At 57.9% G+C, this 55,532-nt stretch carries 55 protein-coding genes and 1 other RNA gene (1 of these 56 running past the window's edge); 34 read left to right on the forward strand and 22 right to left on the reverse strand.

Features of this window, described 5'->3' with window-relative positions; genetic code table 11:
• Positions 1–298: 298 nt before the first annotated feature.
• The 14 genes from HMPREF1144_RS29845 (at position 299) to HMPREF1144_RS29910 (ending at position 13,006) form a co-directional block, all read left to right on the forward strand.
• Positions 299–622 carry a Rieske (2Fe-2S) protein gene (locus HMPREF1144_RS29845; protein ID WP_004854142.1) on the forward strand — a complete coding sequence of 108 codons (324 nt, stop codon included), beginning with the start codon at positions 299–301 and terminating at the stop codon, positions 620–622.
• Positions 619–927, forward strand: a complete 309-nt coding sequence (locus HMPREF1144_RS29850) for a recombinase-like helix-turn-helix domain-containing protein (RefSeq protein WP_004854141.1) — start codon at positions 619–621, stop codon at positions 925–927. The genes HMPREF1144_RS29845 and HMPREF1144_RS29850 overlap by 4 nt, the downstream gene beginning before the upstream one ends.
• Positions 928–937: 10 nt before the next feature.
• Positions 938–1,960, forward strand: coding sequence for an aromatic ring-hydroxylating oxygenase subunit alpha (locus HMPREF1144_RS29855; RefSeq protein WP_009654962.1), 1,023 nt, complete (start codon positions 938–940; stop codon positions 1,958–1,960).
• Complete coding sequence (locus tag HMPREF1144_RS29860; protein WP_009654943.1) at positions 1,960–2,709, forward strand: SDR family oxidoreductase; 750 nt, start codon at positions 1,960–1,962, stop codon at positions 2,707–2,709. Before HMPREF1144_RS29855 ends, HMPREF1144_RS29860 begins: the two co-directional genes overlap by 1 nt.
• A gap of 13 nt (positions 2,710–2,722) precedes the next feature.
• Positions 2,723–3,511 (forward strand): IclR family transcriptional regulator, encoded by a 789-nt coding sequence (locus tag HMPREF1144_RS29865; RefSeq protein ID WP_004854138.1) that lies wholly within the window; start codon positions 2,723–2,725, stop codon positions 3,509–3,511.
• Positions 3,512–3,599: 88 nt separating this feature from the next.
• Positions 3,600–4,526: a VOC family protein gene (locus HMPREF1144_RS29870; protein WP_004854137.1), complete on the forward strand. Its 927-nt coding sequence runs from the start codon at positions 3,600–3,602 to the stop codon at positions 4,524–4,526.
• Positions 4,523–5,710, forward strand: a complete 1,188-nt coding sequence (locus HMPREF1144_RS29875; protein WP_009654967.1) for an NAD(P)/FAD-dependent oxidoreductase — start codon at positions 4,523–4,525, stop codon at positions 5,708–5,710. The genes HMPREF1144_RS29870 and HMPREF1144_RS29875 overlap by 4 nt, the downstream gene beginning before the upstream one ends.
• A 26-nt stretch (positions 5,711–5,736) precedes the next feature.
• On the forward strand, positions 5,737–6,993 hold the full coding sequence (locus tag HMPREF1144_RS29880; protein ID WP_009654964.1) for an MFS transporter: 1,257 nt from the start codon (positions 5,737–5,739) through the stop codon (positions 6,991–6,993).
• 10 nt (positions 6,994–7,003) lie between these two features.
• Entirely contained in the window at positions 7,004–7,534 is a 531-nt protein-coding gene (locus HMPREF1144_RS29885; protein WP_004125089.1) for a cupin domain-containing protein, read from the forward strand.
• Positions 7,535–7,543: 9 nt separating this feature from the next.
• Positions 7,544–8,314 (forward strand): alpha/beta fold hydrolase, encoded by a 771-nt coding sequence (locus HMPREF1144_RS29890; RefSeq protein WP_009654957.1) that lies wholly within the window; start codon positions 7,544–7,546, stop codon positions 8,312–8,314.
• A complete protein-coding gene (locus tag HMPREF1144_RS29895; RefSeq protein WP_004125082.1) occupies positions 8,298–9,092 on the forward strand; it encodes an SDR family oxidoreductase in 795 nt (264 codons plus the stop codon). Before HMPREF1144_RS29890 ends, HMPREF1144_RS29895 begins: the two co-directional genes overlap by 17 nt.
• 9 nt (positions 9,093–9,101) lie before the next feature.
• The gene (locus HMPREF1144_RS29900) at positions 9,102–9,866 is read left to right on the forward strand and encodes an aspartate dehydrogenase (protein ID WP_009654972.1); all 765 of its coding nucleotides are present in this window, start codon (positions 9,102–9,104) and stop codon (positions 9,864–9,866) included.
• Between the two features lie 15 nt (positions 9,867–9,881).
• A complete protein-coding gene (locus tag HMPREF1144_RS29905) occupies positions 9,882–11,351 on the forward strand; it encodes an aldehyde dehydrogenase (protein ID WP_004854132.1) in 1,470 nt (489 codons plus the stop codon).
• 14 nt (positions 11,352–11,365) lie between these two features.
• Positions 11,366–13,006 (forward strand): thiamine pyrophosphate-binding protein, encoded by a 1,641-nt coding sequence (locus tag HMPREF1144_RS29910; protein WP_009654960.1) that lies wholly within the window; start codon positions 11,366–11,368, stop codon positions 13,004–13,006.
• 131 nt (positions 13,007–13,137) lie between these two features.
• Here HMPREF1144_RS29910 and HMPREF1144_RS29915 read toward each other — a convergent pair whose 3' ends face one another.
• Positions 13,138–13,896 (reverse strand): M48 family metallopeptidase, encoded by a 759-nt coding sequence (locus tag HMPREF1144_RS29915; RefSeq protein ID WP_004854130.1) that lies wholly within the window; start codon positions 13,894–13,896, stop codon positions 13,138–13,140.
• 279 nt (positions 13,897–14,175) lie between these two features.
• Between HMPREF1144_RS29915 and tkt the strand changes: the two genes are divergently transcribed.
• Positions 14,176–16,167 (forward strand): transketolase, encoded by a 1,992-nt coding sequence (gene tkt / locus HMPREF1144_RS29920; protein WP_004854129.1) that lies wholly within the window; start codon positions 14,176–14,178, stop codon positions 16,165–16,167.
• Between the two features lie 129 nt (positions 16,168–16,296).
• Here tkt and HMPREF1144_RS29925 read toward each other — a convergent pair whose 3' ends face one another.
• From HMPREF1144_RS29925 to HMPREF1144_RS29945, 5 genes are read right to left on the reverse strand one after another with little or no spacing between them, the layout of a single operon-like run.
• On the reverse strand, positions 16,297–16,953 hold the full coding sequence (locus HMPREF1144_RS29925) for an ABC transporter ATP-binding protein (protein ID WP_009654983.1): 657 nt from the start codon (positions 16,951–16,953) through the stop codon (positions 16,297–16,299).
• The gene (locus HMPREF1144_RS29930) at positions 16,947–17,624 is read right to left on the reverse strand and encodes an ABC transporter ATP-binding protein (protein WP_004854126.1); all 678 of its coding nucleotides are present in this window, start codon (positions 17,622–17,624) and stop codon (positions 16,947–16,949) included. The genes HMPREF1144_RS29925 and HMPREF1144_RS29930 overlap by 7 nt, the downstream gene beginning before the upstream one ends.
• Complete coding sequence (locus HMPREF1144_RS29935; RefSeq protein ID WP_004854124.1) at positions 17,612–18,319, reverse strand: energy-coupling factor transporter transmembrane component T; 708 nt, start codon at positions 18,317–18,319, stop codon at positions 17,612–17,614. Before HMPREF1144_RS29935 ends, HMPREF1144_RS29930 begins: the two co-directional genes overlap by 13 nt.
• A complete protein-coding gene (locus tag HMPREF1144_RS29940; protein ID WP_004854121.1) occupies positions 18,320–18,898 on the reverse strand; it encodes an ECF transporter S component in 579 nt (192 codons plus the stop codon).
• A 23-nt stretch (positions 18,899–18,921) separates the two neighbouring features.
• Positions 18,922–19,347: a PPC domain-containing DNA-binding protein gene (locus HMPREF1144_RS29945; RefSeq protein WP_042928788.1), complete on the reverse strand. Its 426-nt coding sequence runs from the start codon at positions 19,345–19,347 to the stop codon at positions 18,922–18,924.
• A gap of 376 nt (positions 19,348–19,723) precedes the next feature.
• Between HMPREF1144_RS29945 and epd the strand changes: the two genes are divergently transcribed.
• From epd to srsR, 7 genes are all read left to right on the forward strand, one after another.
• On the forward strand, positions 19,724–20,743 hold the full coding sequence (epd, locus tag HMPREF1144_RS29950) for an erythrose-4-phosphate dehydrogenase (RefSeq protein ID WP_009654995.1): 1,020 nt from the start codon (positions 19,724–19,726) through the stop codon (positions 20,741–20,743).
• A gap of 51 nt (positions 20,744–20,794) precedes the next feature.
• Complete coding sequence (pgk, locus tag HMPREF1144_RS29955) at positions 20,795–21,958, forward strand: phosphoglycerate kinase (RefSeq protein ID WP_004854115.1); 1,164 nt, start codon at positions 20,795–20,797, stop codon at positions 21,956–21,958.
• Positions 21,959–22,055: 97 nt separating this feature from the next.
• Positions 22,056–23,135 (forward strand): class II fructose-bisphosphate aldolase, encoded by a 1,080-nt coding sequence (gene fbaA, locus HMPREF1144_RS29960; protein ID WP_009654956.1) that lies wholly within the window; start codon positions 22,056–22,058, stop codon positions 23,133–23,135.
• A gap of 188 nt (positions 23,136–23,323) precedes the next feature.
• The gene (locus HMPREF1144_RS29965; protein WP_004125028.1) at positions 23,324–24,181 is read left to right on the forward strand and encodes a small-conductance mechanosensitive channel MscS; all 858 of its coding nucleotides are present in this window, start codon (positions 23,324–23,326) and stop codon (positions 24,179–24,181) included.
• Positions 24,182–24,331: 150 nt separating this feature from the next.
• Entirely contained in the window at positions 24,332–24,967 is a 636-nt protein-coding gene (gene argO, locus HMPREF1144_RS29970) for an arginine exporter ArgO (RefSeq protein ID WP_042928791.1), read from the forward strand.
• 90 nt (positions 24,968–25,057) lie between these two features.
• Positions 25,058–25,825, forward strand: a complete 768-nt coding sequence (locus HMPREF1144_RS29975) for an oxidative stress defense protein (RefSeq protein WP_004854111.1) — start codon at positions 25,058–25,060, stop codon at positions 25,823–25,825.
• A 120-nt stretch (positions 25,826–25,945) separates the two neighbouring features.
• Positions 25,946–26,842, forward strand: a complete 897-nt coding sequence (srsR, locus tag HMPREF1144_RS29980) for a LysR family transcriptional regulator SrsR (protein WP_009654986.1) — start codon at positions 25,946–25,948, stop codon at positions 26,840–26,842.
• Here srsR and HMPREF1144_RS29985 read toward each other — a convergent pair.
• The 5 genes from HMPREF1144_RS29985 to argP all read right to left on the reverse strand — a co-directional run bounded on the left by HMPREF1144_RS29985 (position 26,839) and on the right by argP (position 33,350).
• Positions 26,839–28,305, reverse strand: coding sequence for an acetyl-CoA hydrolase/transferase family protein (locus tag HMPREF1144_RS29985; RefSeq protein WP_009654992.1), 1,467 nt, complete (start codon positions 28,303–28,305; stop codon positions 26,839–26,841). The genes srsR and HMPREF1144_RS29985 overlap by 4 nt on opposite strands.
• Before the next feature lie 24 nt (positions 28,306–28,329).
• Entirely contained in the window at positions 28,330–29,115 is a 786-nt protein-coding gene (gene scpB / locus HMPREF1144_RS29990; protein WP_009654951.1) for a methylmalonyl-CoA decarboxylase, read from the reverse strand.
• A gap of 10 nt (positions 29,116–29,125) precedes the next feature.
• A complete protein-coding gene (gene meaB, locus HMPREF1144_RS29995) occupies positions 29,126–30,121 on the reverse strand; it encodes a methylmalonyl Co-A mutase-associated GTPase MeaB (RefSeq protein ID WP_009654931.1) in 996 nt (331 codons plus the stop codon).
• Positions 30,114–32,258: a methylmalonyl-CoA mutase gene (scpA, locus tag HMPREF1144_RS30000; RefSeq protein ID WP_042928807.1), complete on the reverse strand. Its 2,145-nt coding sequence runs from the start codon at positions 32,256–32,258 to the stop codon at positions 30,114–30,116. The genes meaB and scpA overlap by 8 nt, the downstream gene beginning before the upstream one ends.
• A 198-nt stretch (positions 32,259–32,456) precedes the next feature.
• Positions 32,457–33,350 (reverse strand): DNA-binding transcriptional regulator ArgP, encoded by an 894-nt coding sequence (gene argP / locus HMPREF1144_RS30005; protein WP_004105608.1) that lies wholly within the window; start codon positions 33,348–33,350, stop codon positions 32,457–32,459.
• A gap of 169 nt (positions 33,351–33,519) precedes the next feature.
• Between argP and rpiA the strand changes: the two genes are divergently transcribed.
• Positions 33,520–34,179 (forward strand): ribose-5-phosphate isomerase RpiA, encoded by a 660-nt coding sequence (gene rpiA / locus HMPREF1144_RS30010; RefSeq protein WP_004854100.1) that lies wholly within the window; start codon positions 33,520–33,522, stop codon positions 34,177–34,179.
• A gap of 269 nt (positions 34,180–34,448) precedes the next feature.
• Positions 34,449–35,681 carry a phosphoglycerate dehydrogenase gene (gene serA, locus HMPREF1144_RS30015; RefSeq protein WP_004115297.1) on the forward strand — a complete coding sequence of 411 codons (1,233 nt, stop codon included), beginning with the start codon at positions 34,449–34,451 and terminating at the stop codon, positions 35,679–35,681.
• Positions 35,682–36,057: 376 nt separating this feature from the next.
• Here the strand turns inward: serA and HMPREF1144_RS30020 are convergent, their stop codons facing one another.
• The 3 genes from HMPREF1144_RS30020 to zapA all read right to left on the reverse strand — a co-directional run bounded on the left by HMPREF1144_RS30020 (position 36,058) and on the right by zapA (position 37,311).
• Positions 36,058–36,654 carry a 5-formyltetrahydrofolate cyclo-ligase gene (locus tag HMPREF1144_RS30020; RefSeq protein ID WP_009654989.1) on the reverse strand — a complete coding sequence of 199 codons (597 nt, stop codon included), beginning with the start codon at positions 36,652–36,654 and terminating at the stop codon, positions 36,058–36,060.
• Positions 36,655–36,756: 102 nt separating this feature from the next.
• Positions 36,757–36,940: non-coding RNA, 6S RNA (gene ssrS, locus HMPREF1144_RS32285), on the reverse strand.
• Between the two features lie 41 nt (positions 36,941–36,981).
• Positions 36,982–37,311: a cell division protein ZapA gene (gene zapA / locus HMPREF1144_RS30025; protein ID WP_004105598.1), complete on the reverse strand. Its 330-nt coding sequence runs from the start codon at positions 37,309–37,311 to the stop codon at positions 36,982–36,984.
• 165 nt (positions 37,312–37,476) lie between these two features.
• Here zapA and HMPREF1144_RS30030 point away from each other — a divergent pair, with 165 nt between their 5' ends.
• From HMPREF1144_RS30030 to HMPREF1144_RS30065, 8 genes are all read left to right on the forward strand, one after another.
• Positions 37,477–38,055, forward strand: a complete 579-nt coding sequence (locus HMPREF1144_RS30030; protein WP_004133578.1) for a YecA family protein — start codon at positions 37,477–37,479, stop codon at positions 38,053–38,055.
• 28 nt (positions 38,056–38,083) lie between these two features.
• The gene (pepP, locus tag HMPREF1144_RS30035; protein ID WP_009654942.1) at positions 38,084–39,400 is read left to right on the forward strand and encodes a Xaa-Pro aminopeptidase; all 1,317 of its coding nucleotides are present in this window, start codon (positions 38,084–38,086) and stop codon (positions 39,398–39,400) included.
• Entirely contained in the window at positions 39,397–40,575 is a 1,179-nt protein-coding gene (ubiH, locus tag HMPREF1144_RS30040) for a 2-octaprenyl-6-methoxyphenyl hydroxylase (RefSeq protein WP_009654930.1), read from the forward strand. Before pepP ends, ubiH begins: the two co-directional genes overlap by 4 nt.
• 10 nt (positions 40,576–40,585) lie before the next feature.
• Positions 40,586–41,788, forward strand: coding sequence for an FAD-dependent 2-octaprenylphenol hydroxylase (gene ubiI, locus HMPREF1144_RS30045; protein ID WP_004854091.1), 1,203 nt, complete (start codon positions 40,586–40,588; stop codon positions 41,786–41,788).
• A 421-nt stretch (positions 41,789–42,209) separates the two neighbouring features.
• Positions 42,210–43,304, forward strand: coding sequence for a glycine cleavage system aminomethyltransferase GcvT (gene gcvT, locus HMPREF1144_RS30050; RefSeq protein ID WP_009654955.1), 1,095 nt, complete (start codon positions 42,210–42,212; stop codon positions 43,302–43,304).
• A 22-nt stretch (positions 43,305–43,326) separates the two neighbouring features.
• Entirely contained in the window at positions 43,327–43,716 is a 390-nt protein-coding gene (gene gcvH, locus HMPREF1144_RS30055) for a glycine cleavage system protein GcvH (protein WP_004854088.1), read from the forward strand.
• Positions 43,717–43,859: 143 nt separating this feature from the next.
• Entirely contained in the window at positions 43,860–46,733 is a 2,874-nt protein-coding gene (gene gcvP / locus HMPREF1144_RS30060) for an aminomethyl-transferring glycine dehydrogenase (RefSeq protein ID WP_009654945.1), read from the forward strand.
• 60 nt (positions 46,734–46,793) lie between these two features.
• Positions 46,794–47,537 carry an SDR family oxidoreductase gene (locus HMPREF1144_RS30065; protein WP_009654959.1) on the forward strand — a complete coding sequence of 248 codons (744 nt, stop codon included), beginning with the start codon at positions 46,794–46,796 and terminating at the stop codon, positions 47,535–47,537.
• Between the two features lie 109 nt (positions 47,538–47,646).
• Here the strand turns inward: HMPREF1144_RS30065 and HMPREF1144_RS30070 are convergent, their stop codons facing one another.
• The 3 genes from HMPREF1144_RS30070 to HMPREF1144_RS30080 all read right to left on the reverse strand — a co-directional run bounded on the left by HMPREF1144_RS30070 (position 47,647) and on the right by HMPREF1144_RS30080 (position 50,611).
• Positions 47,647–48,138, reverse strand: coding sequence for a protein disulfide oxidoreductase (locus tag HMPREF1144_RS30070; RefSeq protein WP_004854083.1), 492 nt, complete (start codon positions 48,136–48,138; stop codon positions 47,647–47,649).
• A 189-nt stretch (positions 48,139–48,327) separates the two neighbouring features.
• A complete protein-coding gene (locus HMPREF1144_RS30075; RefSeq protein WP_004854081.1) occupies positions 48,328–49,761 on the reverse strand; it encodes a 6-phospho-beta-glucosidase in 1,434 nt (477 codons plus the stop codon).
• Positions 49,762–49,882: 121 nt separating this feature from the next.
• Positions 49,883–50,611, reverse strand: coding sequence for a MurR/RpiR family transcriptional regulator (locus tag HMPREF1144_RS30080; RefSeq protein WP_025105967.1), 729 nt, complete (start codon positions 50,609–50,611; stop codon positions 49,883–49,885).
• A gap of 50 nt (positions 50,612–50,661) precedes the next feature.
• Between HMPREF1144_RS30080 and yqfB the strand changes: the two genes are divergently transcribed.
• Together yqfB and trhA are read left to right on the forward strand one after the other, a co-directional pair.
• Positions 50,662–50,973 (forward strand): N(4)-acetylcytidine aminohydrolase, encoded by a 312-nt coding sequence (yqfB, locus tag HMPREF1144_RS30085; RefSeq protein ID WP_004854078.1) that lies wholly within the window; start codon positions 50,662–50,664, stop codon positions 50,971–50,973.
• Between the two features lie 161 nt (positions 50,974–51,134).
• A complete protein-coding gene (trhA, locus tag HMPREF1144_RS30090) occupies positions 51,135–51,794 on the forward strand; it encodes a PAQR family membrane homeostasis protein TrhA (RefSeq protein ID WP_004854076.1) in 660 nt (219 codons plus the stop codon).
• A gap of 159 nt (positions 51,795–51,953) precedes the next feature.
• On the opposite strand, the gene dagF is transcribed toward trhA, so the two are convergent.
• The 5 genes in view from dagF to HMPREF1144_RS30115 are tightly spaced (at most 25 nt apart) and all read right to left on the reverse strand, a layout consistent with a single transcriptional unit that may run on beyond the window.
• Positions 51,954–52,697 carry a 2-dehydro-3-deoxy-phosphogluconate aldolase gene (dagF, locus tag HMPREF1144_RS30095; RefSeq protein WP_004854075.1) on the reverse strand — a complete coding sequence of 248 codons (744 nt, stop codon included), beginning with the start codon at positions 52,695–52,697 and terminating at the stop codon, positions 51,954–51,956.
• Positions 52,684–53,793, reverse strand: a complete 1,110-nt coding sequence (gene dgaE / locus HMPREF1144_RS30100) for a D-glucosaminate-6-phosphate ammonia lyase (protein WP_004854072.1) — start codon at positions 53,791–53,793, stop codon at positions 52,684–52,686. Before dgaE ends, dagF begins: the two co-directional genes overlap by 14 nt.
• A 3-nt stretch (positions 53,794–53,796) precedes the next feature.
• A complete protein-coding gene (locus HMPREF1144_RS30105; RefSeq protein ID WP_009654970.1) occupies positions 53,797–54,657 on the reverse strand; it encodes a PTS system mannose/fructose/sorbose family transporter subunit IID in 861 nt (286 codons plus the stop codon).
• Complete coding sequence (locus tag HMPREF1144_RS30110; RefSeq protein WP_004124968.1) at positions 54,654–55,403, reverse strand: PTS mannose/fructose/sorbose/N-acetylgalactosamine transporter subunit IIC; 750 nt, start codon at positions 55,401–55,403, stop codon at positions 54,654–54,656. The genes HMPREF1144_RS30105 and HMPREF1144_RS30110 overlap by 4 nt, the downstream gene beginning before the upstream one ends.
• Positions 55,404–55,428: 25 nt before the next feature.
• A protein-coding gene (locus tag HMPREF1144_RS30115) for a PTS system mannose/fructose/N-acetylgalactosamine-transporter subunit IIB (RefSeq protein WP_004854068.1) crosses the window boundary here: on the reverse strand, positions 55,429–55,532 show its 3' end. The gene runs 382 nt beyond the window's last position; the window shows 104 of its 486 coding nt (coding positions 383–486); its start codon lies off the right edge, out of view — the gene reads right to left on this strand; the stop codon is at positions 55,429–55,431.

A 55,532-nucleotide genomic window follows, 5' to 3' on the forward strand; every position in this document is an offset into this window, starting at 1 on the left:
TATGTGAAACAGCATGTTTTACCTTTTCGCTCATTTCTAACGATCATTATGAAAAGACATCAACAGGTGCATTTCATTTTTGAAGAGATAGCGTTATTTATAATGAAAGGGCACTTTAAATATCATCATTTCATCTGGCTGCTTTTTTTCGTGATCAATTCCACAGTTAGCTAATTAAAAGGCTGTTCATTAACAATTTAATCACATTGGCGCTTGACGAAAGATTCATCGCTTTTATATTGACCGTATTAAATAAGAAACAGAGTTTCATATATGAAACAGAGCCCGGAGGAATGCGATGAGCTGGATTGGCGTGTGTGACGCGGAGCAAGTACAGGAAGATTTCCCCTACAGCGGCAGTATCGACGGTAAAGAAATCGGTATCTATCTGATTGATGGCGAATATTACGCGCTGGAAGACGTTTGTCCCCACGCTTATGCGCTGCTGAGCCAGGGCTTTGTTGAAGATGGCAAGGTGGAGTGCCCGCTGCATGAAGCGGTATTCGACGTCAAAACCGGCCAGTGTCTGCACGGCCCCGGCGGCCGCAGCCTGCATCGTTACCCGGTGCGGGTATACGACAAGCAGATCCAGATTTCTTTTATCGAGGAGAACGTGGCATGAGCGAGTCCCTGGACTTTAACCCGGCGTTGCCGGAAAGCCGTCAGTTCACGCCGCCGGCGGAAGGCGGAAACGGTAACATTCACAAGCCCGGCGACTACCCCAATCTGATCTGGCAAACCCGCAGCCGGGTGCCGGAAAGCTGGGAACTACAGCTTATCGCCACCCTGGAAACGCTCTTTGAGCAGGGCGCGGAAACCCTCGGCGAGCTGGTGAGCGGCCTGAACGGCGTCAGAATGTACGACCAGCAGGGCGAACCGTGGAGCGAAAGCAGCTTCCAGGCATTTCTGCAGGTAAACGGATACTGAGGACACAGCGATGACGACAACGGTACAAAACTATCTTGATAAAGGGTTACGCGGCCTGTGGTATCCGGTGCTGGCGAGCTGGGAAGTACAGTCGGCTCCAGTGGGCATTACCCGCCTCGGCGAACAGATCGTGGTCTGGCGCAATAAAGACGGCCAGGTGCAGGCGCTGGAAGACCGCTGCCCGCACCGCGGCGCGCGCCTGTCGATGGGCTGGAACCTGGGCGATCGCATCGCCTGCTGGTATCACGGCGTGGAAGTGGCCGGCAACGGCGAAGTGAAAGACGTCCCGGCGGTTGACCGCTGTCCGCTGGTGGGTCAACAGTGCGTCCGCAGCTACAGCGTTCAGGAAGCGCACGGCGCTATTTTTCTGTGGTTTGGCGTCACCGCCGACCAGCAGCCTGATGAGCTGAACTTTCCGCAAGAGCTGGCCGATAGAGACAAATATAGCAACTTCCTGTGTACCGCGGCGTGGAAATGCAACTACCAGTACGCCCTGGAAAACGTGATGGACCCGATGCACGGCACCTATCTCCACTCCTCCTCGCACTCGATGGCGGAAGGCGATCGCAAAGCCGACATGGTGCTGCAGCCCACGAAAACCGGGTTTATTTTTGAGAAGAAAGGGCAGGTTGGCGTTAACTTCGACTGGGTTGAACTGGGCAACAGCGGGGCCTACTGGATGCGCCTCTCTATTCCGTACAAAAAGCGCTTTGGACCGGGCGGTCACTTCTGGATTGTCGGCATGGTAGTGCCGGAAGATAACGACAACTGCCGCGTCTTCTTCTGGCGCATCCGCGGCGTACAGGGCTGGCAGCGCGATCTGTGGCGTTTTATGTATCGCAACCGCCTGGAAAAATTGCACTGGGAAGTGCTCGAACAGGATCGCGTGGTGCTGGAAAGCCTGGCGCCGAATGCCCGCGATCGTGAATATCTTTATCAGCACGACGTCGGCCTTTCCCGTCTGCGCCGCATGATGCAGAAAGCGGCAAAAGAGCAGCTGGCGGCCCTGGAAGAGCAGCAGGGAGCCGCCTGATGAACGGCCTGCTTAACGGGAAACGTATCGTCGTCACCGGCGCGGCGCGCGGCCTGGGCTACCACTTCGCCGAAGCCTGCGCCGGACAGGGCGCGGCGGTGGTGATGTGCGACATTCTGCGAGGTGAGCTGGCGGAAAGCGCCTATCGTCTGCAGGAAAAGGGCTACCGCATCGAATCCCACGCGATCGATCTCGCCGATAGCGAATCGATCGGCCGGGTATTCAGTGCTATCGGCGAGCGGGGAGCGATCGACGGGTTAGTGAATAATGCGGCAATGGCCACCGGCGTCGGCGGTAAAAACATGCTCGATTACGATCCGGATCTGTGGGATCGGGTGATGACGGTTAACGTTAAAGGTACCTGGCTGGTGACCCGCGCGGCGGTACCGCTGCTGCGCGAAGGGGCGGGGATCGTCAATGTCGCCTCGGATACTGCCCTGTGGGGGGCGCCGCGGCTGATGGCCTACGTTGCCAGTAAAGGCGCGGTGATCGCGATGACCCGCTCAATGGCCCGCGAGCTGGGGGAAAAGCGCATCCGCATAAACGCCATCGCGCCGGGGCTGACCCGCGTTGAGGCGACGGAATACGTGCCTGCGGAGCGCCATCAACTGTATGAAAACGGTCGCGCGCTCAGCGGCGCGCAGCAGCCGGAAGACGTCACCGGCAGCGTGGTCTGGCTGCTCAGCGATCTATCGCGGTTTATCACCGGCCAGCTGATCCCGGTCAACGGCGGTTTTGTTTTTAACTAATAAGTGAGGCGGTATGGCGAACGATCAGGAAGTGAAGTACCTGGTGCCGGGGCTTGAGCGCGGGCTGCAGCTGCTGCTGGCTTTTGGCGAACAGCATCGCGATCTGACCTTCGCCGAGCTGCACCGGCTGGTGGATATGCCGAAAGCGACCGCCTATCGCGTAGTGCAAACGCTGGAGTATATGGGCTTTCTCGAGCGCAACGCGCGCACCAACACCTTTTCGCTGGGGATGAACGTGCTGCGGCTGGGCTTTGAATATATCGCCTCGCTGGATATCGCCCAGGTGGGTCAGCCGGTTATCGAGCAGCTGCGCGATGTCAGCCAGTGCAGCAGTCATCTGGCGATCCGCGATGGCCGGGACATTATCTACATCGCTCGCGTCAGCGCGGCCGGTTCGCGGATCAACCAGGTCAGCGTCGGCACCCGGCTGCCGGTGCACTGCACCTCGCTGGGCCGCATGCTGCTGACCGATGTTTCACGCAGCGAGTTTGAACAGCTGTTCCCGAACGAGCGGCTGCCGGGCAACACGCCGGGCCAACTGCACGATCGCGAAGCGCTGTGGCAGATGGTGCAGCAGGATAAAGCCCGCGGCTATGTGATTGGCGAGTCGTTCTTCCGCCACGGCATCTCGTCGATTGTCTACCCGGTGTATGACCGCAGCGGCCGGGTGGCGGGGGTGGTCAGCATCCTGGTGCCCTCCGATGAGATCCCGCAAAGCGATCGCGAGCGGCTGCAGAACGACGTCAGCCTGGCGGCGGACAAAATTTCCGGTTTCCTGGGGTATTTGTCTCAGGCAAGTTAAATCAAACACTTAACGGCAGGCGCTTGAGTGCGTCGGGCATGTTTTACGCCCAAATTCGGGCGACTGAACGGTAAAGAGGCGACGAAAAATGAGTATTACCGGAATTGAAAAGCTGGAATTTGGCGTAGATGACCTGAACCATAGCGCCAAATTTATGCACGATTTTGGCCTGGCTGGCGACGCCAGCGGCCGCGTGTTTACCACCCTCAGCGGCGCGCGCGTCGAGCTTAACCCGATCGGCAGCCCCGACCTGCCCCCAGCGTTTGAAGCCGGCAATACGCTGCGCCGTATGACCTGGGGCGTAGCGGACCAGGCAGCGCTGGAGGCGCTACGTCCAAAGCTGGAACGTCAGCCCGGCTTCCGCAGGGTTGACGGCGCGCTGGAGTGCCTCGACCCGAACGGCATGACGCTGCGGGTGCAGGTCAGTCAGCAAACGGCGGTAGAGCTTAACGTCGAGCCGATCAACCAGTGGGGCGATGTTCGCCGTATCGACACGCCGAGCCCGGTTTACGACCGCGCGCAGCCGATCAACGTTGGCCACGTGGTGTTCTTTGTTGAAGAACTGGCGGCAGTCGAAAGCTTCTATCGCGAGGTGCTCGGCTTCCAGGTGTCAGACCGCTACATCAACCGCGCGGTATTCCTGCGCTGCGGCGCGCGCGGCGGCCATCACAATCTCTTCCTGCTGCAGTTGCCGAACCGCAAACGTGGTCTGAACCACGTGGCCTTCACCGTACGTGACATCCACGAGGTGATCGGCGGCGGCATTGCGATGAACAAAAACGCCTGGAGTACCTTTATCGGCCCCGGCCGCCACCCGGTCTCTTCGGCCTACTTCTGGTACGTCAACAGCCCCACTGGCGGCGCCTTCGAGTACTACACCAACGATGATTATCTGACGGAAAACTGGCAACCGCGCGAGCTTGAGCACTCGTTGGTCTCCTTTACCGAATGGGCGGTGGAGGGCGGTATCGACCACGATACTCGCCGCCAGCAGAAAAAAGCGGAGGCGGTATGACGGCGCGGATTGTGATTGTCGGCGGCGGCCAGGCGGGCGGCTGGGCGGCGAAAACGCTGCGCGACGAGGGATTCGACGGTGAGATCTGCGTGGTGGCGGAAGAGGAATGGGATTTCTACGAGCGGCCTCCGCTTTCCAAAGCCGCATTGCTGGATACCGATGCGCAGCTACCGCGCTTGTTTTCGCACGAAACGCAGCAGGCGCTGAATCTGACCTGGTATCGTCCGCTGCGTGCAGAGCAGATTGACCGGGTCGCTAAAACGGTGATTTTAAGCAACGGCGAACAAATTAGTTACAACATTCTATTGGTCGCCACCGGCGGGCGAGCGCGTCTGCCGGGCGAGGCTTGGGCGGCGCACCCTCAGGTTTATACTCTGCGTCACTGGCAGGATGCGCAGCGTCTGAAAAGTCGTCTGGCGGAAAGTCAAAAACTGGCCATTGTCGGTGGCGGCTGGATTGGCCTTGAGATTGCCGCCTCGGCGCGGAAAAACGGCGTGGCGGTTACGCTGTTCGAGCAGCAGCCTGCGCTGTGCATGCGTTCGGTGAGCGGCGAGGTGTCGCAACGCTTAGCGGCAATTCATCGCGCGCAGGGTGTGGATATCCGTACCGGCTGCGGCGCGCTGGAGCTGGAAGATAATAACGGCCTGCCGGTCATTCACTGTGACGGTAAGCGCGAAATTTATGATGCGGTGGTGGTGGGGATTGGGGTCGATCTTAATCTCGAACTGGCGCGCGACGCGGGGCTGAGAACCGAGCGCGGGATCGTTGTGGATACCCAGGGGCGAACGTCGGATCCGTTCATCTTTGCTGCCGGGGATGTGGCGCAGCATCATCACTACGGCCTGTGCATCCAGTCCTGGGCCTTCGCCCAGAATCAGGCGGTGGCGACGGCAAAAGCGATGCTCAATCCCGATGCGCCAGGCTACGACGACGCGCCGTGGCTGTGGTCGGATCAATATCAGCACAATATCCAGATCCTCGGTATTCCGCAGCCGGGCAGCAGAACGATAGCGCGTGAACATTCGCTGTACTTCTCGCTGGACGAAAACGGGCGGCTGACGCAGCTGGTGGCGTTCAACGATGCGCGTACCGTCAAGCTGGCGAAGCGCTGGATGGCGGCGGGGCGAGATTTATCCGCTGTACCGCTCGCCGACCCGGCTTTTTCACTGATGTCATTGCGATAGCTAACCCGCACCCTTAAGGGGGAGAAATGACCACATTAGAGACTAACGCCGCGCCTGCTGAGGCGAGCGGCGAGGGCACCCGCACGCCTGAAAAAGCGGTTCGCTGGGCCATTCCGCTGTCGCTGCTGGCCTGCGTACTGCTGGCGTTCTTCGACAAGATCAGCATCGCCGCGCTGTTTTCCGATAGCCACTTCCAGCAGGCGATGGGCATCGATTTCGACACCACGCGTCTGGGCATCCTGATGAGCGCTTTCCTGCTGAGCTACGGATTTTCCTCGGTGCTGTTAAGCGGTCTGGGCGACCGTATCGCGCCGCTGCGTCTGCTTACCGGGATGATGGCGGTGTGGTGCATTTTAATGCTGGTGATGGGCTTCACCCACAACTACACGCTGATGGTGACGCTGCGAATTTTGCTGGGAATCGCCGAGGGGCCGCTGTTCCCGCTGGCGTTCGCTATCGTCCGCCATACCTTTCCGCAGCACCTGCAGGCGCGGGCCACCATGCTCTGGCTGCTTGGGACGCCGGTGGGCGCGGCGATTGGCTTTCCGCTATCGATTTGGCTGCTCAACACCTTCGGCTGGCAGAGCACCTTCTTTGTGATGGCGATGCTGACGGTGCCGGTACTGATTTTTGTGCGCATCGGGCTGCGCGGCGTCAGGCTGGAGGCGAAAGCCAGCGGCGGGCAAACGTCGCAGGAGGCGCGCCGCAGCGCCCGCCGCGAACTGTTTGTCAGCCCGCACTTCTGGATGATTTGCATCTTCAATATCGCCTTTCTCGCCTATTTGTGGGGCATCAACGGCTGGCTGCCTGGCTACCTGATTAAGGGCAAAGGTATCCATCTTGAACACGCCGGCTGGCTGTCGTCGATGCCGTTTATCGCCATGCTGCTCGGCGAAATCATCGGCGCCTGGCTGTCTGACCGCGTCGATAAGCGCGCCGCCGCCTGCTTTATTTCCCTGGCAGGTGCAGGTATTGGCCTGGCGGCGGTGATGCATTTCACCACGCCGCTGCCGGTGATCGCGGCGATGAGCTTTAGCACCTTTATGTGGGGGACCGGCGCGCCGAATATCTTCGCGCTGCTGGCCAAGGCGACCCATCCGCGAGTCAGCGCCACCGCGGGCGGAATTTTCAACGGGCTGGGAAACTTTGCCGGGGCGCTATCGCCGGCGGTGATGGGCGCGCTTATCGCCTTCACCCACAGCATGGATTCCGGGCTGATTTTTCTGGCGGTGATGGCGGCGGTGGGCTGCGTCCTGTTACTGCCGCTGCTAAGACGTTACTGAGGATAAAACGATGACTGATTCAACCGTAACCGCAAAACCGAGTCTGAAACCTGAACATCTGACGATGGAAGAGTGGGTCGAGTCGCGTATCGCGCGCTTTGAAGGCCGTAAATACGACTGGAATGCGCTGAAGTTCCAGGCGGATTTCGACCCGAAGTATCGCCGCGCGCAGATGCGCTATATCGGCACCGGCGCGACCGGCGTCGCCAGCGATAGTAATACCGTTCAGGCGGAACACTTCACCTTCTCCACCATGGTACTGCCGTCCAAATGCGAAGGCCCGCTGCACCTGCACGATGATGTGGAAGAGGTGTTCTTCATGCTCAAAGGGCAGATCACCCTGATGATCCAGGATGGCGACAGCTATACCGAGACCGTCCTGCGCGAACGCGATCTGATTTCCGTTCCGGCCGGAATCTATCGCGGGCTGTTCAACCACGGCGAGGAAGAGGCGCTGATGTGCGTGATGCTCGGTACGCCAAAACCGCATATTCCGACCTACCCGGAAGATCATCCGCTGTCGAAAGTGAAGCGTAGCTAAGGAGCGATGATGACGGGTTTTCGTGAACAAGGAAGCGGTACGCCGCTGACGCTGCTGCACGGCATCAGTTCCGGCGCGGCCTCCTGGCATAAACAGATGGCGCTTCCCGGCTACCGCGTGCTGGCCTGGGATATGCCCGGTTATGGCGAAAGCCCGATGCTTGCGACGGCGCGGGCGGATGCCGGCGACTACGCCGATGCGCTGGCGCGGATGCTCGACCGGGCCGGGGTGCAGAAAACCGTACTGGTCGGCCATTCGCTGGGCGCGTTGGTCGCCGCCGCTTTTGCCGCCAGGTATCCGCAGCGCGTGCGGTATCTGGTGCTGGCCGACGTTGCTCAGGGCTACGGCCAGGCGACAGACGCGCAGCGGGAAAAAGTCTGGCAAGGGCGTCAGCAGCAGATGGCGCTGGGCGGTGAGGCGATGGCCCTGGGACGGGCGGCGAAGCTGCTGCGCGCTGGCGCGCGCGAAGCCGATGTGGCGACGGTTGCGGCAGGCATGCGCAGGCTGCGCAGTGAAGGCTATCTCGCCGCCGCCTGGATGCTGGCGCACGACGACATCCACCGCTGGCTTGCCGATTATCGCGGCCGCTTCGCCGTCTGGTGCGGCGAGCAGGATGCCATCACCCAGCCCGAGCTGGTGCAGGGGGTGGCTCTACGCTACGGCATGCCATACACCGCTATCCCGCAGGCCGGGCACGCCAGCTATCTCGATAACGCGACGTTTTTTAATCAACAGCTTTTACGCATAGGGGAAGAGGTGCGCGATGAATGCACAAATTGAAGGACGCGTCGCGGTGGTCACCGGCGGCTCGTCAGGGATTGGTTTCGAAACGCTGCGCCTGCTGCTGGGCGAAGGGGCGAAAGTCGCCTTTTGCGGCCGCAACCCGGACCGGCTGGCCAGCGCCCACGCGGCGCTGCTAAACGAATATCCCGCTGGGGACGTGTTTTCCTGGCGCTGCGACGTCCTGAATGAACAAGAGGTTCAGGCCTTTGCAAATGCAGTAGAAGCCCATTTTGGCGGCGCCGACATGTTGATAAACAACGCCGGCCAGGGCTATGTCGCCCATTTCGCCGATACGCCGCGCGAGGCCTGGCTGCACGAAGCCGAACTGAAGCTGTTCGGGGTGATTAATCCGGTCAGGGCGTTCCAGCCGCAGCTTGAGCGGTCGGATATCGCCTCAATTACCTGCGTGAACTCGCTGCTGGCGCTGCAGCCGGAAGAGCACATGATCGCCACCTCAGCCGCCCGCGCCGCGCTGCTGAATATGACGCTGACCCTGTCGAAGGATCTGATCGGCAAAGGGATTCGCGTCAATTCCATTCTGCTGGGCATGGTCGAATCCGGACAGTGGCAGCGCCGTTTTGCAAACCGCAGCGATAAGAGCCAGAGCTGGCCAGAGTGGACCGCCGACATCGCTCGCAAGCGCGGGATCCCGATGGCGCGGCTCGGAAAACCGCAGGAGCCGGCGCAGGCGCTGCTGTTTCTCGCTTCTCCGCTGGCTTCGTTTACCACCGGCGCGGCGCTGGATGTGTCCGGCGGCTTTTGCCGTCACCTGTAAGGAAAGATGATGAAAAAGGTGATGTTAATCGGCTACGGCGCGATGGCGCAGGCGGTCATTGAACGGCTGCCGCCGCAGGTGGCGTTAGGCTGGATCGTGGCCCGCGAGCCGCACCATGCGGCGATCCGCCAGCAGTTTGCCGGGGCGGTTGCGCCGTTGAGCGATCCGCTGCAGTGCGACCAGACGCCGGATCTGGTGCTTGAATGCGCCAGCCAGCAGGCGGTGGCGCAGTACGGCGAGGCAGTGCTGGCCCGCGGCTGGCATCTGGCGGTGATCTCCACAGGCGCGCTGGCGGATAGCCAACTGGAACAGCGCCTACGCCAGGCGGGCGGCAGGCTAACGCTGCTGGCGGGCGCGATAGCCGGTATTGATGGCCTGGCGGCGGCGAAAGAGGGCGGACTTGAGCGCGTGACCTATCAGTCGCGTAAAAGCCCGGCCAGCTGGCGCGGCAGCTATGCCGAGCAGCTGATCGATCTTAACGCGGTACATGAAACGCGGATTTTCTTTGAGGGTAGCGCCCGCGAAGCGGCGCGGCTGTTTCCGGCGAACGCCAACGTGGCGGCAACCGTGGCGCTGGGCGGCATTGGTCTTGATGCCACCCGGGTGCAGCTGATGGTGGATCCGACGACGCAACGCAATACCCATACGCTGCACGCCGAAGGGCTATTCGGCGAGTTTCACCTTGAACTGAGCGGCCTGCCGCTCGCCAGCAATCCCAAAACGTCGACCCTGGCGGCACTGAGCGCGGTACGCGCCTGCTGCGAACTGACATAACGCAGAGAGGCTGAGATGGACGAGTTAGACATTTTTATCGGCGGCCAGTGGCGGCGCGGCGGCGGCAACCTGATGCACAGCCGCTTTCCGGCGGATGGATCGCTTAACGCTTCGCTATATGCGGCCGGCCTGGACGATCTGCAGGAGGCGATCGACTGCGCCGATCGCGCATGGCGGGAGCCGACGTGGCGGGCCACGCTGCCGCATCAGCGGGCAAAGATCCTGCATAAGGTCGCCGATCTGATTGAAGCGCAGAGCGACGAGTTAACCCGCAAGCAGAGCCGCGACAACGGTAAACCGCTGGCGGAAGCGCGGGGTCTGGTGATGAGCGCGGCGGGCACCGCGCGCTATTTTGCCGCCGCCTGCGAACTGCTGGAGGGCGAGCTGCCGACACCGCGCCAGGCGGATCTGCTGACCCTGAGCCGCTATGAACCGTTGGGCGTGGTGGCGGCGATTACGCCGTGGAACTCGCCTATCGCCAGCGAAATGCAAAAAGTTGCGCCGGCCATCGCCGCGGGGAACGCAGTGATCCTCAAGCCGGCGGAAGCGACGCCGCTGATGGCGCTGGAGCTGGCGCGCATCTTTGAGCAGGCCGGGCTGCCCGCCGGGCTGCTGAGCGTGCTGCCGGGCAAAGGTTCGGTGATTGGCGATGCGCTGGCTCGTCATCCTAAGGTGCGCAAAATTTCCTTTACCGGCGGCACCGCTACCGGACGGCATCTGGCGCACGTGGCGGCGGAAAAACTGATCCCGGCGTCGCTGGAGCTGGGCGGCAAATCGCCGACCATCGTGCTGGAGGATGCCGATATTGAACAGGCGGCGCGGGGTATCTGCTACGGCATATTCAGCTCAGGCGGCCAGGCCTGCATCGCCGGATCGCGTCTGTTCATTCATGAAAAAGTCTATCCGCAATTAATGGCCCGGCTGCTGGAATTAACCCGCGGGCTCCGGGTGGGCCATCCGTTTAGCGCCGACACCCACGTCGGACCGCTGATTAACGATAAGCATCGCCAGAGCGTGCTGGCGTATGTCGAACTGGCGAAGCGCGAAGGCGGTAGCGTGCTGTGCGGGGGCGAGATCCCGGCGGATCCGGCGCTGGCGGCGGGCAGCTACTTCCAGCCGACGATCGTCGAGGGACTAAACAACCAGGCTCGCGTCTGTCAGGAAGAGATCTTCGGGCCGGTGCTGGTGGCGCTGCGCTTTAGCGATGAAGCGGCGCTGATCCGCGAGGCCAATGACTCCGTCTTCGGGCTGGCGGCGGGGATCTGGACGCGCGATGCCGGCCGCGCTCTGCGTCTGAGCGAACAGCTGGAGGCCGGTACGGTATGGATCAACACCTATAAGGTTTTCTCTATTTCCACCCCGTTTGGGGGCTTTAAAGAGAGCGGCCTGGGCCGCGAAAAAGGCATCCAGGGTCTGAAAGCCTGGATGCAGCAGAAGAGTATTTATCTGGCGACGGGTAATAGCGTCAACCACTGGTGCGATTGAGAGAAGGGTGAGCAATGAGCGAAATGATAACCGTCGGCGACGCCATCGCCAGAACGCTGGAGCAGTATCATGTTGAAGCCATGTATGGCGTCATCTCTATTCACAATCTGCCGATCGCCGATGCCGTCGGCCAGCGGGAAAAAATCCGCTTCGTCCCGGCGCGCGGGGAGGCGGGATCGGTGACCATGGCTGACGCCCACGGGCGTTTTTCCGGGCTCGGCGTGGCGTTGACCAGCACCGGGGCCGGGGCGGGCAACGCCGTCGGCGCGCTGGTTGAAGCGATGAACGCCGGCACGCCGCTGCTGCATCTCACCGGCCAGGTTGAAAAAGCCTGGCTGGATGCCGATACCGGGTTTATTCACGAAACTCGCGATCAGCTGACCTTCCTGAAGGCCAGCTCAAAGCGCGCTTATCGCATCAGTAGCGCCAATCAGGCGGTTGCTCTCCTGCATAAAGCGATTCAGGAGGCGCAGACGCCGCCGTGTGGCCCGGTCTCGGTTGAAATTCCGATTGATATTCAGAGCGCCAAAATCCCGCTTTCGCTGCTGACCGCGCCGTTGAAACGCGCTCCGGCTGTGGCGCCGGAGTCGTCGCTGGTTGATACGCTGTGGGCGCAGCTTAAGCAGGCGAAGCGGCCGCTGCTGTGGCTCGGCGGCGGCGCCTTAGAGAGCAGCGAGGCGGTGAAGGCGCTGGCGGATGCCGGGATGACGGTGATTTCCAGTACCCACGGCCGCGGTATTCTGCCGGATGGCCACCGCGCCAGCCTGCGCGCATTTCACAATTCGCCGTCGGTTGAAGCGTTGATTTCACACTGTGATTTCACACTTGTCGCCGGTTCACGGTTACGCAGCAACGAGACGCGTTCGTGGACGCTGGAGCTGCCCACGCCGCGGGTACAGATTGATATCGACCCGGCGGCGGCCAGCCGTAACTACCTGATGGACAATACGCTGGTGGCGGACTGCCGCGCGTTATTAGGCGCGCTGGCGGAACGAGCTCAGGGGCGCATATGGGGCGACGCGCGCTGGGATAGCCAGATAAAAGAAGCGGTGGCGATCGCGGAGCAGGGGCTGCGCGAGCAGTGCGGCGATTACGCCAGATTAAGCGACGCTATCGCGCAGGCGCTGCCGGAGAGCGGCATCCTGGTCCGCGATATTACCGTATCCGGTAGCCTGTGGGGTAGCCGCCTGTTTCGCGCCAACGGTCCGCTGATGAATATTCACTCGCTGGCCGGGGCTATCGGTATGGGGCTGCCGATGGCTATTGGTACCGCTATTGCCAATCCGCGGCGTAAGGTGGTGGGGCTGGTCGGCGACGGCGGCCTGAGCCTGAACCTCGGTGAACTGGCGACGCTGGCTCAGGAAAAGGCTAACGTGACGCTGCTGATTATGAACGATGGCGGCTACGGCGTGATGCGCGGTATCCAGGATAAGTATTTTGGCGGCCGCCAGTATTATAACGAGCTGCATACGCCAGACTTTACGCTGCTGGCACAGGCCATCGGTCTGCAGGCGTGGAGCGTCGATCGGGCGGAGGATTTTCAGGCGGTGATGACCGAAGCGCTGGCAATGCCGGGGCCGTCGGTGGTGGAAGTGAAAATGGGCGAGATAGGCGCGCTTCGCTTTGCCGGCCCGCCGCAGAAGACGCTGTACTAATCGGACGGCGAGCCCGCAGGACGCCTCCGGGGAAAACGCCCGGCTTGAGGGCCCAACCCCTCTCCTTACCGGGAGAGGGGGACTCCGCAAGGCGTTCCTCTTTACTATAAATAGTGAGAGTCCGCCGGGGGTTACTTAATCCCGTCGGCCTTCATGCGATCGCGGATATGCTGAGCGCGTTCTTCCGATGCCGGGTGGTCATCAAACATGGAGCTTTGGCGTCCGGCTTCCAGCTTCGCCAGTTTCTCGAAGCTGGTGGCAAGTCCTGCCGGATTAATGCCGCGCTTGCGCAGCAGATCGTACGAGTAGTCGTCCGCTTCCGATTCCTGACGCTGGGAGAACTGCGAGTTCACCAGCTTCTCGCCCAGATCGCCCAGCTGCGACTGCGACAGGCTGCCGACGATGCCGCCCGCGGAGGCCGCCGCCGCGCGTACCGCGTTGGTGCCCAGCGCTACCTGCATCCCTTTCTTCACGTGGCCCAGCGCGACGTGACCCATTTCGTGGCCGATAACCGCTTCGACTTCATTATCATTCATCAAATCCATCAGTCCGCTGTAAACGCGGATGCAGCCGTTAGCCATGGCGAAGGCGTTAACGTCTTTAGTTTGATACACCTTGTAGTTCACCGGCTGGCCGTTGATGTTGTCCCCCAGCGCGGCGGCGATTTTACTCAGGCGTTTGCTGTATTCACTGCTGGCAGGCGCGATAGTCGCTTTCGCATCCATCTCCTGACAGGCTTTGTCGCTTAAAGTTTTCACCTGCTCGTCGCTGAGCGAATAAGCCTGGAAAGCCTCCGCGCCGGAGCTAAGCAGGCCGTTGGAATCCATGTTCTGGCATCCGGTAAGCGTGGCTGCGATCCCAAGGGCAAGAAGAGCTGAGCGAATTTTCATTTTTTTATCTTCCACAATCTTATGGTTATTTATCCGAAAAAACGGCAATGGCTGCCTGCCGTATCCTGTGCAAATTATAAATACTATATGAGAATGCGGGCGAGAGGATTACGCCGTAGCACAACGTGTTCCAGAGATTTCTTAAACGGCAAAAGGATGCTCCATGTACATGCTTTGCCGCTTAGGTTACATTGTTCACACTTTTTTCCGGCGTAGCCCAAAACGCGCTGTCGTCAAGTCGTTGCGGGCATGGCCTTCATTATCCGATCTGGAGTCAAAATGTCCTCACGTAAAGAGCTTGCTAACGCTATTCGTGCGCTGAGCATGGACGCAGTACAGAAAGCCAAATCCGGTCACCCGGGTGCCCCGATGGGTATGGCTGACATTGCCGAAGTCCTGTGGCGTGATTTCCTGAATCATAACCCGCAGAACCCCTCCTGGGCCGACCGCGACCGTTTTGTCCTGTCCAACGGCCACGGTTCCATGCTGATTTACAGCCTGCTGCACCTCACCGGTTATGATCTGCCGATTGAAGAGCTGAAGAACTTCCGTCAGCTGCACTCTAAAACGCCGGGTCACCCGGAAGTCGGCTACACCGCGGGCGTGGAAACCACCACCGGTCCGCTGGGGCAGGGTATTGCGAATGCGGTTGGTATGGCCATCGCGGAGAAAACTCTGGCGGCGCAGTTCAACCGCCCGGGCCACGACATTGTTGACCACTTCACCTACGCGTTCATGGGCGACGGCTGCATGATGGAAGGTATCTCTCACGAGGTATGCTCCCTGGCTGGTACCCTGAAACTGGGCAAGCTGGTGGCGTTCTATGACGACAACGGCATCTCTATCGACGGTCACGTGGAAGGCTGGTTCACCGATGACACCGCGAAGCGTTTTGAAGCCTACGGCTGGCACGTGGTGCGCGGCGTTGACGGTCACGATGCTGACTCGATTAAACGCGCGGTAGAAGAAGCGCGTGCGGTCACCGACAAACCGTCCCTGCTGATGTGCAAAACCATCATCGGTTTCGGTTCGCCGAACAAAGCCGGTACCCACGACTCCCACGGCGCGCCGCTGGGCGACGCGGAAATCGCGCTGACCCGCGAAGCGCTCGGCTGGAAACACCCGGCGTTTGAAATCCCGTCTGAAATCTATGCCCAGTGGGATGCCAAAGAAGCTGGCCAGGCGAAGGAGTCCGCGTGGAACGAGAAATTCGCCGCCTACGCCAAAGCCTTCCCGCAGGAAGCTGCCGAGTTTACCCGCCGTATGAAAGGCGAAATGCCGGCTGATTTCGACGCGAAAGCGAACGAATTCATCGCGAAGCTGCAGGCTAACCCGGCGAAAATCGCCAGCCGTAAAGCGTCCCAGAACGCCATCGAAGCCTTCGGCCCGCTGCTGCCTGAGTTCCTCGGCGGCTCCGCTGACCTGGCGCCAAGTAACCTGACCCTGTGGTCCGGCTCTAAAGCGATCAACGAAGACACTGCCGGTAACTACATCCACTACGGCGTGCGCGAATTCGGTATGACCGCGATTGCCAACGGTATCGCCCTGCACGGCGGTTTCCTGCCGTACACCTCCACCTTCCTGATGTTCGTCGAGTACGCACGTAACGCAGTACGTATGGCCGCGCTGATGAAACAGCGTCAGGTGATGGTCTACACCCACGACTCCATCGGTCTGGGCGAAGACGGCCCGACGCACCAGCCGGTTGAGCAGGTGGCTTCCCTGCGCGTCACGCCGAACATGTCCACATGGCGTCCGTGCGACCAGGTGGAATCCGCCATTGCGTGGAAATACGGCGTAGAGCGTCAGGACGGCCCGACCGCGCTGATCCTCTCCCGTCAGAACCTGGCGCAGCAGGAGCGTACCGAAGAGCAGCTGGCGAACGTCGCCCGCGGCGGCTACGTGCTGAAAGACTGCGCGGGACAGCCGGAGCTGATCTTCATTGCCACCGGTTCTGAAGTGGAGCTGGCGGTTGCCGCTTACGAAAAACTGACTGCCGAAGGCGTGAAGGCGCGCGTGGTTTCCATGCCGTCCACCGACGCGTTCGACAAGCAGGATGCCGCTTACCGTGAAGCCGTGCTGCCGAAAGCCGTCTCTGCGCGCGTTGCCATCGAAGCGGGTATCGCCGACTACTGGTTCAAATACGTGGGCCTGAACGGCGCGATCGTTGGCATGACCACCTTCGGTGAGTCTGCGCCGGCAGAGCAGCTGTTTGAAGAGTTTGGCTTCACCGTGGATAACGTGGTCGCGAAAGCGAAAGCGCTGCTGTAGTTCTTTCACCGCCTCCGGGCTACGGGCCAGCGCGGTCGGGTAGCCCGGACAGGTGCGCAGTACCGCCTCCGGGTAAAAACTCTGACTGCCGCCGTAAAAAACGGGTCGCTCTGGCGGCCCGTTTCTTTTTCAGACCATCCTCAGCACCCTGCCTTTTTCCAGAAGCACCCGGTGGGAAAAGTGCCGCCGTATAAACGCCTCATCGTGGCTGATGGCCACTACGCTGGTCCCTCTTTTGCGACAAACCGCCAGCCACGCTTCAAATATTGCCAGCCAGTGCTGGTCAAAATCGCGGCTGGGTTCGTCAAGCAGCAGTATTTCTGGCGCCATGGCTTCCAGACAGGCGACGGCGACCATCCTGCGTTGGGCGGTATGTAAATCCAGCGGATGCGCGTCGGCTACGCTCTCCAGCCGGCATAATTTCAGCGCCGCCGCGGTGCGTTGCGCAACCTCCGCAGGAGGCAATTTCTGGAGCCGCAGCCCAAAGGCGACCTCTTCCGCGACTTTGCTGTGGAAGAGCTGGTTTTCGGCCTCCTGAAACAGCACGCCGATGATATTGGCGCGTTGACGGTTTTTGTATTGCGCAATCGGCTTATCCAGCAAATTGACGGTACCGGACGTGGCGGGTAGCAGTCCGGCCATCACCCGCAGCAGGGTGGATTTCCCCGCGCCGTTATCGCCGGTGAGCGCCAGCCATTCGCCCTTGCCGAGCGCCAGCGAGATATTTTGCAAACAGTCAGCCGTCGCGCCCGGCCAGCGCCAGGTCACCTGATTCAACGTTAGCATAGTGGGGAAAGCGCTCCATCGTGCAGTCGCCATCCCTGCTGACACCAGGCAAGAAAAGGCGAAGGGGGGCGTTCAAAAAGGATAATCAACGAACGCTGCGCCAGCGCCCAGTGCCCCAGGCGCTCCAGAAGCATAGCGCTTGCCTGCGCCGTCAGGCGGCTAAAGGCTTCGTCAAGGATCAGTAGCGTTGGCCGCATAGCCAGCGCGCAGGCGATCGCCACGCGCTGGGTTTCTCCCCCGGATAGCGTGGAGGGGTGGCGATGTCGTAACGCCTGGCACGCCGTCAGCGTCAGCGCTTCGTCAATACGGCGCATAATCTCCTCTTCGCTGAGGCAGAGATTTTCAGGGCCAAAAGCGACCTCTTCTTCGACGCTGAAAGTACAGCCGGAAAGCTGGAGATAGGGTGATTGCTGGACCAGCTGGATGGTCTGCGCCCGTTCGACCAGCGATTGCTGGCCGATGGGGATACCAAGCAGGCTGCCTTTTCCTTCGATATCGCCGGGCAGAAAATCAGGATACCAGCCCGCCATAATCTGCGCCAGAGTGCTTTTCCCGCTGCCGCTATCGCCAAAAATCGCCACAATGCCGGGCTGCGAATAATGAAAATCAAAGCATGCCGCAGATCGCGCCGCCTGGGTCGGGTGGTAGCGGAATTGTTCTAACGTAACCATAGCCAGGCTCCGGCTTCAACGACCATCGCCAGCAGCATGCCGTAACGTGCCAGACGTTGTAAGGCGCTGTCTTTCGGCGCCCAAAGCGTGGTGCGCCGACGATGTAAACGAAATGCCCGCATATCCAGTGCCGCTCCGCGTATCGCCAGATCGTTAAGCGCGTTGTGGGTCAGAGGGATAATGAGCGCAGGCATAGCGCGCAGCCGCTGATAGCCGTTCTCGTCCAGCGGTACGCCGCGGGCGCGTTGGGCCTCATGGATGATCGTCAGCTGGCGCTTTAGCTGTTCGACAACCAGCAGCGGGCCAGCGAACAGATAAGCGACGCCCGGCGGCAGGCGTGAAGCAAGCAGGGCGCGAATAAAGCGCTGTACCGGTACGTATTCCATCCACAGCTGTGACGTTGAAACAATCGCCAGAATTCTCAGCCAGAGCGTGATGGCGCTGGCCCAGCGCTGCGGGTCGCGGGGGTGGCCGCTCAGCCACTGGGTAAACCAGCCGCCGTGGACCAGCCACAGGCCAATGCCCAGCGAGAAGAGGAGCCAGGCGACGTATTTTGCACGCCGCCGCGTCGCCCTGAACAGCAGCAAGCTGAGAAACGCCGCTGCGCTATAAGCCGGCAGCGCCGTCTCTGCGGGCAGCAGCAGCGTAGTCGCCGCCGCCAGCGCCCAGAGGGTTAACGACGTAAAAGGGTGCATTTAGCGTACGGCAGACATTGCAGGAAACTGACGCAGCGTGCGCAGCGGCAGCTGGCGCAGCAGGATCCAGACGATAATCGCGGTAAGGATTTTATCCACCAGATTAGCGCCTAAGACGGTAATCGCCACCGATTCCAGCAGATTCTGACCTGCCGAATGGATCCAGGCGACAAACAGATCCGCGCCGCTGCCCGTCACGCCGCCGAACAGCGCCGTACGCAGCGGTACGGCGACCGCGGTCACGGCGAGGGTGATAACAACGCCGCTAATTATCACCTTCGGTAAGGTGCGGAACCATCCCGCGCGCGCCAGCCATCCGGCGACAAGACCAATCACCATCGCCACCGGCGCAAAGGCGGCGGCAATCGGATCGGTCAGCAGCCCCCACAGGAGGTTGGTCAGTAACCCGGTCAACATGCCAATGACCGGGCCGAGTAAAACCGCGCTGATTAAGGTGCCGATCGAATCGAGAAAGATGGGAAGCTTTAACAGACTGATGAGCTGTCCGCCGATCATATTGATGGCGACGGCGATCGCAATCAGCACCAGGGACTGGCTGGTAAATTGGCGACGAGCCATAGAAACCTCTTTAAGGGAAAAAGTTATCGGGATGAAATGACCAGTTCGTCATAGCCGGAAACCGCGCACGGCTGACGGCTAAACGCCAGGGAGGTCAGTTCGCCTATCACCAGCTCAAGGGTGGTGCGGACGGTACAGCCGGGCATCATATGGCCGCCGAGCATGGCGCCTTGCGGATCGGATATCGCTAAATGGAGATGTTCACCTTGCCATTCCAGCGTGCCGTTCAGGGAGATAACCTCGTAGGTTCCGGTCAATAAAGTGGTCTCATCCTGGCCGGCAAAACGTAATGCCGCATGGCTTAAGCTGCCGGTACAGCCGGCTATCCAGGCAGCCTGAATCTGTTGCTCTTGTATGAAGGCGCGCAGGCGTGAAAAAACCTCATCACCCGGAAGTAAGCGAAGCGCAAAGTAACGAGCCGCAGAGGGCTGCAAGTGTGGGATTGTCATTTTTTCGAGGGACTCCGAGACTCGGACGTAACGGTAATAATATCGCCGCTCTTCAGTATAGTTTCTGATATAAATCAGTATTAGCGGCCCGGCAACGAAAAGATATCGCTACGCTTATTCGTCATTCTGGAATAGGGAATAAATTCCCCAGCAGATAGCGCGAAAGTGTGATGTAAGTCAGATAAATGGTTTCTCCAGCTGGACAATCATTCCTTTTATTCCTTGTTTGGCTTATTCTAGCTGAAGCGTTTCAGTCGTCTAAATGTTCGACAATTAATCAATCAGTCGCAGTTTGCGACAGGTAAGGTTTCCCTTAGAGCGTTGCTGCATTACTCTGTCAGCCACCTCATATCATGGATAGCCTTGCAGGAGACCTATGACCATACGCATTGCGATTAATGGCTTCGGTCGCATAGGGCGTAACGTGGTTCGTGCTTTGTACGAATCAGGGCGTCGTGCGGAAATTACCGTGGTGGCAATCAATGAACTGGCGGATGCTGCCGGCATCGCGCATTTATTGAAATATGACACTAGCCATGGGCGCTTTGCCTGGGATGTACGCCAGGAGAGAGAGCAGCTGTTTGTCGGCGATGATGCCATTCGTCTTCTGCATCAATCTTCCCTTGAGGTGTTGCCCTGGCGTGAGCTGGCGGTGGATGTGGTGCTTGATTGTACCGGCGTTTACGGCAGCCGTGAACATGGCGAAGCCCATCTTCAGGCTGGCGCGAAGAAGGTGCTCTTTTCACACCCTGGCGGCAACGATCTCGACGCAACGGTTGTTTTTGGCGTCAATCATGATGAACTGCGAGCCGAGCACCGTATCGTCTCCAACGCCTCCTGCACCACCAACTGCATTATTCCGGTCATTAAGCTGTTAGATGATGCCTACGGCATAGAGTCAGGAACGGTAACCACGATCCACTCATCAATGAACGATCAGCAGGTCATTGATTCCTGGCATCCGGATTTACGCAGGACGCGAGCGGCCAGCCAATCAATCATCCCGGTTGATACTAAGCTTGCTGCGGGGATCACGCGAATTTTCCCTCAGTTTAACGATCGCTTTGAAGCGATTGCGGTGCGTGTGCCGACGATTAATGTGACGGCGATCGACCTTAGCGTATCGGTGAAAAAACCGGTAAAAGCAAGTGAAGTCAACCAGTTGCTGCAAAAAGCAGCACTAGGTGCATTTCATGGTATAGTTGACTATACGGAATTGCCGTTAGTCTCGATAGATTTCAACCACGATCCCCATAGCGCCATCGTCGATGGCACACAAACGCGGGTAAGTGGCGCGCATTTGATCAAAACGCTGGTCTGGTGCGATAACGAATGGGGCTTTGCTAACCGGATGCTCGACACCACGTTAGCGATGGCCGCACAAGGTTTCAGGTAAGGCGCTCAGGCGCCTGCAAAACTTTATCAAGAATCAACGAGAGGATTCACCATGTCTGTAATTAAGATGACCGATCTGGATCTGGCTGGTAAACGCGTTTTTATCCGTGCGGATCTGAACGTACCGGTTAAAGAAGGGAAAGTAACCAGCGACGCGCGTATCCGTGCTTCTCTGCCGACCATCGAACTGGCCCTGAAACAGGGTGCGAAAGTGATGGTCACTTCCCACCTGGGTCGTCCTACCGAAGGCGAGTACAACGAAGAATTCTCTCTGCTGCCGGTTGTTAACTATCTGAAAGACAAACTGTCTAACCCGGTACGTCTGGTTAAAGATTACCTGGAAGGCGTTGAAGTCGCTGCCGGTGAGCTGGTGGTTCTGGAAAACGTTCGCTTTAACAAAGGCGAGAAGAAAGACGACGAAGCGCTGTCGAAAAAATACGCTGCGCTGTGCGATGTATTCGTCATGGACGCGTTCGGTACCGCTCACCGCGCGCAGGCTTCTACTCACGGTATCGGTAAATTCGCTGACGTCGCTTGCGCAGGCCCGCTGCTGGCCGCTGAGCTGGACGCCCTGGGTAAAGCGCTGAAAGAACCGGCTCGTCCGATGGTTGCGATCGTGGGTGGTTCTAAAGTTTCTACCAAACTGACCGTTCTGGACTCCCTGTCTAAAATTGCTGACCAGCTGATCGTCGGCGGCGGCATCGCCAACACCTTCGTTGCCGCTCAGGGCCACAACGTCGGTAAGTCCCTGTACGAAGCCGATCTGGTTGACGAAGCGAAACGCCTGCTGACTACCTGCGATATCCCGGTTCCGACTGACGTTCGCGTGGCAACCGAGTTCTCTGAAACCGCAACCGCCACCCTGAAATCTGTCAACGACATCAAAGATGAAGAGCAGATTCTGGACCTGGGCGATGCTTCCGCAGAGAAACTGGCTGAAATCCTGAAAAACGCGAAAACCATCCTGTGGAACGGCCCGGTCGGCGTGTTCGAATTCCCGAACTTCCGCAAAGGTACTGAAATCGTGGCTAACGCTATCGCAGACAGCGAAGCGTTCTCCATCGCAGGCGGCGGCGACACCCTGGCAGCAATCGACCTGTTCGGCATTGCTGACAAAATCTCCTACATCTCCACCGGCGGCGGCGCATTCCTCGAATTCGTGGAAGGTAAAGTTCTGCCGGCAGTAGCCATGCTCGAAGAGCGCGCTAAGCAGTAATTCAGTTCAGGCGGGGAGACCCGCCTGTTTTTCAGCGCGCGTAAAAGCTCGCGAACCTTCTTCAACGGTCGAAGATACAGATACAGGACTACGTAACATGTCTAAAATTTTTGATTTCGTAAAACCGGGCGTCATCACTGGCGACGACGTTCAGAAAGTGTTCCAGGTAGCTAAAGAAAACAACTTTGCTCTGCCAGCGGTAAACTGCGTGGGTACTGATTCCATCAACGCCGTTCTGGAAGCAGCTGCAAAAGTTCGTTCTCCGGTTATCGTTCAGTTCTCTAACGGCGGCGCTGCGTTCATCGCGGGCAAAGGCGTGAAAACTGACGTTCCTCAGGGCGCAGCCATCCTGGGCGCTATCTCTGGCGCGCATCATGTGCATCAGATGGCTGAGCACTACGGTGTTCCGGTTATCCTGCACACTGACCACTGCGCTAAGAAACTGCTGCCGTGGATCGACGGTCTGCTCGACGCGGGTGAAAAACACTTCGCCGCAACCGGCAAACCGCTGTTCTCTTCTCACATGATCGACCTGTCTGAAGAGTCCCTGCACGAAAACATCGAGATCTGTTCTAAGTACCTGGCGCGTATGGCCAAAATGGACATGACTCTGGAAATCGAACTGGGCTGCACCGGCGGTGAAGAAGATGGCGTGGACAACAGCCACATGGATGCTTCTGCGCTGTACACCCAGCCGGAAGACGTTGATTACGCGTACACCGAGCTGAGCAAAATCAGCCCGCGTTTCACCATCGCCGCTTCCTTCGGTAACGTACACGGCGTTTACAAGCCGGGCAACGTAGTACTGACCCCGACTATCCTGCGCGACTCTCAGGAATACGTTTCTAAGAAACACAACCTGCCGCACAACAGCCTGAACTTCGTATTCCACGGTGGTTCCGGTTCTTCCGCTCAGGAAATCAAAGACTCCGTAAGCTACGGCGTGATCAAAATGAACATCGATACCGATACCCAATGGGCAACCTGGGACGGTATCCTGCAGTACTACAAAACTAACGAAGCTTACCTGCAGGGCCAGCTGGGCAACCCGAAAGGCGAAGACCAGCCGAACAAGAAATACTACGATCCGCGCGTATGGCTGCGCGCTGCACAGACGTCCATGGTGACCCGTCTGGAGCAGGCATTTAAAGAGCTGAACGCGATCGACGTTCTGTAAGAAAGTTTTGTTGCTTACCCGGAAGCCCGCAGAAATGCGGGCTTTTTTATTATCTGAACAACATGAAATGTTGCTAAATAAATGTGATCAATTTGGCAAAACGCACTCTTATTGTTTACCCTTAACCTGTTTGTAATTATCAGGTTTGGTTATTTTTTCCCCGTCCGGGTATCCATAAGGAAAGTTGAATGGAAGATTTGAACGTTGTCGATAGCATAAATAACGCCGGTTCATGGCTGGTGCGCAATCAGGCGTTACTGCTGAGCTATGCCGTCAACATCGTCGCGGCTCTCGCGATTATTATTGTCGGCTTGATCGTGGCGCGCATTGTTTCCAATACTGTGAATCGCCTGATGCGGGCGCGGCATATCGATGCCACCGTTGCCGATTTTCTGTCTGCGCTGGTGCGCTATGCCGTTATTGCTTTTACCCTGATCGCCGCTCTGGGCCGCGTGGGCGTGCAAACCGCCTCGGTCATTGCCGTCCTCGGCGCCGCGGGTTTAGCCGTTGGTCTGGCGCTGCAGGGCTCGCTGTCTAACCTTGCCGCTGGCGTCCTGCTGGTGGTCTTCCGCCCGTTCCGCGCCGGTGAATACGTTGACCTTGGCGGTATCGCGGGAACCGTGCTGAACGTGCAGATTTTCTCCACGACCCTGCGCAGCGCGGATGGCAAAATCGTGGTGGTGCCGAACGGTAAAATCATTGCCGGGAATATCATCAACTTCTCCCGCGAGCCGGTGCGCCGCAACGAATTTATCATTGGCGTGGCCTACGATGCTGATATCGATAAAGTGAAGCAACTGCTCACTAATATTATCGAATCGGATGAGCGTATCCTCAAAGATCGTGAAATGACCGTTCGTCTGAATGAACTGGGCGCATCATCAGTGAATTACGTGGTACGCGTATGGAGTAAAAGCAGCGATCTGCAAAGCGTTTACTGGGACGTTCTGGAGCGCATTAAGCGCGACTTTGACGCCAACGGCATCGGCTTCCCGTATCCGCAGATGGATGTGCATGTGATTCGTCCGCAGGAAAAAACAGAGTAGTTTTCCCCTCCAAAAGGTCGGTATGCCCGGCCTTTTATTCGAACCTGATCATTAGATTGGCTTATCAATGATTAATATTTTCAATTTCCTCTAATGATATTTGCGCGCTATATTCCCCGGCATTGACTCTTTCAGTGGAAATCACTCCCCATGTTATCGTATTACTTTCAGGGCCTTGCTCTGGGAGCGGCCATGATTTTGCCGCTCGGCCCGCAAAACGCCTTTGTGATGAATCAGGGCATTCGCCGTCAGTACCATCTGATGATCGCGCTGCTGTGCGCCATCAGCGATCTGCTGCTAATTTGCACCGGGATTTTTGGCGGTAGCGCGCTGCTGATGCAATCGCCGTGGCTGCTGGCGCTGGTGACCTGGGGCGGCGTCGCTTTTTTATTGTGGTACGGTTTTGGCGCGCTGAAAACGGCCTTTAGCAGCAATCTGGAGCTGGCCAGCGCGGAAGTGATGAAGCAAGGGCGCTGGAAAATTATCGTCACCATGCTGGCGGTGACCTGGCTGAATCCCCACGTTTATCTGGATACGTTTGTGGTGCTCGGAAGTCTCGGCGGGCAGCTGGCGATGGAGCCGAAGCGCTGGTTTGCCTTAGGCACCATCAGCGCATCGTTCTTGTGGTTCTTTGGCCTGGCCCTGCTGGCCGCCTGGCTGGCTCCGCGCCTGCGTACGGCGAAGGCGCAGCGCATTATCAACGTGTTGGTCGGTCTGGTGATGTGGGTCATTGCCTTCCAGCTGGCGAATGACGGCTTCGCCCATGTGCAGGCGCTGCTTAACTAAGCCTTGTCCGATGGACTTTCTCCGCGTAAGCGCTAAGCTTGCTGGCATGCGTCTGTGTATAGACGACCAATGTAATATGGAGAAACGACAGTGAAGTTAAAAGTCATGGCCCTGGCGGCTGCACTTGGATTTAGCGCAATGGCAGTTCAGGCAAATGAGTTGCCAAACGGCCCACATATTGTTACTTCAGGTACCGCCAGCGTCGCGGCGGTTCCTGATATCGCCACGCTGGCGATTGAAGTTAACGTCTCCGCGAAAGACGCGGCATCCGCTAAAAAACAGGCCGATGAGCGCGTGGCCCAGTATCTCTCATTCCTGGAGAAGAGCGGTATTGCGAAGAAAGACATTAACTCTGCCAACCTGCGCACCCAGCCTGATTACGACTATCAGAACGGCAAAAGCATTCTCAAGGGCTATCGTGCGGTGCGTAGCGTTGAAGTGACGCTGCGCCAGCTGGATAAGCTCAACGGTTTGTTAGATGGCGCGCTTAAAGCCGGTCTGAATGAGATCCGTTCGGTCTCACTGGGCGTGGCGCAGCCGGACGCTTATAAAGATAAAGCGCGTAAAGCGGCAATTGACGATGCCATTCACCAGGCTCAGGAGCTGGCCACCGGCTTCCACGGTAAACTGGGGCCCGTCTACAGCGTTCGCTATCATGTCTCTAACTACCAGCCGAGCCCGATGGTGCGGATGATGAAAGCCGATGCGGCGCCGGTTTCTGCTCAGGAAACCTACGAGCAGGCGACCATTCAGTTCGATGACCAGGTGGACGTGGTGTTTGAGCTGCAGCCGACCCAGCCTGCGCCAACACCTGCGGAACCGGCGAAACCCGCTGAAGAACCCAAAGCCGCGCAGTAATCCTGTCGCCCGGCCTTCGCGCCGGGTTTTTTCTGTCACTATCTGTAAAATTGAGAGCGCGACAAAAGTCTTTTCCCTGAATAAGGTAAGGATATATCCCTGTTCTACGATGAGGTGAGCATGGATATCTTTATTTCGAAAAAGATGCGCAATTTTATTCTGTTGGCGCAGACCAATAATATCGCCAGAGCGGCGGAAAAAATTCATATGACCGCATCTCCCTTCGGCAAAAGCATCGCTGCGCTGGAGGATCAGATCGGCTATACGCTATTTACCCGTAAAGATAACAGCATCAGCCTCAATAAAGCGGGGCAGGAACTCTATCAGAAGCTGTTTCCCATTTATCAGCGCTTATCGGCCATCGATAACGAAATTCACTATTCCGCGCACCGCTCGCGCAACATCGTTATCGGCATCGACAATACCTATCCAACGATTATTTTCGATCAGCTCATCAGCCTGGGCGATAAATACGATGGCGTAACCACCCTGGCCGTGGAGTTCAGCGAGAATGGCGTGATTGATAACCTGTTCGATCGCCAGCTGGATTTTATTATCTCGCCGCAGCATGTTTCGCCCCGCGTGCAGGAGCTGGAAAATTTGACCATTAGCGAACTGGCGCCGCTGCGTCTGGGGTTTCTTGTTTCCCGCCTCTATGAAGATAGGCCGGCGCAGGATCTGTTACGTGAGCTGCCCTGGCTGCAGATGCGTTTCCAGAACCGGGCCAATTTTGAGGCGATGCTGGACGCGTATATGCGCCCCAGCGGGATCAACCCGACGATTATCTATCGCCCCTACAGCTTTATGGCCAAAATTAGCGCCGTAGAGCGCGGGCAGTTTTTGACGGTTATTCCTTACTTCGCCTGGCGTCTGGTGAATCCGGCGAAGCTGAAGTACTTCGACGCGCCCGGCAGCGCGATGTATATGCAGGAGTATCTCTATTCGCTGAAAAATCATCGCTATACCACCACGATGCTTCAGCACATTACTGAAGATCGCGACGGCGCGGAGGGCTAGCCGAGCATTGAACCGTGCTCAAGCAGATTACGATGCAGGTCGAAGGCGTGGGCGAGGTCGTGGTGAATATGTCCGCCGGGAGCGCTCTCCAGATAGCGATGTAAATAGTCCCGGTAGAGCGGATGCGCGCAGTTATCAATGATGGCGCGGGCGCGCTGCAGCGGCGATAGCCCGCGCAGATCGGCGATACCCTGCTCGGTAACGATCGCCTTCACGCTGTGCTCGCTGTGATCGACATGGCTGCACATCGGCACGATGGTGGAGATCTTCCCGTCCTTGGCGATGGACGGCGCCATGAAGATAGAGAGCCAGACGTTGCGTTCAAAATCGCCGCTGCCGCCGATGCCGTTCATCAGATTCACCCCGGCTACGTGCGTCGAGTTGGCGTGACCGTAGATATCAAACTCCAGCCCCACGTTGAGGGCGATAACCCCCAGACGGCGGATAATTTCCGGATGATTGGAGATCTCCTGCGGGCGCAGGACAATGCGGCTGGCGAAGAAATCCATATTGTCGTAAATCTTGCGCAACGAATCGGCGGATACCGTCAGGCTGGAGGCGCTGACGCCGGTGACTTTTCCCGTTTCCAGCAGATGAACTACCGACTCCTGTAAAACTTCCGAGTACATCATAAAAGCGGGGATATCCGGATTTTCGCCCAGCCGCGCCATGACCGCGTTGTTGATATTGCCCACGCCGCTTTGCAGCGGCAGAAATTCAGGCGGGATACGTCCGCGAGCCATCTCTTCCAGCAGAAAGGTGACCACATTATCGGCAATTTTCTGACAAACCGGATTATTGTTATCCAGAACGTTTCCGGCGTCCGGCAGCGCGGTCTCCACCACAGCGACAATCTTGTTCGGATCGATTTGCACGTACCGGCTGCCCACGCGATCCATCGTATGAAAGATGGCGATGCTGTTGCGCCGCGGCGGGGCGCCGGGGATCACGATATCGGCCAGCTCGGCAACCCGCGGGCTGTGGTAGTGATTCAGCTCAATGATCACTTTCTTCGCCCGCAGCAGCCAGGTTGGCGCGTTGCCGATACCGCTGGTGAGCCAGACCCGCCCGTCCGGCGCGATAGCCGAGGCTTCGATCACCGCGACATCAATCTCGCCAAAGAACCCATAGTTGACCATTTGCGCCACTTCGCTCAGGTGCAGATCGACAAATTTCACCTGCCCCTGGTTGATTTTTTGCCGCAGTCCGGAGGCGGTCTGATAGGGCGCGCGCCACGAGACGGCATCGGCTGCCGATAGCGCATCATCGGCGGCCGCGCTGATGGAGGCGCCGGTCAGCAAGCGGATCTGAAAAGGCTTCTGCGTCCGATGTAATTCATCAGCGCGGCGAGCGATGGCCGCGGGCAGCGCTTTGGGCGAACCGGCGGGCGTGAATCCGCTGAACGCCACCATCTGGTCGTGCTGGATAATCTCGGCCGCTTCATCGGCGCTCATCCGTTTCATTTTATGCTCCTTAATCCGGCGTGATTAATGGCCGACGAACTCAGGTTTACGCTTTTCAATAAACGCGCTCATACCTTCCTGATAATCCACGCTGTCGTAGACGGCGCGACGCATTCCCTGAATACGTTCGAACTCGTCGGAATTCATGGTGTGGGCTTCGCCAAGCACGCGCAGCTCTTCCTTAATGACCGCGATCGCCAGCGGCGCTTTCTCGGAGATGTGGTGCGCCATCTGCAAGGTAAAATCTTCCAGTTCGTCGGCGTCCACCACGTGATTGAGAATACCGACCGCCAGCGCGCGCTGGGCGGTGATGGGCAGGGCGGTGAAAATCAGCTCTTTCACGATATGAAAGCCGGCGTCGCGGGTCAGATTGTGAATGCCGACCAGGTTGTAGGGCACGCCGAGATTCACCGGCGTCATAGAGAACGTGGACGTGCTTGCGGCGATGATCAGATCGGAGCTCATGATCATCTCGAACGCGCCGCCCCAGACGCTCCCTTCGACCATGGAGATCACCGGTTTCGGATATTTTTGGATCATGCGGGTAATCTGGCGCAGCGGATCGTCATACGAAAGCGGATCGCGGCGTCCGCCGGGCAATTCGTGGATGTCATGGCCGGCGGAGAAAACTTTTGATCCGCCAGGCGCGCGTAAAATGACGCAGCGAATTTCCGGCCTGTTGAGGTCGCTCAACGCCTGCATCAGGTCGTCGATAAACACCTTGCTTAAGGCGTTGAGCTTGCGGCTATAGTTGAACTCAATCACCGCAACCTTACGGATAATTTCGACATTAACATATTGATAAGACATAAATATCCTTTTACGCAAAGTAATGATTCTGGAGGAATTCGCTAATCTGCCGCAGCCCGGTGCGCGGCGAGAGGCCGTTGTTTTTTACCGCCTGTAGCGTTTGCTGGAAGTAGCGATCAAAGTCCGCTCGGGCAAACAGCAGATGCAGCGCCTCGGTTTCGGCCTGCTTTTGCAGCCACTCCAGCGCCTGACGCTGGCGCAGCTTTTCAAGATCGCCGCTGTCGGTGAGGGTGGTTTTGAAGTCAAGGATAGCGAGCCAGACGGCTTCGATACCGCGCTGCTCCAGCGCGCTACAGCTCAAAACGCGCGGCTGCCACGCGGCGTGCTTGCGGCGCAGAATATGCAGGGCGGATTCATACATATGGCGGGTAATAGCCACGCTGGCGCGGTTCTCGCCATCATCTTTATTGATAACCACGATATCCGCCATCTCCATGATCCCTTTTTTAATGCCCTGCAGATCGTCACCGCCGCCGGCGATCTGCAGCGAGATGAAGCAGTCCACCAGCCTGGAGACCTCCGTTTCCGACTGGCCGACGCCGACGGTTTCGACGATTACCACGTCATAGCCCGCTGCTTCGCACAGCAGTATCAGCTCCCGCGTGCGCAGGCTGGTGCCGCCCAGATGGCCGCTGGAGGGCACCGGGCGGATAAATGCCGAGTCCGATCGCGCCAGTTCGATCATGCGCGTCTTGTCGCCAAGAATGCTGCCGCCGCCGATTGGGCTGCTTGGATCGACCGCTATCACCGCGACCCGCAGGCCATGGCGAATCAGCAGCATGCCGAAGGCTTCCAGAAAGGTACTCTTTCCGGCTCCCGGCGTGCCGGTGACGCCGAGGCGCAGGGCGTTGCCGGTGAAGGGCATAATCGCATCCAGCAGCTGGGCGCTCAGCGCCTGGTGGCGGGGATGCTGACTCTCCACCAGCGTCATGGCTTGGGCGAGCGTGGCCCGCTCGCTTAAACGTAATCGCCGAATGGCGTCGCTCAGGGTGGATGAGTTAATCATGATGCTGGCTAATCCTCATCAGGACGTCGCGTACGCTCTCCAGCATCGGCGTACCGGGGCCATAAATAGCGGCCACGCCGCGCGCCTGCAGAAACGCGTAATCCTGCGGCGGAATGACGCCGCCGGCGATGACGCAGATATCTTCCCGTCCCCATTTTTTCAGGGCATCGACCAGCTCGGGGATCAGGGTTTTGTGGCCTGCCGCCAGCGATGAGGCGCCAACTACGTGCACGTCGTTCTCCACGGCGAGGCGGGCGATCTCTTCTGGCGTGGAAAACATCGGGCTCAGGTCAACGTCGAAGCCAAGATCGGAATAGGCGCTGGCGATCACTTTGGCCCCGCGATCGTGACCGTCCTGACCCATTTTGGCGATCAGAATGCGCGGGCGTCGGCCGCGTTCCGCGAGGAATTTTTCGGTTTGCGCAACAATGGCGTCAAACTCGCAGGCGGCTTTGTCTGACTGGTGGTAGCTTTGCGCAATCACGCCGGTGACGCACTGGCTGGGCACCAGATAGCGGTCAAAAGCCACCTCCAGCGCGTCGGAGATTTCGCCCAGCGTGGCGCGTACGCGGGCGGTGTTGATGGCGGCGGCCAGCAGGTTTTCACCATGCTGCGCGGCGTGGGTGAGGGCGTTCAGCGCGGCTTTTACCGTCACGTCGTCCCGACTGGCCCGTATTTTTTTCAGCGAGGCGATCTGTTCGTTGCGCACCTTGACGTTGTCGATCTCCAGTACCGCCGTTTCATCTTCTTTTTCCAGCTTGTACTTATTGACGCCGACGATGACGCGCTTGCCCTGGTCGATCAGCGATTGCTCGCGGGCAGAGGCCTCTTCGATCATCCGTTTCGGCAGTCCGGCCTCAATCGCCTTCGCCATCCCTCCCGCTTCGTCGATCTGCTGCATAATGGCTCGCGCCTGCTTAACGATCCGATCGGTCAGCGACTCGACGTAATACGATCCACCCAGCGGATCCACGGTGCGGCAGATCTCCGACTCCTCCTGAATGATGATCTGCGTATTACGCGCGATACGTGCGGAAAAGTCGGTGGGCAGGCCGAGCGCCTCATCAAAGGCGTTAGTATGCAGCGACTGGGTGCCGCCGAGCGTGGCGCCGAGCGCTTCGATAGTGGTGCGGATCACGTTGTTATACGGATCCTGCTCGGTGAGGCTCCAGCCGGAGGTCTGGCAGTGGGTGCGCAGGGCTAAGGATTTCGGATTGGTGGCGCCGAAGCCGCTTACCGCTTCGCTCCACAGGTAGCGTGCGGCGCGCAGCATGGCGACGTTCATAAACAGATCCATACCGATGCCGAAGAAAAACGACAGGCGCGGGGCAAAGTCATCAATTTTCAGTCCGGCGGAGAGCGCGGCCTTGATGTATTCGATGCCGTCGGCCAGGGTAAAGGCCACCTGCTGCACGCAGTTGGCTCCGGCTTCGCCCATGTGATAGCCGCTGATGCTGATGGTATTGAAGCGTGGCATGTTGCCCGAACACCAGGCGATGATGTCGGCGATAATGCGCATTGAGGGCTTTGGCGGGTAAATATAGGTATTCCGGCACAGGTACTCTTTCAGAATATCGTTCTGGACCGTGCCGGTGAGTTGTGCAGGCGCAACCCCTTGTTCTTCCGCCGCGACGATATAAAACGCCATTATCGGCAGTACTGCGCCGTTCATGGTCATCGATACGGACATCTTATCCAGCGGGATCCGATCGAATAAAATCTTCATGTCTTCGACGGTATCGATCGCCACGCCGGCTTTCCCCACGTCGCCCGCCACGCGCGGGTTATCGGAGTCATAGCCCCGGTGGGTCGCGAGGTCGAAGGCGACGGAAAGCCCTTTCTGCCCGGCGGCGAGGTTGCGGCGATAGAAAGCGTTGGACTCTTTGGCGGTAGAGAAACCGGCGTACTGGCGGATGGTCCACGGCTGGGCGGTGTACATGGTGGCGCGCGGGCCGCGAACGTAAGGCGGCAGGCCGGGCAGGGTGCCGGTCACTTCCAGATTATCAAGATCGGCTTCGGTATACAGCGGCTTAACGTCAATGCCCTCTGCCGTCTGTTTTACCAGGGCATCGACGGTTTTTTCCCGCCGGCTGAGCTCTTTGTTGGCGAGCGTTTGCCACTGCCGTAACTCTGACATGTTGTGCTCCGTATGCGCAATGAAATGGAATATTGCGAATACGGTGAGCTTTTTCATCGCCTCTGTCGCCAGCAAAAAATAGCCATCGATGCGTCGTTTTTTGCCGCATGAAATGTTTTATTTTGTGATGTATTTCAAAGATATAAACAGGAGAAGGTGGGTCATACAGGCCGGACGGCGCCGGCCTGCTTGCGGGGGTTAATCTTGTCTCAACACTTTATGGCCGTAATCGATCAGCGCATCGGTCACCCGGCGCATCATGCGGCTTTCCGGGGCAAAACGGTGCCAGTAGAGCATCCGGCGCTGGAACAGGCCCGGCGTGAGGTTAATCAGTTCGCCGCTGTTCAGCTCTCTCTCAATTTGCAGATGCGGGATCATACAGCAGGTTGTTCCCTGACGGGCCAGCTGCACAAAGGCTTCCGAGGAGTTCACGATATGGCAGGGCACGCTGCCCGGCGGCAAATCGAAGTTCTGCTGCAAAAAGGCCTGGTGCATATCATCGAGATGATCGAATGCCACCACCGGCGCTTTCAGCAGCGCCGAGCGGGTCACCCCGTTGGGAAAATAGCGCTGGGCAAACTCCTTCGAGGCGACGAACAGGTAGTCGAGGGCGCCGAGCTGATCGACCAGGCAGCTGGGCAGCGCCTGCGGCTGAATACTGACCGCGCCGACCACTTCACCGCGGCGCAGGCGTTCCTGGGTCCGGGTCTCGTCTTCCACCTGCAGGTTCAGCCGAATAGGGGAGTCGGAAAGCACGCTGGAGAGCGCGGGCAGCAGCCAGGTGGCGAGGCTGTCGGCGTTGACCGCCAGCGATAGCAGCAGCGGCGTGGAGCCGGTTTGTTCATCGCCCAGCCACTCCTCTTCCAGCAGTTCGACCTGACGCAGCAGGGCCAGCAGCTTTTGTCCCTGTTCGGTGGGACGCGGCGGTACGGTTCGCACCAGCAGCGGTTGTCCAAACATGTTTTCCAGCTGTTTGATGCGCTGAGAGACGGCGGACTGCGTAATACAAAGCTTCTGCGCGGCGCGCTCAAACCCTCGTTCCCTGATTACCGCGTCCAGCGCCTGTAGTGTTCTGTAGTCCGGTCGTTTCATTGCTCTGGCGTGCCCCCTAATACTTTTCGTTAACTCGCACTATGACATAAATTTGTTTTTGATGAAGATGAAAAATTGGCGACCGCGTTGTGTGATCGCCGTCGCAGGGACAATGACCCCCCTGATGTTCTATAATGCGCCTCAGGAATTCACATCTCGGACCATAATCATGACGCAAGATGAACTGAAAAAAGCGGTAGGCTGGGCGGCACTGCAGTATGTACAACCGGGCACTATCGTTGGGGTCGGTACGGGCTCGACGGCGGCGCACTTTATCGATGCGCTGGGTACCATGAAAGGGCAAATTGAAGGGGCGGTTTCCAGCTCTGATGCCTCTACTGAAAAACTGAAAAGCCTCGGTATTACGGTTTTTGATCTGAACAGCGTTGACCGTCTTGGTATTTACGTGGACGGCGCAGATGAAATCAACGGCCATATGCAGATGATCAAGGGCGGTGGCGCAGCCCTGACGCGTGAGAAAATTATCGCTTCGGTCGCCGACAAATTTATCTGTATCGCCGATGCTTCCAAGCAGGTGGATATTCTGGGTAAATTCCCGCTGCCGGTGGAAGTGATCCCGATGGCGCGCAGCGCCGTGGCGCGTCAGCTGGTTAAACTGGGCGGCCGTCCGGAGTATCGTCAGGGCGTCGTGACCGATAACGGTAACGTGATCCTCGATGTGTTTGGTCTGGAAATTCTGGATGCTATTGCGCTGGAAAATACCATTAACGCTATTCCGGGCGTCGTGACCGTCGGCCTGTTTGCGAATCGCGGTGCGGACGTCGCGCTGATTGGCACCGCTGATGGTGTAAAAACTATCACTAAATAGTCTGATCCGAGGGAGCGAATCGCTCCCTCGCAAATATTTTTTCTCCAGGCCTATTTTGGTGACTTCTGTCACATTTATGCGCCTTGTCTTAGTAACAATCTACCTTTCTTTTACTTTCTGGTGTTTTGTCCTGCTATTTCCCGCTGATTGATATTTCTTCAGGTTGCTGACGCAAACGTTCATATTGCCGCAATAGTTTTTTTTGATATGTTGCTGAGAAGAACTTTCGTTCCGCACGACATCAGTTAAGACAAAAACAGGACGGGGAAATGGCTAAGGTATCACTGGAAAAAGACAAGATTAAATTTCTGCTGGTTGAAGGTGTGCACCAAAAAGCGGTGGACAGCCTTCGCGCTGCGGGCTACACCAATATCGAATTTCATAAAGGCGCGCTGGATAGCGAAGAGCTGAAAGCGTCCATCCGTGATGCCCATTTCATCGGCCTGCGTTCCCGTACTCATCTGACTGAAGAGATCTTCGCGGCGGCGGAGAAGCTGGTCGCGGTTGGCTGCTTCTGTATCGGTACCAACCAGGTTGATTTAAACGCGGCGGCGAAACGCGGTATCCCGGTGTTTAACGCCCCGTTCTCCAATACCCGTTCCGTTGCTGAACTGGTGATCGGCGAACTGCTGCTTATGCTTCGCGGCGTACCGGCGGCAAATGCCAAAGCGCACCGCGGCGTATGGAACAAGCTCGCGGTCGGCAGCTTTGAAGCGCGCGGCAAAAAGCTGGGTATTATCGGCTATGGTCATATCGGCACGCAGCTGGGTATTCTGGCCGAATCGCTGGGGATGCATGTCTATTTCTACGATATTGAAAGCAAGCTGCCGTTAGGTAATGCGACTCAGGTCCAACATCTTTCTGATCTGTTGAACATGAGCGATGTGGTGAGCCTGCACGTGCCGGAAAACGCCTCTACGAAGAACATGATTGGCGCGGAAGAGCTGGCGCTGATGAAACCCGGCGCGCTGCTGATCAACGCCTCTCGCGGCACCGTGGTGGATATCCCGGCGCTGTGCGATGCGCTGGCGAGCAAGCACCTGGCGGGCGCGGCGATCGACGTCTTCCCGACCGAGCCGGCGACCAACAGCGATCCGTTCAACTCTCCGCTCTGTGAGTTCGACAACGTTATTCTGACCCCGCACATTGGCGGCTCAACTCAGGAAGCGCAGGAAAACATCGGTCTGGAAGTGGCGGGCAAGCTGGCGAAATACTCCGATAACGGTTCTACGCTCTCCGCGGTTAACTTCCCGGAAGTGTCGCTGCCGCTGCACGGCGGGCGCCGTCTGCTGCATATCCATGAAAACCGTCCGGGCGTTCTGACCGCGATTAACCAGATTTTCGCCGCGCAGGGCATTAACATCGCGGCGCAGTATCTGCAGACCACTCCGCAAATGGGCTACGTGGTCATTGATATCGAAGCCGAAGAAGATGTCGCGCAGAGCGCGCTGCAGGCGATGAAGGCTATTCCTGGCACCATCCGCGCCCGTCTGCTGTTCTAACTCCTTTTATGCCAGCGGGCAGGTCATCGACCTGCCCCTTTTCTCCTGATAGACCCTTCTGCAATTTCCCGTCGCCACCCAAAGCTTTGCGAGGCTTGCCGCAAACGGCGATTAAAACCGTCGGATGTCGTTGTGCCTGAAAGAAAGGGATTTACGATAAAGACTCAGCGTGGGGCTGAAACGGGAAAGCCCCTACCGAGGCAGGGGCTCTAAAAGGAAAGGGACGATGATGAGACTCTTCATCATGCTGCTTATCCTGTTAATCATCGCCTGGCCAGCATATTAACAGAGAGAATGCAGGAGGGAGATTCGCCTCCCTCACCCTTTACCCAGGAATTTAGGTGAAAAAATCAGCAATGTCAATTGTTCGGGCGTTTTACCAGAGCCAGGTTTTTGACGGCGTGATGACCGCTGGTAGCGGGATATCCCACTGCTCCGTCGGCAGCGCGTCAACCTGCTGGCAATCATGCGCGTAGCCGACCGGCTGCAGGCGATGCTGCCGCCAGTTTTGCAGCGTCCGGTCGTAAAATCCGCCGCCCATACCCAGGCGCTGTCCGGCGGCATCAAACGCGACCAGCGGCGTTACCAGTACATCCAGCTGGCTAAGCGGGAGGACATTGCGCACGTCGAGCTTCGGTTCGCGGATGTTCAGACGATTCACCACCAGATCGCTGCTTGGGTGGTAGTGCAGAAACAGAAGATTGCCGGGGCTGAACGGATGAAGCACGGGGAGATAGACCCGTTTGCCTGCCCGCCAGAGCTGATCAATCAGCGGCCGCGTATCCAGCTCGCCATCAAACGAAAGAAATACCGCGACCGTCTGCGCGAGCAGAACCGGCGGATACGCCATCATTCTGTCCGCCGCCTGGAGGGCGAACTGGGTTTGCTGCTCCGGTGTTAACGCGCGTCGGCGCTGGCGGATCTGCTGACGAATTTGCTGCCTGGTAAAGGGGATATCTGACAATAGGGTCATACCTGAGTCTCATCGGTGAGCAAACGATACCAACAGGCGTAGTCTAATACACGGCGGCAAAAGCCGAAAATTAACTTAGGGGGGGATGAAACGAAAAAGAAGGGAATCTCCGAGATGCCGCCGCAGGCTGTAACCCTTGAACCCTTGGTTCAAGGTGAATGTGTCGTCACAGTTTTAAGGCTTCTCGGACGGGCCGAGCATGCTCACCAACCGTGGAGCGCCACATTCTTGTGGTATGAAATATCGGCTCAGGGGACTGGCCCGCTTGCAAACATCTCAGAGAAATTTTGTTCTTGCGATTACTCTAACACAGTTAAATGCAAAGTGTTATTCAAACTTCTGCCCGGGTCTTTCGCTTATGCGACCTTGCTCAAGCAATGCTTGTTCGATGGTCTGCTGAAGCATCCGAATACGCTGCTCCATGCTGGCGGCGTAGTCGCGGGTTTTCGCTTTTTCCTGAGTCAACTCATAGCTGATGTTCAACGCGGCGATGAAGACCAGCTGCTCAGTATTTGTGACTCTAGTGCGTTCTTTTAAATCTTGCAACCGCTGATTCAGGTCGTCAGCTGCCTGGTTTAAGGCATCCCTTTGTTCAGGCGGGCAATTCACTCGTAGTGAACGGCCAAAAATTTGGAGATCTACGGGTTGTGCAGACATGCCACCTTCCTGCTGATTGACTGCGCGGCCTTCACGCCCTGGGAGGGTCTGCGAAGGGGCGACACTATAGCTACCCTGGTTTTAAGATACAAGCCCTATTCTGGTTCACCAGGGTCCAAAGTGGTAGCATATCATGAATATTCCTCCCAACGATGACGAATGCGCATGTCTATACAGAACGAAATGCCTGGCTACAACGCTGTAGACCAGTTACTGAACCAACAAGGGGTAGGATTAACCCCTGCCGAAATGCACGGTTTGATTAGCGGGATCCTGTGCGGCGGCAACAAAGACAGCAGCTGGCAGCCGTTGGTGCACGATCTGACTAACGAAGGCCTGGCTTTTGGTCACGAGCTGGCGCAGGCGCTGCGTAACATGCATTCCGCCACCAGCGACTCGCTGGAGGATGACGGTTTCTTATTCCAGCTCTACCTGCCGGATGGCGACGAAGTGAGCGTGTTCGATCGCGCCGATGCGCTCGCGGGTTGGGTGAACCATTTTCTGCTTGGGCTGGGCGTGACGCAGCCTAAGCTGGATAAAGTCAAAGACGAAACGGGCGAAGCCATCGACGATCTGCGCAATATTGCTCAGCTCGGGTATGACGAAGACGAGGATCAGGAAGAACTCGAAATGTCTCTGGAGGAGATTATCGAATACGTACGCGTTGCTGCGCTGCTGTGCCACGACACCTTCTCTCTTCAGAAACCCACTGCGCCGGAAGTTCAAAAGCCGACGCTACACTAATCATTCATTAAATCGTTCAGGGGGCGTCATGACTCAGCAGGAATTTCTCTCTCGTCGCCAGGCTCTACTGGCGCAGATGCAGCCGGGCAGCGCAGCGCTCATTTTCGCCGCGCCGGAAGCGGTACGCAGCGCAGATTCAGAATATCCCTACCGGCAGAGCAGCGATTTTTGGTACTTCACCGGCTTTAATGAGCCAGAAGCGCTGTTGGTATTGATTAAAAGCGATGAGACGCACAACCACAGCGTATTGTTTAACCGCGTGCGCGATCTGACCGCTGAAATCTGGTTTGGCCGCCGCCTTGGGCAGGAAGCTGCCCCCGCGAAGCTGGGCGTCGATCGCGCGCTGGCATTTAGTGAAATCAATCAGCAGCTGTTCCAGCTCCTTAACGGCCTCGACGCTATCTACTTTGCTCAGGGCGAATATGCCTACGCCGACGACATCGTTTTTAACGCGCTGGAAAAACTGCGCAAAGGCGTACGGCAGAATCTGCAGGCGCCAGGCTCGGTCATTGACTGGCGGCCGATGGTGCATGAGATGCGCCTGTTTAAATCGGCAGAAGAGCTGGAGGTCATGCGCCGCGCAGGGGAGATCTCCGCGCTGGCCCATACCCGGGCTATGGAGAAATGCCGTCCCGGGATGTTCGAATATCAGCTGGAAGGCGAGATCCTTCACGAATTCAACCGTCACGGCGCGCGCTTTCCTTCTTATAACACCATTGTGGGTGGCGGCGAAAATGGCTGCATCCTGCACTACACCGAAAATGAGTGCGAGCTGCGCGACGGCGATCTGGTGCTGATTGATGCAGGCTGCGAATACCGCGGCTACGCGGGCGATATCACCCGAACTTTCCCGGTTAACGGCAAATTTAGCCCGGCCCAGCGCGAGATTTACGATATCGTCCTTGAATCTCTGGAAACCTCGCTGAAGCTCTATCGCCCTGGTACCTCAATTAAAGAGGTTAACCTGCAGGTGGTGCGGATTATGATTACCGGCCTCGTGCGTCTGGGGATCCTGAAAGGTGAAATTGATGAGCTGATTGCCAATAACGCCCATCGTCCTTTCTTTATGCATGGCCTGAGCCACTGGCTGGGGCTCGACGTGCATGATGTCGGCAGCTATGACGTCGACCGCTCGCGTATTCTTGAGCCGGGAATGGTGCTGACCGTTGAACCGGGGCTGTATATTGCGACGGATGCCGACGTACCGGCCCAGTATCGCGGCATTGGCATTCGTATTGAAGACGATATCGTCATTACCGAAGACGGTAATGAGAACCTCACCGCTGGCGTAGTGAAAAAAGCGGATGATATCGAGGCGCTGATGGCGGCGGCGCGCCAGCTATGAGCGTCCTGATCGTCGGCGGAGGAATGACCGGCGCGACGCTGGCGTTAGCGATATCTCGCCTGACCGGCGGTACGCTGCCGGTGCATCTGGTTGAAGCATCAGCGCCGGATTCCGCGCAGCATCCGGGCTTTGATGCCCGCGCCATCGCTCTGGCTGCCGGTACCTGCCAGCAGCTGGCTCGCGTGGATATCTGGCAAGAGATAGCCGACTGCGCCACGGCCATTCAGCGCGTTCACGTCAGCGATCGCGGCCACGCGGGGTTTGTGACGCTCGAGGCTGAGGAGTATGGGCTGGCGGCGCTGGGTCAGGTGGTCGAGCTGCACGATGTTGGCCAGCGCCTGTTTGCGCAGCTGCGCAAAGCGCCTGGCGTGACGCTGCACTGCCCGGCAAAGGTGGAAAATGTCAGCCGCAGCGAAGAGAGCGTAAGCCTGGTTCTGGACAACGGCGAAACCCTCAGCGGTAAACTGCTGGTCGCCGCCGATGGCTCGCGTTCGACGCTGGGGGCCCGCTGCGGTATCAGCTGGCAGCAAGAACCCTATGAACAGCTGGCGATTATCGCCAACGTCAGTACCGCGCAGCCGCATAGCGGGCGCGCGTTTGAACGCTTTACCCTCCACGGCCCGCTGGCGATGCTGCCCATGTCGCAGGGCCGCTGCTCGCTGGTGTGGTGTCATCCGCAGTCGCGGCATGATGAGGTGCTGAGCTGGTCGGACGAACGCTTTCGTCATGAGCTTCAGCAGGCATTCGGCTGGCGTCTTGGCCGGATCGTCCATGCCGGAAAGCGCAGCGTGTATCCGCTCTCGCTCACCCGAGCCAGCCGCACGGTTGCGCATCGGCTGGCGCTGGTCGGCAACGCGGCGCAAACGCTGCATCCTATTGCCGGGCAGGGATTTAACCTCGGTCTGCGCGACGTCATGAGCCTGGCGGAAATGCTGGCGCATGCGCGGGCAGAAGGAGAGGATCCGGGCGGCTATTCGCTTCTGAGCCGCTATCAGACCCGACGTGCCGCAGATAAAGCCGCCACCGTCGGCGTGACCGACGGGCTGGTGCATCTGTTCGCCAATCGCTGGGCGCCGCTGGTGGTGGGGCGCAACGTCGGCCTGATGGCGATGGAATTATTTACCCCGGCGCGCGATGCGCTGGCGCAGCGTACCCTCGGTTGGGTCCCCCGTTAAGGAGTGAAACGTGCAAAGTGTTGATGTCGCTATTGTTGGCGGTGGAATGGTGGGGCTGGCGGTTGCCTGCGGTTTGCAGGGCAGCGGGCTGCGCGTTGCGGTGCTGGAACAGGCCGCGCCTCAGCCGCTGAGCGCGGATGCGCCGCCGGCGCTGCGGGTGTCGGCGGTTAACGCCGCCAGCGAGAAGCTGCTGAGCAAACTGGGCGTCTGGCAGGATATTATCGCCCAGCGCGCCAGCTGCTACCACGGTATGGAAGTGTGGGATAAAGACAGTTTTGGCCGCATCAGCTTTGATGACCAGAGCATGGGCTTTAGCCACCTTGGGCATATTATTGAAAACGCCGTGATTCACCACGCCCTGTGGCAAAAAGCGCAGCGCTGCGCGGACGTCACTTTGCTGGCCCCGGCGCAGCTGCAGCAGGTTGCGTGGGGGGAGAACGAGGCCTTTCTTAGCCTGCAGGACGGCACGATGTTAACCGCCCGGCTGGTGGTTGGTGCCGATGGGGCCAATTCATGGTTGCGCAACAAAGCCGATATCCCGCTGACCTACTGGGATTATCACCATCATGCGCTGGTTGCCACTATTCGCACTGAAGAACCGCACGAAGCGGTGGCGCGTCAGGCGTTTCACGGTGAAGGGATTCTGGCGTTTCTGCCGCTGAGCGATCCGCACCTCTGCTCGATTGTCTGGTCGCTCTCTCCCGAAGAGGCTGAGCGGATGCGGCAGGCGGACGATGCTGCTTTTAACCAGGCGCTGAATATTGCCTTCGATAACCGCCTCGGCCTATGCGCCGTGGAGAGCGAGCGCCAGGTTTTTCCTCTCACCGGCCGCTACGCGCGGCAGTTTGCCGCCCATCGTCTGGCGCTGGTTGGCGATGCCGCCCATACCATTCACCCGCTGGCGGGGCAGGGCGTTAATCTTGGCTTTATGGATGCCGCCGAGCTGATCGACGAACTGAAGCGCCTGCACGCGCAGGGCAAGGATATCGGCCAGCATCTGTATCTGCGTCGCTATGAACGCAGCCGTAAGCATAGCGCTGCGCTGATGCTGGCGGGGATGCAGGGCTTTCGCGACATGTTCTCCGGCCACAATCCGGCGAAGAAGCTGCTGCGCGATATCGGTCTTAAGCTGGCGGATACGTTGCCCGGCGTGAAGCCGCAGCTTATCCGTCAAGCGATGGGGCTCAACGACCTGCCCGCCTGGTTACGTTAAGTACATCACACTTCTCTCACCCGGCCGCCGCGCCGGGTTATCCCCTCTCATTTGAAATAATCTAATTTCACCTCGTTTTTCGCATTAGTTTTATTAATGTTACCTTTTTTTTGTTATAGAAATTAGGCCCGACATTTCGCAGAAAATATCATCATGCGCTGCTTTTTTAACTAATTAGTTTGGTTTTGTGTGGATTTAATCGCTTTATTGTAGATAAATACTCTGTAGGCTCTGCGGCTGATTTTGGTCATAAGCTAATGTGATGTCCTGACCAGGCTTATGGTTTAGTGCGGATATCGGTGGTAAGTTCAGGCCAAAGAGAACGTTTGCGTCGGCGTCCTTTAGCGATGCTGGCGGCGTTTTTCGCGGCGCAAAAACGCCAAAAATCGTGGCTGGTTCCGTTTTATTCGATGAGGAAAAGATGGCTCAACAGACTCCGTTGTTTGAACAACACACGCTATGCGGCGCGCGCATGGTGGATTTCCATGGCTGGATGATGCCGCTGCATTACGGATCCCAGATCGATGAGCATCATGCGGTGCGCGGCGATGCCGGAATGTTCGATGTGTCGCACATGACCATCGTCGATTTTCACGGCAGCCGAATCCGCGAGTTTCTGCGCTATCTGCTGGCTAACGACGTGGCGAAGCTCACCGTGCCGGGCAAAGCGCTCTATAGCGGCATGCTGACCGCCTCCGGCGGCGTCATTGATGACCTGATTGTTTATTTCCTTTCTGAAGACTATTTCCGCCTCGTTGTTAACTCTGCCACCCGTGAAAAAGACCTCGCCTGGATCACCCAGCAGTCTGAATCCTATGGTCTTGAGATAACCGTGCGTGACGATCTATCCCTAATCGCCGTACAGGGTCCAAAGGCGAAAGAGAAAGCGGCGACGCTGTTTACCGACGCGCAGCGCCAGGCCGTGGAAGGCATGAAGCCGTTCTTTGGCGTGCAGGCGGGCGATCTGTTTATTGCGACTACCGGCTATACCGGTGAAGCGGGTTATGAAATCGCGCTGCCGAACGAGCAGGCGGTGGATTTCTGGCGCGGCCTGCTGGACGCGGGCGTTAAGCCGTGCGGCCTTGGCGCGCGCGATACGCTGCGCCTGGAAGCGGGCATGAATCTTTATGGCCAGGAGATGGACGAAGGCGTCTCTCCGCTGGCGGCTAACATGGGCTGGACCATTGCCTGGGAACCGGCTGACCGTGATTTTATCGGGCGTGAAGCGCTGGAACTCCAGCGTGAAAAAGGCACCGAACAGCTGGTCGGCCTGGTGATGACCGAGAAAGGCGTTCTGCGCGGCGGCCTGCCGGTGCGCTTCAGCGATGCCGATGGCAATCAGAAAGAAGGCATTATCACCAGCGGCACCTTCTCCCCGACGCTGGGCTACAGTATTGCCTTAGCGCGCGTACCGGAAGGCATCGGTGAAACCGCCGTGGTGCAGATTCGCAATCGCGAAATGCCGGTCAAAGTGACGAAACCCGTTTTTGTACGCAACGGCAAAGCCGTGGTGTGATTTCCCATTTGGAGATGAATTGATGAGCAACGTACCAGCAGAACTGAAATACAGCAAAGAACACGAATGGCTGCGTAAAGAAGCGGACGGCACCTATACCGTCGGTATCACCGAGCACGCGCAGGAGCTGCTTGGCGATATGGTTTTCGTTGACCTGCCGGAAGTGGGCGCCGCCGTAGAAGCGGGCGCCGACTGCGCGGTTGCCGAATCCGTCAAAGCCGCTTCCGATATCTACGCGCCGATTAGCGGCGAAATTGTTGCCGTCAATGAAGAGCTGAACGACTCCCCTGAGCTGGTCAACAGCGAGCCGTACGCCGGCGGCTGGATCTTTAAAATCAAAGCCAGCGATGAAGCTCAGGTTGCCGCGCTGCTGGATGCGACCGCATATGAAGCTCTGTTAGAAGACGAATAAATACGCTTCATCCTTCACGTTGCAGGGGCGTTGGCTTCCTGCAACGCGAATGATTTGCGTCTTCTGGCCCGGTTAGCGTCAGTGCTCGCCGGGCAAACCCGTCAGACAATCACGATTCACCGCACGTTCAGGAACCATCGCTCATGACCCAGACTTTAGGCCAGCTTGAAAACCGTGACGCCTTTATTGAACGTCACATCGGCCCGGATGCCCGGCAGCAGCAGGAGATGCTGAAAACCGTTGGCGCCGATTCGCTTAACGCCCTGATTGGCCAGATTGTGCCGCAGGATATCCAGCTGGCAACGCCGCCGCAGGTGGGCGAAGCAACCACGGAATTCGCCGCGCTGGCGGAACTGAAGGCGATCGCCGGTCGTAACAAGCGCTTCAAGTCGTACATTGGCATGGGCTACACCGCCGTGCAGCTGCCGCCGGTGATTCAGCGCAACATGCTGGAAAATCCGGGCTGGTATACCGCCTATACGCCTTATCAGCCGGAGGTTTCCCAGGGTCGCCTGGAATCACTGCTGAATTTCCAGCAGGTGACCCTCGACCTGACCGGGCTCGATATCGCCTCGGCCTCGTTGCTGGACGAAGCCACCGCCGCCGCGGAAGCGATGGCAATGGCCAAACGCGTAAGCAAACTGAAAAACGCCAACCGTTTCTTCGTCGCTGCCGACGTTCACCCGCAGACGCTGGACGTGGTGCGCACCCGCGCGGAAACCTTTGGTTTCGATGTGATTGTCGATGATGCGGAAAAAGCGCTCGACCATCAGGACGTCTTTGGCGTGCTGCTGCAGCAGGTAGGCACCACCGGTGAGGTTCACGATTACAGCAAACTGATCGCTGACCTGAAAGCGCGCAAAGTGATTGTCAGCGTCGCGGCCGATTTTATGGCTCTGGTTCTGCTGACTGCCCCGGGCAAGCAGGGCGCGGACATTGTGTTTGGCTCCGCCCAGCGCTTCGGCGTACCGATGGGCTACGGCGGCCCGCACGCGGCGTTTTTTGCCGCAAAGGATGAATTCAAACGCTCCATGCCGGGCCGTATTATCGGCGTATCGAAAGATGCGGCGGGTAATACCGCGCTGCGCATGGCGATGCAGACGCGCGAGCAGCATATTCGCCGCGAGAAAGCGAACTCCAATATCTGTACCTCCCAGGTGCTGCTGGCCAATATTGCCAGCCTGTACGCCGTGTTCCACGGTCCGGCCGGCCTGAAGCGTATCGCCAGCCGTATTCATCGCCTGACCGATATTCTCGCCGATGGCCTGCAGAAAAAAGGCCTTAAGCTCCGCCATGCGCACTACTTCGATACCCTGTGCGTGGACGTCGCTGATAAAGCCGCTGTGCTGGCGCGGGCGGAAGCGCTGCAGATTAACCTGCGCAGCGATATTCATCACGCCGTCGGGATCACGCTTGATGAAGCCACCACGCGCGAAGACGTCCTGAACCTGTTCCGCGCCATCGTGGGCGACGATCATGGCCTGGATATCGACACCCTGGATAAAGACGTGGCCCTGGACAGCCGTTCGATCCCGGCCAGCATGCTGCGTGACGATGCGATCCTCACTCATCCGGTGTTCAACCGCTACCACAGCGAAACCGAGATGATGCGCTATATGCACGCGCTGGAGCGTAAGGATCTGGCGCTGAACCAGGCGATGATCCCGCTGGGCTCCTGCACCATGAAACTGAATGCCGCCGCCGAGATGATCCCGATCACCTGGCCGGAATTCGCCGAACTGCATCCGTTCTGCCCGGTTGACCAGGCCGAAGGCTATCATCAGATGATTGCCCAGCTCTCCGACTGGCTGGTTAAGCTGACCGGCTATGATGCGGTCTGCATGCAGCCGAACTCTGGCGCGCAGGGCGAATACGCGGGCCTGCTGGCGATTCGCCATTACCACGAGAGCCGCAACGAAGGGCATCGCGATATCTGCCTGATCCCAAGCTCTGCGCACGGCACCAACCCGGCTTCCGCACAGATGGCGGGAATGCAGGTGGTGGTGGTCGCCTGCGATAAAAATGGCAACATCGATCTGGCGGATCTGCGGACGAAAGCCGAGCAGCATGCAGCGAACCTCTCCTGCATCATGGTGACCTATCCGTCCACCCACGGCGTTTATGAAGAGACTATTCGCGAAGTGTGCGAAGTGGTGCATCAGTTTGGCGGCCAGGTTTACCTTGACGGCGCGAACATGAACGCCCAGGTCGGCATTACCTCTCCGGGCTTTATCGGCGCGGACGTCTCGCACCTCAACCTGCATAAAACCTTCTGCATTCCGCACGGCGGTGGCGGCCCGGGGATGGGGCCGATCGGCGTGAAATCGCACCTCGCGCCGTTTGTACCGGGCCACAGCGTGGTGCAAATTGAAGGCATGTTGACCCGCCAGGGCGCGGTTTCCGCCGCTCCATTCGGCAGCGCCTCCATTCTGCCGATCAGCTGGATGTATATCCGTATGATGGGTGCAGAGGGGCTGAAACAGGCGAGCCAGATGGCGATTCTGAACGCCAACTACATCGCTACCCGGCTGAAAGACGCGTTCCCGGTGCTGTATACCGGCCGCGACGGTCGCGTGGCGCACGAATGTATTCTGGATATTCGTCCGCTGAAAGAAGAGACCGGTATCAGCGAGCTGGATATTGCCAAGCGACTGATTGATTTTGGTTTCCACGCTCCGACCATGTCCTTCCCGGTTGCCGGCACGCTGATGGTGGAACCGACCGAATCGGAAAGCAAAGTGGAGCTGGACCGCTTTATTGATGCGATGCTGGCGATTCGCGGCGAGATCGACCGCGTGAAAGGCGGTGAATGGCCGCTGGAGGATAACCCGCTGGTGAACGCGCCGCACACCCAGGGTGAACTGGTGAGCGAGTGGAACCACCCGTATACCCGTGAACTGGCGGTCTTCCCGGCGGGGCTGAACAATAAGTACTGGCCGACCGTTAAGCGTCTGGACGATGTTTACGGCGACCGTAATCTGTTCTGCTCCTGCGTGCCGATGAGCGAATACCAGTAATCTGCTGATTAGACTATCTTTTAAAGGCGCTGCGGCGCCTTTATTTTTTGGGAGAATGGCATGACGATAGCACTGGTGACGGGCGGCAGCCGGGGTATAGGTAAAGCGACGGCGCTGCTGCTGGCGCAGGAAGGCTATACCGTGGCGGTGAATTACCATCAAAATAGCGCTGCCGCGACCGGCGTGGTGAACGAAATTATCGCCAGCGGTGGCAAAGCCGTTGCGCTGCGGGCGGACGTCAGCGATGAAGCGCAGGTGATGGCGATGTTTACCGCTATCGATCGTCTCGGCGAACCGCTCGCCGCGCTGGTCAATAACGCCGGCATTTTATTTACCCAGGGGACGATTGAAAGCCTTTGCGCGGAGCGGATTAACCGGGTGCTGGCCACCAACGTAACCGGTTACTTCCTCTGCTGCCGGGAGGCGGTAAAGCGGATGTCGCACAAGCACGGCGGTAAGGGCGGGGCGATTGTGAATGTGTCGTCCGCGGCATCGCGCCTCGGGGCGCCGGGGGAGTATGTGGATTATGCCGCGTCAAAGGGCGCGGTTGATACTCTGACCACCGGCCTGTCGCTGGAGGTTGCGGCGCAGGGGATCCGGGTTAACGGCGTGCGCCCCGGCTTAATTTATACCGACATGCACGCCAGCGGCGGTGAGCCGGGGCGCGTGGATCGCGTGAAGTCGATGCTGCCGATGCAACGCGGCGGTCAGCCGGAGGAGGTGGCTCAGGCCATCGTCTGGCTGCTGAGCGACAAAGCATCCTACGTTACCGGCAGCTTCCTCGACATGGCAGGCGGGAGATAATCGGCAGTTCGTTTCCCGGGGGGCGGCTAAGGCCTTACCCGGGGGACAAAATCTGTATCCCTCACCCCATCCGTAGCCCTGCTAAGCGCAGCGCGAGCAGGGAAAGACGCTATGACGCCAGCCACAGCCGCAGGCGCATCCCCCAGCCGCTGGTCCAGCCGGTGGTGACTGACTTCACCTCGCCGCGCGAGATAACGATAAGGGTCGGCGTGACCTGCACCTCCCACCGTTGGGATAGCTGACCGCTGGCGTCATTGATCGTCGGCAGCGCCATTTTTTTATGCGCCAGCCATCGCGCCAGAGCGGCGTTGTCGCCGGAGCGTAGCGCTACCGTCATCACATTGCCGCCATCGTTGGCTAAAGCGGCCACCGACGGGGTGGTATAGCGGCAAACGCCGCACCAGGTGGCCCAGACGTACAGCAGCAAAGGGCGCTCGTGGCTCATTGCCGCCAGATCGACCGTTCGGCCATCAAGCGTTTGCAGCGGCATGCTGGAGAAATTCTGCGGCAGCGCGGGCCTGCGCAGGTAATCCACCGCCAGGCTGACGGCGGCGACAATCAGCAGCCATATCAGGATCTGTCTGAAGACGTTTAGCATCATTTTTCTACATTGTGATACGCCGGAAAGGCCGGCAGCGTGCGGCGTTGATTCACGAAGTCAGCGTCAGCGACTCAACATTGATGTGGTTTATCTTATCGGCTGAGCGTGGGTTAGCAATGCTAAAGCTGTAAAGAAGTGTCTGTTTTGTGGGAAGTTTTGCCCCCTTCCGGCTGGAAAGGGGCAAGATGATTACAGTTTCTCGCCGTTGCTGGCGATAACCTCTTTGTACCAGTTAAAGCTCTTCTTGCGCGAGCGGGACATATCGCCGGTACCATCGTCATGTTTGTTGACGTAGATAAAGCCGTAGCGCTTGCTGTACTGACCGGTCGTGAAGGAGACGCAGTCGATGCAGCCCCACGGGGTATAGCCCATTAGCTCAACGCCGTCGTAAGTCACCGCTTTGATCATCTCTTCGACGTGAGCGCGCAGATAGTCGATGCGGTAATCGTCGTTGATGCTGCCGTCTTCTTCGACTTTATCGTACGCGCCGAAGCCGTTTTCGACGATAAACAGCGGTTTCTGATAGCGTTCATACAGTTCACACAGCGCATAGCGCAGGCCCACCGGGTCAATCTGCCAGCCCCAGTCGGAGGCTTTGACGTGCGGGTTGGGCACGCTGCCTTCAAAGCCGGAGATCGCGTCGCCGGTACCGCCTTCCGCTTTCACCGCGTTGGTCATGTAGTAGCTGAAGCCGAGATACGCGCAGGTGCCTTCGCGCAGGATTTGCGCATCGCCGTCCTCCATGTTGATACTGAAGCCGCGGCGTTCCCATTCGTTCAGGACGTAGCTCGGGTAGTAGCCGCGCAGCTGGACGTCGGTAAAGACGTAGCGTTCACGCATGGATTCCTGGGCAAACATCACGTCTTCTGGCTTGCAGGAGAACGGATAGAGAGGGACCATTGCCAGCATGCAGCCCACCTGCATCTGCGGATTGATTTGACGCGCCGCCTTCACCGCCAGCGCGCTGGCGACAAACTGATGGTGCAGCACCTGGTACATGGTCTCTTCCGGGTTTTCATGCTCGGTATAGACCACGCCGGAGCAGCAGTAGCCAAACAGCGGGGCGCGCCAGTTACGCTGGTTGTTGATCTCGTTAAAGGTCATCCAGTATTTCACTTTGTGCTTATAGCGTTCGAAGACCACTTCGGCGAAGCGCACAAAGAAATCGACCACTTTGCGGTTGGTCCAGCCGCCGTACTGCTGAACCAGATGCAGCGGCATCTCAAAGTGGGAGAGGGTAATGACCGGTTCGATGTTGTACTTCAGTAGTTCATCGAACATGTCATCGTAGAATTTCAGCCCTTCTTCATTCGGCTGGCTTTCGTCGCCCAGCGGGAAGATACGCGTCCAGGCGATAGAGGTGCGGAAGCATTTGAAGCCCATCTCGGCGAACAGCTTGATGTCTTCTTTGTAGCGGCCGTGGAAATCGATGGCCTCGTGGTTCGGATAGTACTTGCCCGGCTCTACTTGCTGGGTTATCTCGCGCGGCACGCCGTGCGCGCCGCCGGTAAGCACGTCGCAGATGCTCGGGCCTTTGCCGTCTTTATTCCAGCCGCCTTCAACCTGGTGCGCGGCGACGGCGCCACCCCATAAAAAGTCTTTTGGTAAAGGAATTTTCTTCATCTTTGCTCATCTCGTCTTAATGACTTGTTGGCTGCGAGTCTAACAAAGGGAATATAAATGTCACGATATAACAATTTGCCCGGAATGGAATTTGTTACGTCGAAAAAACACCCTGTTATTTTCAGGCGAGTTTGCGCGCTAATTTACGCCCAAGCGTTTCCAGAATATAAATGACCGGGATCTGGGTGGTAATGTCATAGACGCCGCCGATGCGCGTTTGCGGAACGTGCCAGGAGAGATTAAAGTCGGCAAGCTTTGCCAGCCGCGAGTGCTCGTGGCTGGTGATAGACATCACTTTACAGCGATGCAGGCTGAACTGGCTGGCAAAGCGCAGGATCTCTTCGGTTTCGCCGGAGACCGACAGCACGATGGCCAGCGCATTACGCGCCATATCATTGGTCACCGGGAAATAAGGGTCGTCGATATGGTTACTGAATTTCCCGACGTTAGAGAAGAAACGCGCGCCATATTTTGCCAGCGCGCCGGAGGTGCCGGCGCCAACAAAAATAATACGTTCTGACGACAGAATAATATCGACCGCCTGCTCGAGCAGTTGGTCAAATTCATCGTTATTAACGCTTTTAAAAAAGCTCATTATTTCGCTGGCGCCGATATTTGCCTGTTGAGGCTCATTCTGCTCCAGATATAATTTAAAGCGCACGCGAAACTCCGAATAGCCTTCGCACTGCAGCTTGCGGCAGAAGCGCAGGACGGTGGTCGTGGAGACTCCGGCCGCTTCCGCCAGTTCGCGGATGGTCATGTACATCACTTTGTCGCGATTTTTAATGACATAGTGATACACCATCATCTCAAGATTATTGAGACTGGCGATAGCGGCGTGGGAGAAGATACTCACAGTGGCAAACTCACAATTCATAATGACCAGGACGGAATGATATCATGCAGCCAAATAACATAACCTTTTTTCAGCGTTTTCAGGACGACATCCTCGCCGGACGCAAAACCATTACCCTCCGCGATGCTGCGGAATCGCACTTTAAAGCAGGCGATGTACTGCGCGTTGGCCGCTATGAAGATGACGGCTATTTTTGCACCATTCGCGTAGTCGCAACCTCGACGGTGACGCTGGATACGCTGAACGAACGGCATGCGCAGCAGGAGAATATGACCCTGGCGCAGCTGCGTGAGGTGATTGCAGAGATCTATCCTGAAGAAAAGCAGTTTTATGTTATTGAATTCGAAAAGCTTTAACTAAATAGTGAACGTCTGTTAGTTGAAATATTTATGTAACCTATTGATTTTATACTGTTCATAAATATTCATCTTTTTATTTTAGCGAACAGGTGTTCACTGGAATCATTCTCAGTTAACCTAAGTGTGCATTGAAAGCGTACTTGTTTTCGGAGTCAAATATGGTTCGCAAATCGTTAATCACACAGGGATATTCTCTGGCAGAGGAAATTGCCAACAGCGTCAGTCACGGGATTGGGCTGGTGTTCGGTATCGTCGGTCTGGTGCTGTTGCTGGTGCAGGCGGTGGACAGCAACGCCGGCGCCACGGCCATTACCAGCTACAGCCTGTACGGCGGCAGCATGATTTTGCTGTTCCTCGCCTCGACCCTCTATCACGCGATTCCGCATCAGCGGGCTAAGCTGTGGCTGAAAAAATTCGACCACTGCGCCATCTATTTGCTGATTGCCGGGACCTATACGCCGTTTCTGCTGGTGGGGCTAAATTCGCCGCTATCGCGCGGGCTGATGATCGTCATCTGGAGCCTGGCGCTGCTGGGGATCCTGTTTAAGCTGACCATTGCGCATCGTTTTAAGATCCTCTCTTTAGTGACCTACCTGACCATGGGCTGGCTGTCGCTGATTGTGGTTTATCAGCTGGCGATTAAGCTGGCGGTGGGTGGCGTGACGCTGTTGGCCGTTGGCGGGATTATTTATTCGCTGGGGGTTATTTTCTACGTCTGCAAACGTATTCCGTACAACCACGCTATCTGGCACGGTTTTGTCCTGGGCGGCAGCGTGTGCCACTTCCTGGCCATTTATTTGTACGTCGGGCAGGTATAAATTTCGCGAAATCTCCCGGCTCGCGCTACGCTTTGCCGGGCTACAGGTTCACCGTCGTCTGAGGGCTGGTAGCCCGGACATGGCGCGCCAGCGCCGCCTCCGGGACATTCTCCGTTGGTGATGGCTTGCCTGCCTGGGCTACGGCCCGCTATTTTTTATTCAGACCACGGCTTTCACGATATCCATTAATCTGCGGATATCTTCTGGCCGGGTATTGCCGGTTTGCGGGTCGATTATCGAGCTGTAAACATGAGGCATCACGCGAGGTACGCCTGCCTCCAGACAGCTTTGCAAAATAATGCCAAAGTTATCGAGATCGATTCCGCCGGTTGGTTCTATCAGCGTCATCCCGTTGCGCGCAGCGGTGGTCGCCAGCACATACAGCTCCGGTAGCGACTTCTCGCCGCCCATGGGGAAAAACTTCGCCGCATGGGCCCCCATGTCCTGCATCATGCGTACCGCCGCATCGCAGGAGACGCGGGCCGGCGTGCCCTGACAGCTGCTGACGCCGGTGGAGATAAGCACCTCGCCTGGGGTTCCCGTCGGGCTGACCAGCGCGTTAATGCAGGTCTGCTGTCCGCCCGTAGCCGCCAGCGCCCCTGCGGCAAACCCGCTGCCGGTAAAGGTCTGATTAACGTGCGCCGGGTGAAGCGCTGACGCGATCATCGCCGCTTTGTAATACTGCGCAGGATCGCCGGCGCCCAGGCCTACGGAGATGGAGGGTATCTCTGCCATCCAGCGTTTTACCTCCTGAACACCTTCTTCCACGGAGGCAAACTGTGCCGAGAGGACGCCAATCGCCGCATGGCCTTCGGCGGCATCATAAATGTCCCGGGCGTTGGCGATATCTTTCGCCAGCACGTTAATCGCGACGCGTTGACGGTAAAAATTAATTTGCTGCATGGTCTGCAATCTCCTTTAGGCGCGCCACGATCAGGCTCATTTCACCCTCGGCTACCGTTCGTGGGTCCAGGCTAAAAACCCCCTGATGGAGGTTATAGCGCCGGGCGTAAATGGCGATATCGCCATTGCGCAGCTGTGCTTCGACTTCGCGGGCATCCAGGCCCAGCTCCTGGGCATTCACCTGAATGCGGATACGCCAGATAGCGCGTCCGGCTTCATCCTGCTCAATATCGGCTTGTAAGCCGTTTATCGCTGAGATCGCTTTCGCGACGGGCAGGAGTTCCTCGGCAGTGATCCCCTTCTGCCCCTGATGATAGTGTTCCAGCGCATAAACCAGACCGACCATATTCTCCTTGCCGATTTTCATCGCCCGGGCAATACCGTGATGCTGCGCCTTACATGCCGCTATCCACTGTTTTTTCCCGGTGATGAATCCGGAGGTGGGCGCGTTAAATGCTTTTGCCCCGCTATAGATAACCATGTCCGCTCCGCTCGCCGCCCAGACGCGTAAATCCTCCTCGGCGGCGGCATCGACAATCAGCGGCAGGTTATGAGTCTGTGCGACCTGCACGAAATCCTCGATACTCAACATCCCTTTTTGCACGCAGTGGTGTGATTTCACATACAGCAGGGCGGCGGTGCTGCTAGAGATCGCGCTCTCCAGCTGCCAGCGCGCCGCCAGATTGCTTGAACCGACCTCCACAACGCGCCCACCGCCTAAGCGAATCGCGCTGGTGATGGGCGCGCCGTAATCGACGTTATGCCCGCGGAGCATGACGATTTCGTTGGCCATACCGCGACTGTCCGGCATCTGCATCACTCGCGCCTGGTCGCCATGGGTAATCGCGGCGGCCACGGCGATGGCGATTCCCGCCGAGGCGCAGGAGGTGATATAGCTGTCCTCCGCACCGGTAAAGCGGGAGACCCGCTCGCCGGTTCGGTCTACCAGCCTGTCGATTTCCACAAAGGCCGATGCCGCCCGCGCCGTTGCCTGCATCACCTCCGGCGCCACGCTGGAAACGCCCAGAATCGTCATTTTGCCGCAGGCGTTAATCACCTGTTTTAACCCCAGCTGTTGATAGATATTCTGCGTCATGGTTTACAGTACTCCCAGCAGCGAACAGACCACGCTGAGCGCGACAATTGACAGCAGAATGGTGGTGTAGCGCGGCCCTTTCTTCACCAGATAGAAGTAGATGGCAAACACCGCCGCCAGCGGCAACAGGCCGGGCGCAATAGAGTCGAGGATTTGCTGGACCACCACCTCCGAGCCCTTCAGCGCGCTGAGCTTTAAGGGGGTCGTTATTTTGACGTAGCTTGCGGAGAGCGCGCCCATCATTATCAGGCCCAGCACGTTCGCGCCGTAGATAAGCTCCTTAATTCGCCCTCCCTGGAGCAGGCCGATGATTGAGTCGCGTCCCAGGGTGTAGCCTTTGTGCACCATGCCGTAGCTGATCGCTAGCGTAATGGCCGGATAGAGAATTAAGGGCACAATGCCGCCCATCGCGCTGCCGCTGGCGGCGAACGGGATGAAAATCGCAATCAGCAACGGCATGACGGCCGCCCAGATGATGGAGTCCCCCATTCCGGCCAGCGGCCCCATCAGCCCGGTTTTAATCCCGGTGATAGACGCGTCGCTAATTGGTTCACCGCGGGTTTTCTGCTCCTCCATCGCAATCGAGATCCCCTGAATCACCGCGCCAAAGGTCTGCTCAGAGTTGAAGAAGTTCAGATGGCGTTTTAGCGCCTCCACCTGCTCTTCTTTTTGCGGGTAGAGTTTTTTGATAATCGGCGTCATTGAGGCGCAGAAAATCAGGCTTTGTAAACGCTCATAGGAGCTGGAAACTTCCGCACCCAGCCAGTAAATAAACCAGGCTTTGGTGATGTCCGCTTTGGTCAGCGTGCCTTTCTCCCGCGCGCGCTCCACCAGTTCATGCTGCATTACATCGCTGCTCATCATGCTGCTCCTTCATTTTTCGCCAGGCCCTTAATCAGGAAGGCCACGCAGGTACCAAAGATTGCCATCGCCATAATGTCCACCTTCAGGTACAGCACCGCAAAGAATCCGCCGATAAACCACGGCAGCAGGCTCTTCTTACCAATTACCATGATGGTGATGGCAAAGCCCAGCGCCGGCAGAATGCCGCCCATAATTTCAAAGGAGTGGGTCAACCAGTGCGGCATCAGCTTAAGGAAGCTCTCTACCACGTCCTGGCCAAAATAGTTGGCAGCAAACACCACCGGGAAACGCAGCACCAGGCCGAGCAACGCCGGGTAGAGGAACGCGCAGCGCATAATACCGCCCATGTTGGCCGTTTCCGCGTGTTTATCCGCCATATGCACCCACGCGGCGTTCAGCGTGCGTCTGAGCTGGTCAAGGAAAACGCCGATCACGCCAAACGGGATGGCCAGCGCGATGGCCAGGTTCGGATCCATCCCGGCTTTTACGGCGATAGGAATCGAGATACAGGCCGCCAGCGCCGGATCTGACGGCACGTTACCCCCGGGCGTTGAGGTCACACCGAGGTAAACCAGCTGCATACCTGCGCCAATAATCATCGCCGTTTCCATATTGCCCAACAGCAGGCCGACAAAAACGGCGATTACAACAGGTTGTAAAAGCATGGCGGAGAAGGTGTAGCCAAGGCGTAAGCGGGCAAACCAGTAATACAACCCCATCAGGCTTGCGAAGACTAAAGTATCCATAGTTATTTACCCTGTTATCAGAGGATTAGAATTTTTTCAGGATATCGTCCAGCGACTGCGGCTTATCTTCCGGGATAGTCTGGAAGACCGCCTTAATCCCTCGACTTTTCAGATCGTGAAGAATGCCAA

Origin of the sequence: Klebsiella sp. OBRC7 (assembly GCF_000293135.1) — a bacterium.
In the GTDB taxonomy this organism is placed as follows: domain Bacteria; phylum Pseudomonadota; class Gammaproteobacteria; order Enterobacterales; family Enterobacteriaceae; genus Klebsiella; species Klebsiella michiganensis.

Excerpts from the sequence above, each read along its gene's own strand:
- HMPREF1144_RS29910 (WP_009654960.1), top strand. The coding sequence starts at position 11,366 with ATGAGCGAAATGATAACCGTCGGCGACGCCATCGCCAGAACGCTGGAG.
- HMPREF1144_RS29850 (WP_004854141.1), top strand. The coding sequence starts at position 619 with ATGAGCGAGTCCCTGGACTTTAACCCGGCGTTGCCGGAAAGCCGTCAG.
- HMPREF1144_RS29935 (WP_004854124.1), bottom strand. The coding sequence starts at position 18,319 with ATGCACCCTTTTACGTCGTTAACCCTCTGGGCGCTGGCGGCGGCGACT.
- pepP (WP_009654942.1), top strand. The coding sequence starts at position 38,084 with ATGACTCAGCAGGAATTTCTCTCTCGTCGCCAGGCTCTACTGGCGCAG.
- serA (WP_004115297.1), top strand. The coding sequence starts at position 34,449 with ATGGCTAAGGTATCACTGGAAAAAGACAAGATTAAATTTCTGCTGGTT.
- yqfB (WP_004854078.1), top strand. The coding sequence starts at position 50,662 with ATGCAGCCAAATAACATAACCTTTTTTCAGCGTTTTCAGGACGACATC.
- epd (WP_009654995.1), top strand. The coding sequence starts at position 19,724 with ATGACCATACGCATTGCGATTAATGGCTTCGGTCGCATAGGGCGTAAC.
- HMPREF1144_RS29925 (WP_009654983.1), bottom strand. The coding sequence starts at position 16,953 with ATGCTAACGTTGAATCAGGTGACCTGGCGCTGGCCGGGCGCGACGGCT.
- HMPREF1144_RS29930 (WP_004854126.1), bottom strand. The coding sequence starts at position 17,624 with ATGGTTACGTTAGAACAATTCCGCTACCACCCGACCCAGGCGGCGCGA.
- HMPREF1144_RS29885 (WP_004125089.1), top strand. The coding sequence starts at position 7,004 with ATGACTGATTCAACCGTAACCGCAAAACCGAGTCTGAAACCTGAACAT.
- gcvH (WP_004854088.1), top strand. The coding sequence starts at position 43,327 with ATGAGCAACGTACCAGCAGAACTGAAATACAGCAAAGAACACGAATGG.
- HMPREF1144_RS29875 (WP_009654967.1), top strand. The coding sequence starts at position 4,523 with ATGACGGCGCGGATTGTGATTGTCGGCGGCGGCCAGGCGGGCGGCTGG.
- HMPREF1144_RS30020 (WP_009654989.1), bottom strand. The coding sequence starts at position 36,654 with ATGACCCTATTGTCAGATATCCCCTTTACCAGGCAGCAAATTCGTCAG.
- HMPREF1144_RS30110 (WP_004124968.1), bottom strand. The coding sequence starts at position 55,403 with ATGGATACTTTAGTCTTCGCAAGCCTGATGGGGTTGTATTACTGGTTT.
- scpB (WP_009654951.1), bottom strand. The coding sequence starts at position 29,115 with ATGTCTTATCAATATGTTAATGTCGAAATTATCCGTAAGGTTGCGGTG.
- HMPREF1144_RS29985 (WP_009654992.1), bottom strand. The coding sequence starts at position 28,305 with ATGAAACGGATGAGCGCCGATGAAGCGGCCGAGATTATCCAGCACGAC.
- dagF (WP_004854075.1), bottom strand. The coding sequence starts at position 52,697 with ATGCAGCAAATTAATTTTTACCGTCAACGCGTCGCGATTAACGTGCTG.
- HMPREF1144_RS30075 (WP_004854081.1), bottom strand. The coding sequence starts at position 49,761 with ATGAAGAAAATTCCTTTACCAAAAGACTTTTTATGGGGTGGCGCCGTC.
- HMPREF1144_RS30065 (WP_009654959.1), top strand. The coding sequence starts at position 46,794 with ATGACGATAGCACTGGTGACGGGCGGCAGCCGGGGTATAGGTAAAGCG.
- srsR (WP_009654986.1), top strand. The coding sequence starts at position 25,946 with ATGGATATCTTTATTTCGAAAAAGATGCGCAATTTTATTCTGTTGGCG.
- tkt (WP_004854129.1), top strand. The coding sequence starts at position 14,176 with ATGTCCTCACGTAAAGAGCTTGCTAACGCTATTCGTGCGCTGAGCATG.
- fbaA (WP_009654956.1), top strand. The coding sequence starts at position 22,056 with ATGTCTAAAATTTTTGATTTCGTAAAACCGGGCGTCATCACTGGCGAC.
- HMPREF1144_RS30030 (WP_004133578.1), top strand. The coding sequence starts at position 37,477 with ATGTCTATACAGAACGAAATGCCTGGCTACAACGCTGTAGACCAGTTA.
- scpA (WP_042928807.1), bottom strand. The coding sequence starts at position 32,258 with ATGTCAGAGTTACGGCAGTGGCAAACGCTCGCCAACAAAGAGCTCAGC.
- trhA (WP_004854076.1), top strand. The coding sequence starts at position 51,135 with ATGGTTCGCAAATCGTTAATCACACAGGGATATTCTCTGGCAGAGGAA.
- dgaE (WP_004854072.1), bottom strand. The coding sequence starts at position 53,793 with ATGACGCAGAATATCTATCAACAGCTGGGGTTAAAACAGGTGATTAAC.
- HMPREF1144_RS29945 (WP_042928788.1), bottom strand. The coding sequence starts at position 19,347 with ATGACAATCCCACACTTGCAGCCCTCTGCGGCTCGTTACTTTGCGCTT.
- HMPREF1144_RS29865 (WP_004854138.1), top strand. The coding sequence starts at position 2,723 with ATGGCGAACGATCAGGAAGTGAAGTACCTGGTGCCGGGGCTTGAGCGC.
- gcvT (WP_009654955.1), top strand. The coding sequence starts at position 42,210 with ATGGCTCAACAGACTCCGTTGTTTGAACAACACACGCTATGCGGCGCG.
- argP (WP_004105608.1), bottom strand. The coding sequence starts at position 33,350 with ATGAAACGACCGGACTACAGAACACTACAGGCGCTGGACGCGGTAATC.
- meaB (WP_009654931.1), bottom strand. The coding sequence starts at position 30,121 with ATGATTAACTCATCCACCCTGAGCGACGCCATTCGGCGATTACGTTTA.
- zapA (WP_004105598.1), bottom strand. The coding sequence starts at position 37,311 with ATGTCTGCACAACCCGTAGATCTCCAAATTTTTGGCCGTTCACTACGA.
- HMPREF1144_RS29855 (WP_009654962.1), top strand. The coding sequence starts at position 938 with ATGACGACAACGGTACAAAACTATCTTGATAAAGGGTTACGCGGCCTG.
- HMPREF1144_RS29890 (WP_009654957.1), top strand. The coding sequence starts at position 7,544 with ATGACGGGTTTTCGTGAACAAGGAAGCGGTACGCCGCTGACGCTGCTG.
- HMPREF1144_RS29895 (WP_004125082.1), top strand. The coding sequence starts at position 8,298 with ATGAATGCACAAATTGAAGGACGCGTCGCGGTGGTCACCGGCGGCTCG.
- pgk (WP_004854115.1), top strand. The coding sequence starts at position 20,795 with ATGTCTGTAATTAAGATGACCGATCTGGATCTGGCTGGTAAACGCGTT.
- HMPREF1144_RS29870 (WP_004854137.1), top strand. The coding sequence starts at position 3,600 with ATGAGTATTACCGGAATTGAAAAGCTGGAATTTGGCGTAGATGACCTG.
- HMPREF1144_RS29845 (WP_004854142.1), top strand. The coding sequence starts at position 299 with ATGAGCTGGATTGGCGTGTGTGACGCGGAGCAAGTACAGGAAGATTTC.
- HMPREF1144_RS29860 (WP_009654943.1), top strand. The coding sequence starts at position 1,960 with ATGAACGGCCTGCTTAACGGGAAACGTATCGTCGTCACCGGCGCGGCG.
- HMPREF1144_RS29905 (WP_004854132.1), top strand. The coding sequence starts at position 9,882 with ATGGACGAGTTAGACATTTTTATCGGCGGCCAGTGGCGGCGCGGCGGC.
- HMPREF1144_RS29965 (WP_004125028.1), top strand. The coding sequence starts at position 23,324 with ATGGAAGATTTGAACGTTGTCGATAGCATAAATAACGCCGGTTCATGG.
- HMPREF1144_RS30070 (WP_004854083.1), bottom strand. The coding sequence starts at position 48,138 with ATGATGCTAAACGTCTTCAGACAGATCCTGATATGGCTGCTGATTGTC.
- ubiH (WP_009654930.1), top strand. The coding sequence starts at position 39,397 with ATGAGCGTCCTGATCGTCGGCGGAGGAATGACCGGCGCGACGCTGGCG.
- gcvP (WP_009654945.1), top strand. The coding sequence starts at position 43,860 with ATGACCCAGACTTTAGGCCAGCTTGAAAACCGTGACGCCTTTATTGAA.
- HMPREF1144_RS29940 (WP_004854121.1), bottom strand. The coding sequence starts at position 18,898 with ATGGCTCGTCGCCAATTTACCAGCCAGTCCCTGGTGCTGATTGCGATC.
- HMPREF1144_RS29900 (WP_009654972.1), top strand. The coding sequence starts at position 9,102 with ATGAAAAAGGTGATGTTAATCGGCTACGGCGCGATGGCGCAGGCGGTC.
- HMPREF1144_RS29915 (WP_004854130.1), bottom strand. The coding sequence starts at position 13,896 with ATGAAAATTCGCTCAGCTCTTCTTGCCCTTGGGATCGCAGCCACGCTT.
- HMPREF1144_RS29880 (WP_009654964.1), top strand. The coding sequence starts at position 5,737 with ATGACCACATTAGAGACTAACGCCGCGCCTGCTGAGGCGAGCGGCGAG.
- rpiA (WP_004854100.1), top strand. The coding sequence starts at position 33,520 with ATGACGCAAGATGAACTGAAAAAAGCGGTAGGCTGGGCGGCACTGCAG.
- argO (WP_042928791.1), top strand. The coding sequence starts at position 24,332 with ATGTTATCGTATTACTTTCAGGGCCTTGCTCTGGGAGCGGCCATGATT.
- HMPREF1144_RS30105 (WP_009654970.1), bottom strand. The coding sequence starts at position 54,657 with ATGATGAGCAGCGATGTAATGCAGCATGAACTGGTGGAGCGCGCGCGG.